General features: G+C 70.6%; 47 protein-coding genes. 16 read left to right on the top strand and 31 right to left on the bottom strand.

Annotated features, from left to right (window positions below; translation table 11 throughout):
- Positions 1–466: 466 nt before the first annotated feature.
- On the top strand, positions 467–904 hold the full coding sequence (locus ACFVYF_RS17710) for a MarR family winged helix-turn-helix transcriptional regulator (protein WP_389456219.1): 438 nt from the start codon (positions 467–469) through the stop codon (positions 902–904).
- A 253-nt stretch (positions 905–1,157) separates the two neighbouring features.
- On the opposite strand, the gene ACFVYF_RS17705 is transcribed toward ACFVYF_RS17710, so the two are convergent.
- The 6 genes from ACFVYF_RS17705 to ACFVYF_RS17680 all read right to left on the bottom strand — a co-directional run bounded on the left by ACFVYF_RS17705 (position 1,158) and on the right by ACFVYF_RS17680 (position 7,027).
- Positions 1,158–2,891 carry a PP2C family protein-serine/threonine phosphatase gene (locus ACFVYF_RS17705; RefSeq protein ID WP_389456217.1) on the bottom strand — a complete coding sequence of 578 codons (1,734 nt, stop codon included), beginning with the start codon at positions 2,889–2,891 and terminating at the stop codon, positions 1,158–1,160.
- On the bottom strand, positions 2,888–3,958 hold the full coding sequence (locus ACFVYF_RS17700) for a SpoIIE family protein phosphatase (RefSeq protein WP_389456215.1): 1,071 nt from the start codon (positions 3,956–3,958) through the stop codon (positions 2,888–2,890). Before ACFVYF_RS17700 ends, ACFVYF_RS17705 begins: the two co-directional genes overlap by 4 nt.
- A complete protein-coding gene (locus ACFVYF_RS17695) occupies positions 3,955–4,350 on the bottom strand; it encodes an anti-sigma regulatory factor (RefSeq protein ID WP_389456260.1) in 396 nt (131 codons plus the stop codon). The genes ACFVYF_RS17700 and ACFVYF_RS17695 overlap by 4 nt, the downstream gene beginning before the upstream one ends.
- Positions 4,351–4,397: 47 nt before the next feature.
- Complete coding sequence (locus ACFVYF_RS17690; RefSeq protein ID WP_389456213.1) at positions 4,398–4,817, bottom strand: STAS domain-containing protein; 420 nt, start codon at positions 4,815–4,817, stop codon at positions 4,398–4,400.
- On the bottom strand, positions 4,814–5,710 hold the full coding sequence (locus ACFVYF_RS17685) for an STAS domain-containing protein (RefSeq protein WP_389456211.1): 897 nt from the start codon (positions 5,708–5,710) through the stop codon (positions 4,814–4,816). The genes ACFVYF_RS17690 and ACFVYF_RS17685 overlap by 4 nt, the downstream gene beginning before the upstream one ends.
- A gap of 144 nt (positions 5,711–5,854) precedes the next feature.
- Positions 5,855–7,027 (bottom strand): PP2C family protein-serine/threonine phosphatase, encoded by a 1,173-nt coding sequence (locus ACFVYF_RS17680; RefSeq protein ID WP_389456209.1) that lies wholly within the window; start codon positions 7,025–7,027, stop codon positions 5,855–5,857.
- 198 nt (positions 7,028–7,225) lie between these two features.
- On the opposite strand from ACFVYF_RS17680, the gene ACFVYF_RS17675 reads away from it, so the two are divergent.
- Entirely contained in the window at positions 7,226–7,657 is a 432-nt protein-coding gene (locus ACFVYF_RS17675; RefSeq protein WP_389456207.1) for a MarR family winged helix-turn-helix transcriptional regulator, read from the top strand.
- Positions 7,658–7,894: 237 nt separating this feature from the next.
- On the opposite strand, the gene ACFVYF_RS17670 is transcribed toward ACFVYF_RS17675, so the two are convergent.
- The 4 genes from ACFVYF_RS17670 to ACFVYF_RS17655 form a co-directional block, all read right to left on the bottom strand.
- Positions 7,895–8,245: an STAS domain-containing protein gene (locus ACFVYF_RS17670; RefSeq protein ID WP_389456205.1), complete on the bottom strand. Its 351-nt coding sequence runs from the start codon at positions 8,243–8,245 to the stop codon at positions 7,895–7,897.
- 240 nt (positions 8,246–8,485) lie between these two features.
- The gene (locus ACFVYF_RS17665; protein WP_389456259.1) at positions 8,486–10,879 is read right to left on the bottom strand and encodes a SpoIIE family protein phosphatase; all 2,394 of its coding nucleotides are present in this window, start codon (positions 10,877–10,879) and stop codon (positions 8,486–8,488) included.
- Positions 10,880–11,087: 208 nt separating this feature from the next.
- A complete protein-coding gene (locus ACFVYF_RS17660) occupies positions 11,088–15,365 on the bottom strand; it encodes a HAMP domain-containing protein (RefSeq protein ID WP_389456204.1) in 4,278 nt (1,425 codons plus the stop codon).
- A gap of 397 nt (positions 15,366–15,762) precedes the next feature.
- Positions 15,763–16,644, bottom strand: a complete 882-nt coding sequence (locus ACFVYF_RS17655) for an RNA polymerase sigma factor SigF (protein WP_389456202.1) — start codon at positions 16,642–16,644, stop codon at positions 15,763–15,765.
- Between the two features lie 312 nt (positions 16,645–16,956).
- On the opposite strand from ACFVYF_RS17655, the gene ACFVYF_RS17650 reads away from it, so the two are divergent.
- Together ACFVYF_RS17650 and ACFVYF_RS17645 are read left to right on the top strand one after the other, a co-directional pair.
- Positions 16,957–17,250 carry an STAS domain-containing protein gene (locus ACFVYF_RS17650; RefSeq protein WP_389456200.1) on the top strand — a complete coding sequence of 98 codons (294 nt, stop codon included), beginning with the start codon at positions 16,957–16,959 and terminating at the stop codon, positions 17,248–17,250.
- A complete protein-coding gene (locus ACFVYF_RS17645) occupies positions 17,247–18,182 on the top strand; it encodes an anti-sigma factor RsbA family regulatory protein (RefSeq protein ID WP_389456198.1) in 936 nt (311 codons plus the stop codon). The genes ACFVYF_RS17650 and ACFVYF_RS17645 overlap by 4 nt, the downstream gene beginning before the upstream one ends.
- A 138-nt stretch (positions 18,183–18,320) precedes the next feature.
- Here the strand turns inward: ACFVYF_RS17645 and ACFVYF_RS17640 are convergent, their stop codons facing one another.
- The 4 genes from ACFVYF_RS17640 to ACFVYF_RS17625 form a co-directional block, all read right to left on the bottom strand.
- Positions 18,321–18,890, bottom strand: a complete 570-nt coding sequence (locus ACFVYF_RS17640) for a Dps family protein (protein ID WP_389456196.1) — start codon at positions 18,888–18,890, stop codon at positions 18,321–18,323.
- 61 nt (positions 18,891–18,951) lie between these two features.
- Positions 18,952–19,122, bottom strand: coding sequence for a hydrophobic protein (locus ACFVYF_RS17635; RefSeq protein ID WP_383289982.1), 171 nt, complete (start codon positions 19,120–19,122; stop codon positions 18,952–18,954).
- Positions 19,123–19,422: 300 nt separating this feature from the next.
- Positions 19,423–19,923 carry a hypothetical protein gene (locus ACFVYF_RS17630; protein WP_389456195.1) on the bottom strand — a complete coding sequence of 167 codons (501 nt, stop codon included), beginning with the start codon at positions 19,921–19,923 and terminating at the stop codon, positions 19,423–19,425.
- A gap of 129 nt (positions 19,924–20,052) precedes the next feature.
- Entirely contained in the window at positions 20,053–21,528 is a 1,476-nt protein-coding gene (locus ACFVYF_RS17625) for a helix-turn-helix domain-containing protein (RefSeq protein WP_389456193.1), read from the bottom strand.
- 275 nt (positions 21,529–21,803) lie between these two features.
- Here ACFVYF_RS17625 and ACFVYF_RS17620 point away from each other — a divergent pair, with 275 nt between their 5' ends.
- The gene (locus ACFVYF_RS17620) at positions 21,804–22,424 is read left to right on the top strand and encodes a hypothetical protein (RefSeq protein WP_389456191.1); all 621 of its coding nucleotides are present in this window, start codon (positions 21,804–21,806) and stop codon (positions 22,422–22,424) included.
- A gap of 130 nt (positions 22,425–22,554) precedes the next feature.
- Here the strand turns inward: ACFVYF_RS17620 and ACFVYF_RS17615 are convergent, their stop codons facing one another.
- Positions 22,555–22,989, bottom strand: a complete 435-nt coding sequence (locus ACFVYF_RS17615; RefSeq protein ID WP_389456190.1) for a cupin domain-containing protein — start codon at positions 22,987–22,989, stop codon at positions 22,555–22,557.
- A 156-nt stretch (positions 22,990–23,145) separates the two neighbouring features.
- On the opposite strand from ACFVYF_RS17615, the gene ACFVYF_RS17610 reads away from it, so the two are divergent.
- On the top strand, positions 23,146–24,282 hold the full coding sequence (locus ACFVYF_RS17610) for a sulfite oxidase (RefSeq protein WP_389456188.1): 1,137 nt from the start codon (positions 23,146–23,148) through the stop codon (positions 24,280–24,282).
- Between the two features lie 74 nt (positions 24,283–24,356).
- Here the strand turns inward: ACFVYF_RS17610 and ACFVYF_RS17605 are convergent, their stop codons facing one another.
- Both ACFVYF_RS17605 and ACFVYF_RS17600 read right to left on the bottom strand, forming a co-directional pair.
- Complete coding sequence (locus ACFVYF_RS17605) at positions 24,357–25,136, bottom strand: polysaccharide deacetylase family protein (protein WP_389456186.1); 780 nt, start codon at positions 25,134–25,136, stop codon at positions 24,357–24,359.
- Positions 25,133–26,842 carry a glycosyltransferase gene (locus ACFVYF_RS17600; RefSeq protein ID WP_389456184.1) on the bottom strand — a complete coding sequence of 570 codons (1,710 nt, stop codon included), beginning with the start codon at positions 26,840–26,842 and terminating at the stop codon, positions 25,133–25,135. The genes ACFVYF_RS17605 and ACFVYF_RS17600 overlap by 4 nt, the downstream gene beginning before the upstream one ends.
- Positions 26,843–27,123: 281 nt before the next feature.
- Between ACFVYF_RS17600 and ACFVYF_RS17595 the strand changes: the two genes are divergently transcribed.
- The 3 genes from ACFVYF_RS17595 to ACFVYF_RS17585 all read left to right on the top strand — a co-directional run bounded on the left by ACFVYF_RS17595 (position 27,124) and on the right by ACFVYF_RS17585 (position 29,244).
- Positions 27,124–27,501 carry a BlaI/MecI/CopY family transcriptional regulator gene (locus ACFVYF_RS17595; RefSeq protein WP_389456183.1) on the top strand — a complete coding sequence of 126 codons (378 nt, stop codon included), beginning with the start codon at positions 27,124–27,126 and terminating at the stop codon, positions 27,499–27,501.
- A 187-nt stretch (positions 27,502–27,688) separates the two neighbouring features.
- Entirely contained in the window at positions 27,689–28,762 is a 1,074-nt protein-coding gene (locus tag ACFVYF_RS17590; protein ID WP_389456181.1) for a dihydrodipicolinate reductase, read from the top strand.
- Positions 28,763–28,764: 2 nt separating this feature from the next.
- On the top strand, positions 28,765–29,244 hold the full coding sequence (locus ACFVYF_RS17585; RefSeq protein ID WP_389456180.1) for a carboxymuconolactone decarboxylase family protein: 480 nt from the start codon (positions 28,765–28,767) through the stop codon (positions 29,242–29,244).
- Positions 29,245–29,337: 93 nt separating this feature from the next.
- Here ACFVYF_RS17585 and ACFVYF_RS17580 read toward each other — a convergent pair whose 3' ends face one another.
- The gene (locus tag ACFVYF_RS17580) at positions 29,338–30,981 is read right to left on the bottom strand and encodes a GMC oxidoreductase (RefSeq protein ID WP_389456179.1); all 1,644 of its coding nucleotides are present in this window, start codon (positions 30,979–30,981) and stop codon (positions 29,338–29,340) included.
- Between the two features lie 261 nt (positions 30,982–31,242).
- On the opposite strand from ACFVYF_RS17580, the gene ACFVYF_RS17575 reads away from it, so the two are divergent.
- A complete protein-coding gene (locus ACFVYF_RS17575) occupies positions 31,243–32,466 on the top strand; it encodes a cytochrome P450 (protein ID WP_389456177.1) in 1,224 nt (407 codons plus the stop codon).
- A gap of 103 nt (positions 32,467–32,569) precedes the next feature.
- Here ACFVYF_RS17575 and ACFVYF_RS17570 read toward each other — a convergent pair whose 3' ends face one another.
- The 3 genes from ACFVYF_RS17570 to ACFVYF_RS17560 form a co-directional block, all read right to left on the bottom strand.
- A complete protein-coding gene (locus tag ACFVYF_RS17570; protein ID WP_389456176.1) occupies positions 32,570–33,823 on the bottom strand; it encodes a PP2C family protein-serine/threonine phosphatase in 1,254 nt (417 codons plus the stop codon).
- The gene (locus tag ACFVYF_RS17565; protein ID WP_389456174.1) at positions 33,823–34,632 is read right to left on the bottom strand and encodes an alpha/beta fold hydrolase; all 810 of its coding nucleotides are present in this window, start codon (positions 34,630–34,632) and stop codon (positions 33,823–33,825) included. Before ACFVYF_RS17565 ends, ACFVYF_RS17570 begins: the two co-directional genes overlap by 1 nt.
- A gap of 139 nt (positions 34,633–34,771) precedes the next feature.
- Positions 34,772–36,238: a hypothetical protein gene (locus ACFVYF_RS17560; protein ID WP_389456172.1), complete on the bottom strand. Its 1,467-nt coding sequence runs from the start codon at positions 36,236–36,238 to the stop codon at positions 34,772–34,774.
- Between the two features lie 247 nt (positions 36,239–36,485).
- On the opposite strand from ACFVYF_RS17560, the gene ACFVYF_RS17555 reads away from it, so the two are divergent.
- Entirely contained in the window at positions 36,486–37,775 is a 1,290-nt protein-coding gene (locus ACFVYF_RS17555) for an MFS transporter (protein ID WP_389456170.1), read from the top strand.
- A gap of 63 nt (positions 37,776–37,838) precedes the next feature.
- Here the strand turns inward: ACFVYF_RS17555 and ACFVYF_RS17550 are convergent, their stop codons facing one another.
- Positions 37,839–38,999 carry a S1 family peptidase gene (locus ACFVYF_RS17550; protein WP_389456168.1) on the bottom strand — a complete coding sequence of 387 codons (1,161 nt, stop codon included), beginning with the start codon at positions 38,997–38,999 and terminating at the stop codon, positions 37,839–37,841.
- A 326-nt stretch (positions 39,000–39,325) separates the two neighbouring features.
- Between ACFVYF_RS17550 and ACFVYF_RS17545 the strand changes: the two genes are divergently transcribed.
- Together ACFVYF_RS17545 and ACFVYF_RS17540 are read left to right on the top strand one after the other, a co-directional pair.
- Positions 39,326–39,973, top strand: coding sequence for an HD domain-containing protein (locus ACFVYF_RS17545; RefSeq protein WP_389456166.1), 648 nt, complete (start codon positions 39,326–39,328; stop codon positions 39,971–39,973).
- Positions 39,970–40,968 (top strand): GlxA family transcriptional regulator, encoded by a 999-nt coding sequence (locus ACFVYF_RS17540; protein WP_389456164.1) that lies wholly within the window; start codon positions 39,970–39,972, stop codon positions 40,966–40,968. Before ACFVYF_RS17545 ends, ACFVYF_RS17540 begins: the two co-directional genes overlap by 4 nt.
- Positions 40,969–41,184: 216 nt before the next feature.
- Here ACFVYF_RS17540 and ACFVYF_RS17535 read toward each other — a convergent pair whose 3' ends face one another.
- Positions 41,185–41,391: a hypothetical protein gene (locus tag ACFVYF_RS17535; protein WP_389456162.1), complete on the bottom strand. Its 207-nt coding sequence runs from the start codon at positions 41,389–41,391 to the stop codon at positions 41,185–41,187.
- A 299-nt stretch (positions 41,392–41,690) separates the two neighbouring features.
- Here ACFVYF_RS17535 and ACFVYF_RS17530 point away from each other — a divergent pair, with 299 nt between their 5' ends.
- Positions 41,691–41,924: a chaplin gene (locus ACFVYF_RS17530; protein WP_389456161.1), complete on the top strand. Its 234-nt coding sequence runs from the start codon at positions 41,691–41,693 to the stop codon at positions 41,922–41,924.
- Between the two features lie 149 nt (positions 41,925–42,073).
- Here ACFVYF_RS17530 and ACFVYF_RS17525 read toward each other — a convergent pair whose 3' ends face one another.
- The 4 genes from ACFVYF_RS17525 to sthA all read right to left on the bottom strand — a co-directional run bounded on the left by ACFVYF_RS17525 (position 42,074) and on the right by sthA (position 45,221).
- Positions 42,074–42,541 carry a peroxiredoxin gene (locus ACFVYF_RS17525; RefSeq protein WP_389456160.1) on the bottom strand — a complete coding sequence of 156 codons (468 nt, stop codon included), beginning with the start codon at positions 42,539–42,541 and terminating at the stop codon, positions 42,074–42,076.
- Positions 42,538–42,918 carry a MauE/DoxX family redox-associated membrane protein gene (locus ACFVYF_RS17520; RefSeq protein WP_389456158.1) on the bottom strand — a complete coding sequence of 127 codons (381 nt, stop codon included), beginning with the start codon at positions 42,916–42,918 and terminating at the stop codon, positions 42,538–42,540. The genes ACFVYF_RS17525 and ACFVYF_RS17520 overlap by 4 nt, the downstream gene beginning before the upstream one ends.
- Positions 42,919–42,995: 77 nt before the next feature.
- A complete protein-coding gene (locus tag ACFVYF_RS17515; protein ID WP_389456156.1) occupies positions 42,996–43,616 on the bottom strand; it encodes an L-threonylcarbamoyladenylate synthase in 621 nt (206 codons plus the stop codon).
- 201 nt (positions 43,617–43,817) lie between these two features.
- Positions 43,818–45,221 (bottom strand): Si-specific NAD(P)(+) transhydrogenase, encoded by a 1,404-nt coding sequence (gene sthA / locus ACFVYF_RS17510; RefSeq protein ID WP_389456154.1) that lies wholly within the window; start codon positions 45,219–45,221, stop codon positions 43,818–43,820.
- A gap of 331 nt (positions 45,222–45,552) precedes the next feature.
- Between sthA and ACFVYF_RS17505 the strand changes: the two genes are divergently transcribed.
- A complete protein-coding gene (locus tag ACFVYF_RS17505; protein WP_389456152.1) occupies positions 45,553–45,714 on the top strand; it encodes a hypothetical protein in 162 nt (53 codons plus the stop codon).
- A gap of 80 nt (positions 45,715–45,794) precedes the next feature.
- Here the strand turns inward: ACFVYF_RS17505 and ACFVYF_RS17500 are convergent, their stop codons facing one another.
- The 3 genes from ACFVYF_RS17500 to ACFVYF_RS17490 form a co-directional block, all read right to left on the bottom strand.
- The gene (locus ACFVYF_RS17500) at positions 45,795–47,573 is read right to left on the bottom strand and encodes a ThuA domain-containing protein (protein WP_389456151.1); all 1,779 of its coding nucleotides are present in this window, start codon (positions 47,571–47,573) and stop codon (positions 45,795–45,797) included.
- 1 nt (position 47,574) lies between these two features.
- Complete coding sequence (locus ACFVYF_RS17495) at positions 47,575–50,004, bottom strand: carbohydrate-binding protein (protein ID WP_389456149.1); 2,430 nt, start codon at positions 50,002–50,004, stop codon at positions 47,575–47,577.
- Positions 50,005–50,331: 327 nt separating this feature from the next.
- Positions 50,332–50,670 carry an ArsR/SmtB family transcription factor gene (locus ACFVYF_RS17490; RefSeq protein WP_389456148.1) on the bottom strand — a complete coding sequence of 113 codons (339 nt, stop codon included), beginning with the start codon at positions 50,668–50,670 and terminating at the stop codon, positions 50,332–50,334.
- Positions 50,671–50,816: 146 nt separating this feature from the next.
- Between ACFVYF_RS17490 and ACFVYF_RS17485 the strand changes: the two genes are divergently transcribed.
- Positions 50,817–51,815, top strand: a complete 999-nt coding sequence (locus tag ACFVYF_RS17485; RefSeq protein ID WP_389456257.1) for a zinc-dependent alcohol dehydrogenase family protein — start codon at positions 50,817–50,819, stop codon at positions 51,813–51,815.
- A 353-nt stretch (positions 51,816–52,168) separates the two neighbouring features.
- Here the strand turns inward: ACFVYF_RS17485 and helR are convergent, their stop codons facing one another.
- A complete protein-coding gene (helR, locus tag ACFVYF_RS17480) occupies positions 52,169–54,334 on the bottom strand; it encodes an RNA polymerase recycling motor ATPase HelR (RefSeq protein WP_389456255.1) in 2,166 nt (721 codons plus the stop codon).
- Between the last annotated feature and the right edge of the window lie 17 nt (positions 54,335–54,351).

The following is a 54,351-nucleotide window of genomic DNA, read 5'->3' as shown; positions in this document are numbered from 1 at the left end:
TCCGGTGGCCGCGGTCCCGCCGTCAGGGCACGCAATGCCGGTGGTGGGGCCCCCGGTATCGTTCGGGTCCCCCCCACCACGGCGTTCGTGTGCCCACGGTGTGAAGGTGTTCGATGCACTGACATGGGTTCAGACGACACGGGCAGGAGGGGGGCAGCCTGCCCCTGAACGCGGTCGAGAGCCGGGCGACCGTGCCGGAACGAAGATGGTTCACCGGGAGGGCGAGCGACGGCCGAGGGAATGAGAACTGCTGGTGATCCACTGTTGTGGCCCGGGGTCGGGCGGACCTCCACGGGCGCCCGAAGTGCGGCCCGTTGGCGGGCCGGACACGGCGGGTGACCGCCCCGCACCGGCCGACGGCGCGGCGAACGGACTCCGGGGGAGCGCGTGATGACCCGTGGGGGATGACGGGGACATGAACGGTGCCGGAGAGGCCGACACCCGACCGGAAGCAGTTGCTCACCGCGTGGCGGACGCGGTCGAGCGACTCGTGGTGCTCTGGTCCTCGGCGGGCGAGGCGGTCGGCCCCCGTCTGTCGGCGCAGCAACTCAGGGCTCTGAAGGTGGTCAGGCACCGTTCCGAGCTCAATCTCACCGCGCTGGCCGAGATCCTGGGGATCGCGCTGCCCGCGGCCAGCCGGTTGTGCGACCGTCTCGAGGCCGCGGGCCTGCTCGAGCGGGTTCCGCACCCAGGCAACCGGCGCGAACTGCAGCTCCTGCTCACACCTCAGGGCAGGCTGGTGCTCACGGAGATCGCCGAGCGCAGGTCCCTGAGTCTCGCGTCGGTTCTGGCGGCCATGAGCCCCGCTCAACGCGTGTCGCTGGAGAGCGGACTGCTCGGGTTTCACCGAGCTCTCGACGCGGCGAGCGCCGAGCCGGAGAGGAAGGACCACGCCGGGCAGTGAGCCCCGGCGTCGGACGTCCCGCCGCCGACGGCCTCGGGACCGAGGAACGCCAAGCAGGCCGCCCTCAACCACCCAGCTGCGCCCGGCAGTTGAGCTGTCGATGTGACAGAGCGGCCTCAGAGCTGGGCCGTTGATGTGACTGAGCAGCCTGGCAACTGCGCCGTTGATGGGGCGGAGCGGCCCGGCAAGCTCCGCCCCGGCTGGGCCGACGCCCGCCCAACTGCGTCGTTGGTCTGGAAGAGCGGCCCGGCGCTCAGCTGTTGATGTGGCAGAGCAGGAGACACACGTCGTCGTCGCGCTCGGAGTCCCGCAGCATCGGGTCCAGGATCCGGTCGGCGCTGCGCTCCAGATCCCGGTCCAGCTCGGCGGCACCCTGGGCGGACAGCGCCTCGGCCAGGCGTTCGATCCCGGGGTCGATGCCGTGCGCCCGCCGTTCCACCAGTCCGTCCGTGTACAGCGCCAGCGTGGACCCCGGCGGGAGGTGCGCGGTGTGGTCGCGGATGTCCTGTTGCAGCGGAATGCCCAGCATCGCCCCGGGTTTGGCGTCCAGTATGCGCACGTCGCCCTCGGGGGTGCGCAGCACGGGTGGCGGATGCCCGGCGGCGGCCCAGGTGACGGTGGGCTCGTCCGGTCTGAACCGCGCGATGACCGCGGTGGCGTACAGGTCGGGCTGGAGATGGTGGAGGAACGTGTGCAGCCGCGTCAGGAGCTGGCCCGGGGTGCCCCCGTCGACGGCGTAGGCCCGGAGCGCGGTGCGCAGCTGGCTCATCATGACGGCGGCGTGCAGGCCGTGCCCGGTGACGTCGCCGATGACGGCGACCAGACTGCCGTCGGGCTGGCGGAACGCGTCGTACCAGTCGCCGCCGATGTTCAGACCGTGGGTGGCCGGGAGATAGCGCGCCGCCAGGTGCAGGCCCGGTGTCGTGGGCAGGTCCGTGAGCAGGGCGCGCTGCAGGGTCTCGGCGATGTCCCGGCTGTGCTCGAAGCGCTGTGCGTTGTCGATCGCGATACCGGTCCGGCGGGCGAGTTCGACGAGCATGATGGCGTCATCGGCACTCCACCCGTCCGCGGGTGGCGTGAGTGTCACCACTCCCAGAGGCGCGCGCCGCGCGGGCAGGGGGATGCACAGCAGAGGCCGCGCCGGGTGCAGCGCCGAGGGCGGCTGGTCGTCGACGCCGGGGAAGCCCCCCGCGTGATCGGCGGCGTACTGCGGGCGCCCCCTGCGTGCCGCGACGACGGCTGCCGCCGGATGGGGGCCGTGCTTGGGGGCGTCGTCCTCGTCGCCGGAAAACAGCCATACGTCGACGCTCCGGGCGTAGGCGGGGACGAGGAGTTGGGGCAGCCGGCGCAGGATCTCCTCGTGGTTGAGGGAGGCCGTGAGGGCCGCGCTGGCGTCGGCCAGGAAGGTCAGCCTGCGGCGGGCGCTCTCCGCCTCGGTGCGGGCCTTGCGCTCGGCGATGAACAGCTCCTGCTGGGCCCGGCCGGCCGCGTCCAGTTCGGCGTGCAGGGCGAGGACACCCTGGTTCGTCTGGTGGAGTTCCTCCCGGTGGAAGGCGACCAGCTCTTCCTGCTCGGTCAGCTTCTTCAGGACCCGGGCGGTGTCCTCGTCGGCGCTGAGCAGGGCGTCGGCGACGGTCGTCCGGTCCCGGATCACGTGGGCGGCGCCGGCCGCGTTGCCGCGCGCGGGACACTCGACGGCCGCCTGCCAGGCCGGCTGTGCTCCGGTACCGTACGCCGCGTTTCCCTCGCCGGATCGCACGGCGGCCGTGATCCTGCCGTGCCGCTCGTCGCCCGATGGCGCGTCCGCCCGCAGGCTCAACTGCCAGGTGCCGCCCTTGGTGAGGCACTGGCGCAACTGGGCGCTGAGATCGGTGACCAGGCGGGTGCGTTCGAGGGTGGAGACGCCGTGGGCGGCCGCGAAGCGGGCGGTGGCGATGCGGGCACGGGCGGCTTCGGCGACCGTGGTGATCTGCCAGGTATGGGTCATGGTGCGAGATCCGGCGACGGAGTGAGCACGGCCACGGTGGTGTCGTCCCGCACGGGCCGGGCGGCACTGCTGGAGTCCCGCACGATCACGGCTGCGGTGAGGGCGGGGTCCAGGGCGGACAGGGGGACGGAGGGCGGGGGAGTCCAGCGGCTGGGCAGCCCGTCGCTGTGCAGGATGAGCAGGCTGTCGGGCGTCCACGGCTGGCTGCACCGCGGCAGGCGCGCCGGACGGTGGGCGCCGACTATCCCCGGGTGGGACAGCAGCGGCCGCCAGGTGTCGCCCGTTCGCAGCCGGGCCCCGATGTTGCCGATGCCGGCGAAGTCGAGCACCCGGGAGGCGAGATCGAGCTGGGCCACGGCGACGGCGGCTCCGCGGGTGGCGCGGAGCGCGGTGTGCAGCCGGCCGAGCAGTTCCGTCGGGGGCAGATGCGCCGCGTGGTGCAACTGGTCCAGTGCCGCGCCGGACGCCTCGGCCGCCGCCTCGCCGTGGCCGAGTCCGTCGGCCAGCAGCAGGGTGACACGGTCGTCGGTCCGGACGCAGGCCCACGCGTCGCCCGAGTAAGGGGCGGCGGCGAGCGGGATGTTGACGCCTCCCGCCCGCACGGGCCCGTCAGTCCTGGGGCGGTGACGTCGGCGCTGGTCCTCGGGCGCCGGGCGGATCCGTGCCAGGGCGATGGTGCCCCGGCCGGGCGTGGTCTGCAGGTCGAAGTCGTCGGCGATGCGCCGGCAGGTGCCGAGTCCCGCGCCCAGTGACGAGGCGGTCGAGTAGCCGTCGCGCAGCGCGGCCGAGACGTCGGCGATCCCCGGTCCGTGGTCGATCGCCAGTATCTGCAGCGCCGGAGCCGGCCCCGCGCCGGGAAGAGCCAGATCCGCGTCCACGGTGTCGATCAGTATCTGACCGCCTCCGGCGTGCTTGAGCAGATTGGTGGCCAGCTCCGTGGCGACGAGTGCCGCCACGGCCGTACGGTCCTTGTCCAGCCCGGCGTGGCCGGCGGCGGTCTCGGCGGCGACCCGGACGTCCCGTACCCGGGTGGAGTCGTGGACCGGCACGTACCAGACGCGGGTCATCGGATCTCCTCCCGCTGGCGCGGGGGACCGGCTGCCCAGCAGATCACCGTCACGGTGGTGCCCGCGCCGGGACGGCTGTCGAGCGAGAACTCGTGCACGAGCCGCCGGGCGCCGCCCAGACCGAGGCCGAGACCGCCGCCCGAGGTGTAACCGTCGCTGAGCGCCCGCTCGATGTCGGGGATACCGGGCCCCTCGTCGGTGAAGGTCAGCCGCAGACCGCGGGCGAGACCGTTCTGCAGCACCGTCGACTCGACCTGGCCCCCGCCGCCGTGGACCAGCGTGTTGCGGGCGAGTTCGCTCGCGGCGGTGACCAGCTTCGTCTGGTCCACCAGGCCGAAACCGAGCTCGGCGGCCGTCTGGCGCACATGCTGGCGCACCCACGCCAGATCCATGTCCGAGCGAATCGCCAGGCAGGTGGTGACGTAGCCGGAAGTTTCCGTCACGGGCTCTCCAGGCGTACTGGGCTGTGGGGGAGGGCAGCGGGCGCCGACGCCAGCATCCGCAGGGCCTCCTCGGTGTCGAGCGCGGTGCCCAACCCGGGGAGTGTGAGCCCCAGTTCGACCAGCGTGATGGCGACGGCGGGGCGCATGCCGGCCACCACCGTCCGGGCCGCCAGCAGCTTGGCGTTCGCCGCGATCTCCGCGAACACCCGGCCGAGGAAGGAATCGATCATGTCGACCCCGGAGATGTCGATGACGACCCCGGTGACGGAACTGGCCGCGATGGCCTCGCCGATGTCCTGCTGCAACCGCTCGGCGGCCCGGTCGTGCAACTCGCCCTGCAGCGTGATGAGAAGGACGTTCCCGAGCTTGAGCACCGGCACGGAGGAACCGGTGAGGCCGGTGAACTCGCCGTTCACTGCGCGCTCGCTCCCGTGCGGACCTGGTCGACGATCACGCTGCCCTGCTGGTGCAGGGCGTAGGCGAGGGCGTCGGCGAGCGTCGCCCGCGTGAGGACCGACCCCAGGTCGATGCCGAGGTGGACGATGGTCTGCGCGATGGCGGGCCGGATGCCCGAGACGATGCACTCGGCGCCCATGAGCCGAGCGGCCGCCACCGTCTTCATCAGGTGCTGGGCCACGAGGGAGTCGACGGTCGGCACCCCCGTGATGTCCAGGATCGCGAACCGCGCCTGCTGTGTGACGACAGCTTCGAGAAGGCTCTCCATCACCACCTGGCTGCGGGCGCTGTCGAGGGTGCCGATCAGCGGGACGGCGACGACGCCGGTCCACAACTTGATGACGGGCGTGGCGACTTCCAGCAGCTGGAGGCGCTGCCGGTCGATGAGTTCCTGGCCCTCGCTCAGGGTCGTCTCCAGTACGACGAGCCGGAGCGTACCGAGGAGAGCGGTGAGGGTGACGGCCCGCTCCTCGGCCTGCGCGGGGGTCGCGCCGGATTCGGCGGCGAGGAGTTCCGAGACCGGTGGGCGCAGAGCGGCCACCTCGTGGGCGATCTGCACGGACGTGGCTCCGGAGCGCGCGCGGGAGGCCGCCATGCGGCCCAGCTGTTCGCGCACCGCACTGAAGCCGGGGGCGCCGAGGTCCTCCGTCCGATCGGCCGCCGCGACGGCGGCGAGCGCCTCCACCACGGCTCGGCCCGCTTCCACCGCCTCGTCCCGGGAGACCGTGAAGACGGTACGGAACAGGGCCTCGTCGGCCCAGCGCTGGGCGATCTGCTCACGGCGGCGCTGCAGGAAGTCCCCGACGTCCTGGGCCGGGGACCCCCGGTGTGCTGCTGCCTCGTGATCCGCCACGTGTTCGTCTCCTTCGTCCGTCCGCTGTTCCGGCGTTGTGAAAACCGCCGGGAGGGCTCTGTCTCTTGTCGTACGACAACTGTAGTCATGGCCTGCCCGCGTACGACCCCGCGCCCTCCGTGAAGATCGTCCCGCTCGGGACTCCTACCCCGGCGTCTGCCGACCGTGCCAGTCCAGGCACACCACGAGGGCGTCGTCCTCGGGCTTCGGTCCGCCACGGTGGCCGGTCAGTTCCCTGAGCACCGCGCGGGGCACCTCGGCCGCCGGGAGCAGCCGGGTCGACGTGATGGCGTTCGCCAGCGCCTTCTCCCCGTACTTCTCGCCGCCCGGTGCGGCGACCCCGTACACGCCGTCGCTGACGAAGACCAGCCGGTCGCCCGGTGCCACGCGGAACTCCTGCACCACGTAGTCGGTCTCCTCGAACATGCCCAGCGGCAACTGGGCGTCGAAGTCCACCCGTTCGACGCTCCGGCCGCGCAGGCGCAGCATTTGGGGCGAGCCGGCGTCGACGACCCGTATCCGGCCGGTGGACAGCTCGAAGTCCAGCATGAGCACGGACAGATACGAGGCGCCGCGGTACTGCGCGTAGATCGCCTGGTCGGCGAGGGCCGCCTGGTCCTCGATGGGGATGCCCGCGCGGCGCGCGTTGCGCAGCGCGTTGATGCCCAGACTGGTCAGCAGGGAGGCCTCGATGCCCTCACCCATCCCGTTGGTGATGTACACCGTCAGGCGGTCGGCCGCGGCCGACCAGTCGAAGTTGTCGCCGAAGATCGCGTAGGCGGGCTCCAGTTGGGCGCCGAGCTCGTACTCGGGCCGGGCGCACGAGCGGCCGGGCAGCAACTGCCACTGCATCTCGGCGGCCAGCGTCAGGCGGTCCCGGCGACGCGCCTGCAGATACAGGTCGGTGTCGCGTTCGGCCACGAGGACCTCGTGGCCGAGTACCTCCGCGATGTCGGCGAGTTCGGCCAGCGTCTCCTCGTCCAGCCGGTCGGAGGGCAGGGTGACGGACAGGATGCCGAGCCGGTCGCCGCGTACGGTCACGGGCAGATGCGCACGCACGCGGCCGTCCGTGTGCTCCTCGACAAAGGGTTCCTGCGCCCCGAAGGCCCGGCCGGCGGGGCTGCTGTGCACCGGCACCGGCTCCAGGGTGTGCGGAAGCTCGGAGACCGGCTGCAGCACGGTCAGTCCGTAGTCGGCCATGAGGAGTTCGACGGCCTCGGCCGCGTAGTCGCCGCACAGTACGGGGCTGACCGCGTCCAGCAGCTGATGGGGAGCCGCGGTGCGCAGGGCCCGCTCCGCGGCCACGAATCTGTTCACGATGTCGGGTACGCCATTCTTCGACTAGTACGATTCCGGGTCCATGACTTGAGAAGATCGGTCGCTCAGCCGTGGGTTCCGGTATCTATTGTTTTGTGTCGGCCCTGGCTCCGGCGGACTGGCAGTGCTCGAGAAGACTGGGAGAGTGAGACCGTGACTTCCTCCGGCCCGCGCCCGCAGCCCGGTGAGGTGGCTCGGGTGACCTCAGAGGCCTCCGAGCTGCTGGAGATCCTCTGGGGACGCGCCTCGACGGCTCCCGTCTCCACGTCCCAGCTGCGGGTGCTGTTCATCCTGGAGCACAGCGAGGGCATCAATCTGCGCACCCTCGCAGACGCCCTCGGCTCCACTCCTCCCTCGACCAGCAGGCTCTGCGACCGGCTCCAGGCCGTGGGGTTCGTCGAGCGGCGGCCCGGCGCGATCAGCCGTCGTGAGCTGCGCCTGTTCCTGAGCCGCCGGGGCAGGTCGTTCCTGAGTGAGCTGCGCCTGCGCCGCGAGCGCGCCCTGGAGTCGGTCCTCGCGCAGATGCCGGCCGCGCAGCGCACGGCGCTGCTGGGGGGACTGGAGGCTTTCTGCGCCGCCGCTGCGGCGCAGATCCACGAGGCCGACGAGCTGGACATCCGGACGGCCTGACCCGCGGGGATGCCGCCGGCCGGAATCAGCCCGCACGCGTAGGCGTGCCGCGGTCGGCCGGTGTCGGCAGCCGGCTTCAGCCACCGCAGCATTCCTGGTCCCCTCCGTGTCTCCGACAGCTCATCACTTTGTTGCCTCCCGACTACAGTTGTCAAATGACAACTGTTGTTCGCGTCTCTCCGCCATCAGGTTCCCGGCGTTCGCCTCTGCTGTGGAGCCTGTCCCGAAGACCGGGTGTCAAGGGGTGACTTCGCCCACCTGCGCCAAAGCGTCGGCGACACTCGTCGCGCCCGCCACCGTGAGGTTGACGCCGGTGAGGTCCAGAATCCGCTGGACGGTCGGCGTGGGGGAGATGAGGCGGACACTCCCGCCGACCCGGCGGGTCTCCTTGTAGGCCCTGAGGATGACGTTGAGCCCGGACGAGTCCATGAAAGGAACCGCGGACAGATCGAGCAGGAGATGACGGCGACCACGCCCCACCTGATCGGACAGGTGGTCGCGCAGCTCAGGAACCGTGTCCACGTCCAGGTATCCGTCGACCGCGACCAGGGCTATGCCTTCCCGAGGCAGTGTCACGTCGATGGACACGGGGGCTCGTTCGGCCGGCACGGTTACCTCCAATGGACGCCAGGGTCAGGCATTTCCTCTGCTGGAAATGGTCCCGGTGCGTCCGGCGCCGGTCCTTCGACGTCACCGGTCCGTCGAAGATCCGCCGCTGCCGGGCGCAGCGAGCACGTCGACGTCTACCCCTCGAATGGCCATGCACACCTGGAGGTTGTGTGCCGCCTCTGCGGACGGTGCGGTACGGCGTGGCACCCGAGGGCGTGACTACGCCACCCGGATCCCGACGATGCAGGTGTCGTCGTCGGTGTCCGACCGGCTGTACGTGAGGAGCCGGTCCAGCTGGTGGTCCAGCGTGGTGGGGGTCGTACGGACGCTGGTCAGCAGCTGGGTCAGCGACTCCTCCACCGAGCGGTCGCGGCGCTCGACCAGACCGTCCGTGTACATCAACAGGGTGTCCTCGACGGCGAGTTGGATCTCGGCCTCCTCGTACGAAGCCTCCGGTACGGCGCCGAGCAGTATCCCCTTGAGCAGGGACAGCGGACCAGCTTCCGTGCCGCGGACCAGAACGGGCGGCAGATGACCGGCCCTGGCCCACCGCAGGGTGCGGCGCACGGGGTCGTAGAGGCCGCAGACCGCCGTGGCCGTGACGGCGCCCGTCAGATGGTGCGCCACGATGTTCAGCCACGACAGCAACTGGGCGGGGCCTGCGCCGGTCACGGCGAGCCCGCGCAACGCGTTGCGCAGCACCACCATGCTCGTCGCCGCCTCGATCCCGTGACCGGCCACATCGCCGACGCTCAGCAGGACCAGGCCGGAGGGCAGGACGACGGCGTCGTACCAGTCGCCGCCCACCAGCTGCTCGGTCTCCGCCGGGCGGTAGCGGACCGCCACCTGGAGCCCGGGAGCCTTCAGCGGGGCCTGCGCCGGCGGCATGATCGCGTGCTGCAGCTGGAGAGTCAGCCGGTTGCGTTCGTGTGCCTGCTGCTCGGAGTGGGCGAGCTGGTCGCGCGTGGCGGCCAGTGCCACCTCCGTCCAGTGCTGGGCCGAGATGTCCTGACAGGCCCCGCGTACGACGAACAGCCGGTCGTCGGCGTCGAGTACGGGCTCCGCCACCATCCGGATGTGCCGGGTCACCCCGTCCGGGCGCTGGAGACGGAACGCGGCGGTGGCCGGCCTCCTGTGGTGGAGAACGGTCCGCAGAAAGCGGCCGATGGCGACGGCGTCGTCCGGGTGGGCGTGCGCGGCCAGCTCCTCCAGCGGCACGGGGGCACTGGAGGTCGGGCGGCCGTACAGGCTGAACAGCGTGCCGTTCCAGGTGATCTCGCCGGTGAGCAGATTCTCCTCGAAACCGCCGATCCTGCCGAGCCGCTGGGCGTGCTGCAGCAGACTCGCCAGCCGTGCCGTCTCGTCCTCGATGCGCCAGATCAGCAGCACCGAGTCACCGTGCCGGCTGAGGCTGATGTCGGCCACCGTCGCCAGCGGCACCTGGTCGACCAGGGCCGTGAGGTCCATCCGCTCGGCCCGGAACGGCTCACCCGTGGCGTAGACCCGCTCGATGTGCTGGAACAGCTCGCTCTCCCCGGCGGCCATCGGGTAGGCCTCCAGCAGCAGCGCTCCGTTGATGACACCGCTGGGCCGGCCGGCGGGGTCGAGGAACCGCTGGTTCACGTGACGGATACGGAAGTCCGAGAGCCGCCCGTTCTCGTCGAGATGCGGCACGAGGACCACGGAGGGGTCGTGCAGTCCGTCGACCAGATCGACCAGCTCCGCGACACCGGCCGAGACACGGGGGCCGTGGAAGCTCTGGCTGTCGACCAGGAGCGGCTGCGCCTCGAGCGTGTGGGCGCACAGTTCGGCGAGCGCGTCGACCTGGCGGACGACCTGCGGCGGCTGCGGGTGCAGAGGGGACGGCCAGGCGATCTCCAGGACACCGTGGATACGGCCGCCGGCACTGGCCGGAGCGGCGACCCTTCCGCCGTCGGGATAGTGGGTGTGCCCGATGGTCGGAAGACCCTCCTGCGACACGGACGCGGTCCACTGCGTCGTACGACTCGTGAGGGCGCGGCGTGCCACCGTTGCCACGCCCGGCGGCACATAGCGCCAGCGGCCCGCCTCCGCGGCGGAGAACCCCGCGCTGCCCGCCAGGCTCAGGGAACCGTCCGCACCGGCCGCCCAGATCGCCACGGCCACCGCCCCGAGGGGCGCCAGCGCGTGCTGGAGCAGGGAGTCGGCCACCGCCTGAGTGTCGTCGGCGGCGAGCACACCGCTCTCCGCCTCCCGCAGCCGTACGGCCGGGGCGGAGCTGTCCGCGTCGGCCTCCGCCGTGGCGGACAGGAACGTATCGGTCACCTCCGAAAGCCGGTCGCGCGCCGCCTGATTGATGACGTCGACGGCCAGTTCGAGCAGGGGAACCTTCCCCTGTTCGGTCAGTTCGGCCAGCTGCCGGGCCGCCTGCGCGGGCCCGCAGCCGAGCCGCTCGACCAGGATGCCCTTGGCGAGTTCGATCAAGGCGCGTCCGTCGGCTTCGGCCTGGGCGGCCTGCACCTCGCGACGCAGCCGCTCCACCGTGGCCGCCAGCCTGCCCACCGGAGACGGCGACGAGTCACCGGAGAGCCCGCCCGCGGACTCTGCCGCGGCGGAGTCCTTGTTAGCGGGCAGCGCGGAAGAGCCCGCAGCATCCGACCGCACGGGGGAGACGGCGGATTCGGGCGGGAGTTCGCCGGGGCCCGGCTCAACGGGCTGCTCAGGAGTGTTGCTCACTGTGCGGTTGCTCCTCGGCTGGGACGCTCGCTGGCGCGGGGGAGAGTGGGTGCGGTGCGGGACGGCGCCCGCCCGGCCTTTCGAACCGGGCGGACACCTTCCGATGTCACACGCTCAGCCAGCGTCGGACGCAGGCGATGAGGTCGTCGGTGTCGACCGGCTTGGTCACATAGTCGCTCGCCCCCGACAGAAGGCTCTTCTCCCGGTCGCCGGGCATCGCCTTGGCGGTGACCGCGATGATGGGGAGATCGGCGTACTGGGGCATCTTGCGGATCTCGGCCGTGGCGGCGTACCCGTCCATCTCCGGCATCATCACGTCCATCAGGACGAGCGCGATGTCGGGACGGCTGATCAGGGTCTCGATGCCCTTCCGGCCGTTCTCCGCGTGCAGGACCTGGAATCCGTGCAGCTCCAGAATCCCGCTGAGCGCGAACAGGTTGCGGGCGTCGTCGTCGACCACGAGCACCGTGGTGCCGTGGAACATCTCGCCGACGAACTCGGCGTTCTGCTGCTGTGGTTCCTCGGCCCGGACCAGCGGGAGTACGTCCCCCGGCTCGTCGGCGGAGAGATGCAGGGCGATGCGCTCCCGCAACTCGTCGAGGCTGGAGAGGAATTCGAGCGGCCGGTCCCCGCACAGGGACCGCAGCGTCTGCTCCTGGGCCAGGTCCACGCGGTTGCCGTTGTGGACGAGCACGGGAACGTTCCCCAGCGCCGCGTCGCCCTCGACGGCCTGCAGGAAGTGGGCCGCCTCCCCTTCGGGCATACCCAGTTCGAGGACGACGCAGTGGCACGGCTCGGCCGCCAGCGCGCTCGCCGCCTCCTGCGCCCCCATGACCGTGATGACGTCGACGGTCCTGCGTGCGTCGCTGTCGTCACGGCTGAGGGCGAGATCCCCGACCGCGCTCTCGGCGACGAGGGTCAGCAGGCCGCGCGGACGTTCCTCCACGACGAGCAGCCGGCGCCGGTTGCGCCGGGGCGGCCCGGCCGGGCCGGGCACCGGGCGGCGTACCGCCACCGCGTCGGTGGTCTCCGCGACCGGAGCGGCCTCCAATGCGCGGCCGCCGCTGAGCAGCTCCTCGAAGTCGGGGCGGGCCACCGGCAGGAAGAGGGTGAAGGTGCTGCCCTTGCCGGGCGTGCTGTCCACGGCGACGGCGCCGCCGAGCAGGTGGGCGATCTCCCGCGTGATCGACAGCCCGAGACCTGTGCCGCCGTACTTGCGGCTCGTGGTGCCGTCCGCCTGCTGGAAGGCGCCGAAGATGGTCTCCAGCTGCTGCTCCGGGATGCCGATACCGGTGTCCTTCACCCGGAAGGCGACGACGCTCCCGCCGCGCAGCACCCCCTCCGGAACCTCTTGCCCCGCCGCCGGCTCGATGCGCAGTTCGACGCTGCCCTGCTCGGTGAACTTGACCGCGTTGGACAGCAGGTTGCGCAGCACCTGCCGCAGCCGGGAGTCGTCCGTGAGCAGATCGCCGGGCGCGCCGGGCGCGGTGCTGATCGTGAAGTCCAGACTCTTCTGCGAGGTCATGGGCCGGAAGGTCGCCTCGACGTATTCGAGGAGCCGGCGCAGCGACACCCGCTCCGGAGAGACGTCCATCTTGCCGGCCTCGACCTTCGACAGGTCCAGGATGTCGTTGATCAGCTGCAGCAGGTCGGAGCCCGCGGAGTGGATGATGCCCGCGTACTCGACCTGCTTCGGCGTGAGATTGCGCGACGGGTTCTGGGCCAGCAGCTGGGCCAGGATGAGCAGGCTGTTGAGCGGCGTGCGCAGCTCGTGGCTCATGTTCGCCAGGAACTCGGACTTGTACTTCGAGGCCAGCGACAACTGCTGGGCCCGCGCTTCCAGTTCCTGCCGGGCCTGCTCGATCTGCAGGTTCTTGGCCTCGATGTCGCGGTTCTGGGTGGCGAGCAGCGAGGCCTTGTCCTCCAGCTCGGCGTTGGAGCGCTGCAGTTCGTCCTGCTGGACCTGCAACTCCTCGGACCGCGCCTGCAGTTCGGCCGTCAGGCGCTGGGACTCGCCGAGGAGCTCGTCGGTCCGGGCGTTGGCCACGATGGTGCTGACGTTGACACCGATCGTCTCCATCAGCTGCTCGAGGAAGGTCTGGTGGACCGGCGTGAAGCGGGAGACCGAGGCCAGCTCGATGACGCCTAGGACCTGTTCCTCCACCACGATGGGCAGCACCACCAGCGCTGTCGGCACCGCGTGGCCGAGACCGGAGGAGATGGTCACGTACCCCGGCGGCAGCTCGTCCACCGTGATGGCACGGCGGCTCCGGGCCGCCTGGCCGACCAGGGAGTGGCCCATCCGGATCCGGGCGGGCCGGTCCGTGTCGTCCGGGTATCCGTACGACCCGACGAGCCTGAGATCCGTCCCGTGGCCGGTCTCCTCCGCGAGATAGAAGGCGCCGTACTGCGCCGAGACGAGCGGAGTGAGCTCGTCCATGATCAGCTCGGCGACGACATCCAGGTCGCGGTAGCCCTGCATGAGGCCGGAGATGCGGGCCAGGTTGGTCTTGAGCCAGTCCTGCTCCTGGTTGGCCCGGGTGGTCTCGCGCAGGGACTCCACCATGGAGTTGATGTTGTCCTTGAGCTCGGCGACCTCGCCCGACGCCTCCACGTTGATGGAGCGGGTCAGGTCGCCCTCGGCCACGGCACTCGCCACCTCGGCGATCGCGCGTACCTGGCGGGTGAGGTTGCCCGCGAGTTCGTTCACGTTCTCCGTCAGGCGCTTCCAGGTGCCGGAGACGCCTTCCACCTCGGCCTGTCCGCCGAGCCGTCCCTCGCTGCCGACCTCGCGGGCGACACGGGTGACCTCGGCGGCGAACGCGGAGAGCTGGTCGACCATCGTGTTGATGGTGGTCTTGAGTTCCAGGATCTCGCCGCGGGCGTCGACGTCGATCTTCTTGGAGAGGTCACCCTTGGCCACCGCGGTCGTCACCAGGGCGATGTTGCGCACCTGGCCGGTGAGGTTGTTGGCCATCGAGTTGACGTTGTCGGTGAGGTCCTTCCAGGTGCCCGCCACGTTCGGTACGTGGGCCTGGCCGCCGAGGCGTCCCTCGGTACCGACCTCGCGGGCCACGCGGGTGACCTCGTCGGCGAAGGCGGACAGGGTGTCGACCATCGTGTTGATGACGTCCGCGAGAGCCGCGACCTCACCCTTCGCCTCGACGGTGATCTTCTGGGAGAGGTCGCCCTTGGCCACGGCGGTGGCCACCTGCGCGATGGAGCGGACCTGACCGGTCAGGTTCGACGCCATCACGTTGACGTTGTCGGTGAGGTCCTTCCACGTGCCCGAGACCCCTCGTACGGTGGCCTGCCCGCCCAGATTGCCCGCCGTGCCGACCTCGCGGGCGACGCGGGTGACCTCGTCGGCGAAGGCGGAGAGCTGGTCGACCATCGTGTTGATGGTGTCCTTGAGTTCGAGGATCTCGCCGCGGGCGTCGACGGTGATCTTCTGGGAGAGGTCGCCCTTGGCGACTGCGGTGGCCACCTGGGCGATGGAACGGACCTGGGCGGTCAGGTTGCCGGCCATGAAGTTCACCGAGTCGGTGAGGTCGCGCCAGGTGCCCTTGACGCCCTTGACGTCGGCCTGTCCGCCCAGGCGTCCGTCGGTGCCGACCTCGCGGGCGACGCGGGTGACCTCGTCGGCGAAGGCGGAGAGCTGGTCGACCATCGTGTTGATGGTGTTCTTCAGTTCGAGGATCTCGCCGCGGGCGTCGACGGTGATCTTCTGGGAGAGGTCGCCCTTGGCCACGGCCGTGGTGACTTGCGCCACGTTACGGACCTGGGCGGTGAGGTTGCCCGCCATGAGGTTGACGGAGTCGGTGAGGTCCCGCCACACCCCGCCGACGCCGGGCACCTGGGCCTGGCCGCCGAGGCGCCCCTCGCTGCCGACCTCGCGGGCGACGCGGGTGACCTCGTCGGCGAAGGCGGAGAGCTGGTCGACCATCGTGTTGACGGTCTCCTTGAGCTGCAGGATCTCGCCGCGGGCGGGGACGTCGATCTTCTGCGACAGGTCACCCTTGGCCACGGCGGTGGCCACCTGGGCGATGTCCCGGACCTGCGTGGTGAGATTCCCGGCCATGGCGTTGACGGAATCGGTCAGATCGGCCCAGGTCCCGGAGACCCCGGGGACCTCCGCCTGGCCGCCGAGGGTTCCTTCCGTGCCGACCTCGCGCGCCACGCGGGTGACCTCGGACGTGAACACCGACAACTGGTCGACCATGCCGTTGAAGACCGTGGCGATGTCGCCCAGGAGGCCGCCGGCCTCGTCGGGAAGCCTGGTGCCGAAGTCGCCGTCGCGCACGGCGGTCAGCCCGGCCAGCAACTGACGCAGCTCCTGCTCGCCCGGCGTCCGGCTTGAAGGCTCAGTCGTTGTGACGGTCATGCGTACCCTCGTTCCGCTCCCCAGGAGTCCCGGGTCGGGACTCGGAACAACGCCGGACCACGGACCGCCCCCAAGGGCCGTCCGTGAGATTTCCGCAGTTCACCACAGTGCCCACGGAGAAAAATACGCCGAAGGCTAACCCACAAATCATGCGACGAACAAAGCGGTGAAGGGGATCTCAGCGGCCACTAGAAAAAGTTGTCGGAATCAGGCATGACCGCGCCGGAAGGGGATACACAGGACCCTCTCTCTCTGCTTCGGTCCCGGCTGCCCGAGGGGCCTGGGCCGGGTGCGGACGAGCGGACCCCTTTACGAGCGGAAACCGCCGTGCCGCTCCACCGGGCGGATGCCCGTGGAGCGGCACGGCGGTTTCGGGTGCCGTGATAGACGGGCGTCGTCAGGCGACCGACGGGTCCAGCAGGCCCGTACGGAGCCGCTTGAGGATGCGGGTGATCAGCCGCGAGACGTGCATCTGCGAGATGCCGAGCTCCTCGCCGATCTGGGCCTGGGTGCGCTCCTCGACGAAGCGCAGGTGCACGATCAGACGCTCGCGGTCGTCCAGCTCGGCGATCAGCGGCGCCAGGGAATTGAAGTCCTCGACGAGCTCCAGCGAGGCGTCCTCCGTGCCGATGAAGTCGGCCAGGACACCGTCGCCGTCCGCAGCGCCGTTGCTGACGAGGGCGGCGTCGAGGGACGTGGGGGTGTAGGCGTTGGCGGCCTTGCGCGCCTCGATGACGTCTTCCTCGGGCAGCGACATCAGCTCGGACAGCTCGCGGACGGTGGGCATCCGGCCGAGGCGGGTCTGCAGTTCCTCGGTGGCCTTGGCGAGCTCGACTCGGGCTTCCTGCAGCCGGCGGGGGACGTGCACCGCCCAGCTGGTGTCGCGGAAGAAACGCTTGATCTCACCGACGATGTAGGGGACGGCGAAGGAGGTGAACTCGACCTCGCGCGTCAGCTCGAAGCGGTCGATCGCCTTGATCAGGCCGATCGTGCCGACCTGGACGATGTCCTCCATGGAGTCGCCCCGGCTGCGGAAGCGGGAGGCGGCGTAGCGCACGAGCGAGAGGTTCATCTCGATCAGGGTGTTGCGCACGTACTGAAACTCGTGCGTGCCTTCCTCGAGCATGGCGAGCCGGTCGAAGAACTGGCGGGAGAGGTCGCGCGCGTCCTTCGGCTTCACCTTCGAAGGGTCTTCGATGAAGGGAAGTTCGCACTCGCCGATCACCTCGGCCGTCCGCTGTGCCGTGGCCGTTGTCTCCAGCGCCGTCACGGCTGCCATGCCGTCCACCCCATTCGTCGAAGGTATTGATGACACAGGCCGCTTGCCCCGGCTCCCGAAGATCACACCATCCGAACCCAGAAAAAATCCAGGAACGCTCCGACGACGGCGAGCCCCGCCGGAACGCGTGCCCGTCCGCCCCCCGAGCGTTCCCGAGAGCCTGTCCGGACATCCGATCTGCAGGTAGTCGGCGGAACGCCGGGACGCCCGAGTATTCTGAGGGCCGATACGAGGGCGGTGGACATGACGCACGGCGGTGACAGCGCGGCGGCGGGCCCTGATCCGTCACATCTCGGAGGCGCCGTTCTCCGGATGTACGCGCTGGGGGAGCGCCCCGGAATACGGCTGGTCGGGGAGATCAGCCCGCCCACCCGGCCAGTCTGGCGGCACGCGCTCGAACAGCTGGCGAGCCAGTCCGACCAGGTCCGCTTCCTGGAACTGTCCGCGATCACGTTCGTCGATGTCGCAGGTGCCTCCGAACTGGTGCGTACCGCACAGACCCTCGACGACAAGCAGCGGCTGGTCCTGGAGCGGCCGCCGCCCGAACTCGCCCGCATCCTCCAGCTCTTCTGGCCAGAACTTCGGACTATTGAGGTGGCTGCATGACGGACACGGCCATCCCCATAGAGCCATTCGTCCACCCCGCGCTGTTCTACCGCGGTGACCAGGAGTACGTGGACGGGACCGTGCCGTTCCTGCTGGACGGCATGGCCGCCGCGGAACCCGTCGCGGTGGCCGCGCCCCCCGACCGGCTGGCGGTGATCCGGGCGGGGCTCGGTGCGGCCGCGTCCGAGGTGCACTTCGTCGACATGACCAAGGCGGGCCGGAACCCCGGCCGCATCATCCCGTCGGTCCTGCGGAAGTTCGCCGATGCCCGCACGGGCGGTCGCGTGCGCATCATCGGGGAGCCGATCTGGGCCGGGCGCTCCGCGGTGGAGTATCCGGCCTGTGTGCAGCACGAGGCACTGATCAACATGGCGTTCCAAGGGCGCGACGTGACGATCCTGTGTCCCTACGACGTGAAGGCGCTGTCCCCGGACGTGATCGCCGACGCGCAGGCCACGCATCCCGTCGTCATCGACAAGGGACGCGAGGAGGCCAGCAGGGCCTACGCCGTCGAGGACGTACTCGCGCGTTACAACGAAGTGCTGCGTCATCCGCCGGAAGCGGCGGCGGTCCATTTCGACGCCGACGCCCTGCCGACCACGCGCGACTTCGCGCTCCAGGAGGCGGCGGTTCGCGGGATGAGCCGCGTGCGCGTGCAGGACCTCGCCCTCATCGTCGCGGAACTGACGACCAACAGCGTGGTGCACGGCGGCGGTTCGGGGACGCTGCGGATCTGGGCCGAGAACGGCCAGATCGTGTGCGAGGTGCAGGACGACGGGCGGTTCACCGATCCGCTGGCCGGCCGGCACCCGATCCGTCCCGAACAGCTGGGTGGCCGCGGCCTGTTCCTCGTGCACTTCCTCTCCGACCTCGTCCGCGTGCACTCCGGCGAGCTCGGTACGACGGTCCGCAGTTACCTCGCCCTCAGCTGAGCCCGCAGCCCTCGGCGCGCACTTCGGGGCGCGCCGGCGGGCAGAGGTCCACGGCCGCCGGGCACATCGCAAGGCCCGGACCCATGGCCGGGTCCGGGCCTTCGCTGAAGGGCTTTCCGCCGCGCGGAGTGCTGTCCGCTAGCGTGTGCCGCCCTGCTGGGCGTCCTGTGCCGCTTGGCGCTCGGTGTGTGAACCGGCCGTGGACAGGGTTCCGCCGGAGCTCTCGAGGTGTGCGCGGACGAACCACTGGAACTGCTCGAGAGAGCGCAGCTGCTCGATGAGGAGATCCTCCGTCACCGGGTCCGTCTTGCCGACCTCGGTCAGCGCCGCGCGGTGGGCCTCGATGATTCCCGTGTAGACAAGGTCGAGAGCGCCGAGGTGGGCGATGGCATCGGCCCGCCCGACGTCGTAGTCGTCCCAGGTCCGTTCGGCGACCAGAACGCCGGGGGTGCCTTCCGGCACACCGCCGAGGGCGGAGATGCGTTCCGCGGCGTCATCGGCCATTTCGCGTACGCGATCCACCTGGGGGTCGAGCATTTCGTGCACGGCGATGAAATGGGGCCCGACGACATTCCAATGCACGTGCTTCAAAGTGAGTGAAAGGTCGTTGAGCGCATGCAGTCGCATACGCAGCAGTTCGATGACCCGTCCGCCGTCCTGCGTGCTGAGGCCGGGGACCGTGTACTTCGGGGTTGCGTCTGTGGACATGGTGTTTCTCCTTCCCGAGTGGCTTCAACAGAGGGGGCTGCCGCCCCGGTGGATGCGGCGGCTACCAGCGGTACCAGCGGCCGCGGCGCCCACCGGACGCTCCCGGACGGATGACGAAGCCGAGCAGCCAGACGACGAGCACGATGACCGCCAGCCACCACAGTGCCTTGAGGGCGAATCCGGCACCGAAAAGAAGCAGGGCGAGCAGAAGAACCAGCAGAATGGGAACCATTAGTATCAACCTCCAGAACCACTGGTGCCCCGGTTCTTTCGGGCTACACGCACGCCCCTCGAAGCGGAAACGGAATGCGGCCGATGAGCGCGCCGCGGCCGTCACCAAGCCGGGGGAGTTCCCGGAAAGGCCTTTGCGAAACTGAGGAATTGGTCTCCGCGCACTGCGGTACGGGCACGACGGTCCGGGGGCCACGCCGCGCACGCGGACGTACTCCGTCACGACGGCCGTGGGGGCCATGCCCCTTCACGACGGCTGTGGGGGCCATGCCCCTTCACGACGGCCGCGGGGCCCCACGCCTCACAGGCGGACGTACTCCTTGCGGACCACGGCCGCCAGTTGTGTCATCGCTTCCTCGGCGAGCATGCGGTCGGCCCGGTCGAGGACGGCGAGCACATCGGCGGCGGCTTTCCTGACCGACTCGGACACCTCGTCGAGCGCGGCCATCCGGTACGCGAGGGTACGGCGCGCGGCGCGTTCCTCCGGTGTCACGCCACTCGGACCGGAACGCGGGAAGACGGCGGCCTCGTAGGCGGCGACCTGTACCAGGACGCCGTGGGCGAGGCCCTCGGCGTAACCGCGGGCCCCGGCCTGCCGTTGCGCCGCCGCGAAACCGGCCAGGGCGCGCCGTCGTACGAGAAGGGCGCCGACCGCGCCGGCCCCCGCCGCGCAGGCAGCCGCGGCGAGAGCGGCACCCGCACCGCTGAGGAGCGCGCCGATGAGGCCGGCGGTGGCCGCCAGGAGGCAGGTGAGCCCGCTGGTGAGAAGGACGAGTGCGCGCGCGGGAGTCAGCGATGCCATGGCGGCAGTGTGCCAGCCTCCGGTGGAGTCCCGGCCGAGGGGTCCTGTACGGCACCGGGCGTCCCCGCGCCGAGGCGCCCCGCCTGCCGGCGGTCGCTGCAGGACGGGGCCGGATCCTGTGTGACGCCGTCAGTCGTCGTAATGGATCCAGCTGCGTCCGGTCGTGTCGTACGTGTACTGGGGCCGGCCTGTCGTGCCGCTGGTGCGGAAGGGCCGGCCGTGGTCGTCGATGCGGGTGGTGCCGGTGCGTCCCTGGGCCGACCAGTCGAGTTCCAGATACCAGCGGCAGTCGCAGTTCTCGGTCCGGGCGGTGACCAGCAGCACCTCCGGGTCCTCGACGGACACCCGGTAGGGCAGGCGCATCGCCGGGATCGTCGTACCGCTGTCGTTGCCCGCGACGGACCGGGCGACAGGGCGGTCCTTGTCCAGGTCGACGTCGAAGGAGCGCGGGGTGAGAGCTCCTCCGCATCCGTTGTCCATCCGGAACGCGTTGTACGGCAACGGCGTTGCGCGGCCGACGACGCGCACCCGCAGTGCCTCCAGGACCACGGCCGCGGAGGTCCGGCCCTGGACCGAGATCTCCACGAGGGTCTGCCGCCCGTGCACGGCACCCTGGGACTGGGCCCAGGTGCCCGCGTCCTGCGCGGCCGGCGGCGGCGGAACCTGCTGTGCCGGCTTGTCGACGAGGTAGGTGTGGTCACAACCGGACTGCCACACCTGCGAGTTGGCGGTCCAGGTCAGCGGTACGGCGGCGGGCCGGCCCTTCTTCTCCTTCGGGTCACCGGAGGAGCCGGTGCGGGGGGAGGGGGACGCGGACGCCTTCACGGATGCCGAGGGGCGCACGTTCTTGGCGGACTTGCCGGTGCTCGGTGTGGGGCGCGGCCGGGCGGCGGGAGGCGCCGACGACGTGGGCCCGGTGCCTTCGGCGGCGTCGGCGCCCGGGTCACCGGACGGCAGGGCGAGCAGGCCGGCCACGGTGGCGAGGAGCGTGGCCGCCAGGGCGGCGGTGACGAGGGCGCGCCGACGGGTTCCGAGCGGGCCGGGCGTGCGCCGTGCGTCGGCCGGGCGGCCGCCTTCGCCGAGTGCCGCGTCGCTCACGGCTCTCTCGCCGGAGGACGGCGCTGCTCGGTCTGTCGCGGGGGTCAGGTCGACTGAGAGGTCCACCGCGTCTGTGGTGTCTGAGGGCTCTGACGGGCCTGACGGCTCTGACGGCTCTGACGCGTCCGCGGTGTCCGAGGAGTTCGAGGCGTCCGGCGTGAGTGCGCCGTCAGTGGGATCCGTCGGCCCGGCGGACGGGGACCCGTCGGCGGGCTCGACGGCAGCGGTCGTGTCAGCGAGCGGAGGCCGCGACCGCCGGCGCGCCGCCACGGCCGGGATCCACAGCCGGTGCAGTTCCATGCGCTCGTCCGGCGACGCCCCGCACAGCGCGGCGAATCGCTCCACCGAGGCGAACTCGAGAGGAACCGTGTCGCCGGAGCAGTAGCGGTGCAGCGTCGAGGTGTTCATGTTCAGCCGGCGGGCCAGGGAACCGTAGCTGCGGTCGGTGCGGGCCTTGAGACGGCGCAGCAGTGCCGCGAACTGCTCGACGTCGTCGTGAGTCGACACGCTTCCCCCGTGACCTTCCGTGCCCGTCCCCGTTGGCGGGCCCCTGAGTTGTCCTGGGACGGCATCCCAGGCACTCACATAGGTGCACGTCAGATGGCCTGGGATGGTTCCACCGTGGCGGGCCGGGCGTGAGCTCTTGTGCCGGACCGTTGCGGCCGCTGATGCTCTTGGTGTCGCACCGACCGCCGCCGCAATGACCTCCCGGACGGCTGACCACCACGTGTCCGGCGGTGCGGGCACCCGATGACTCACGTACACAGAAACAGGGGACACCCATGACCATGCGCACCCGACTCACCGCGTTCGGCGCCCTCGCCGCCGCCGGCCTCGTCATCGGCACGGTGACCGGCGCTCCGGCCGGCGCCGCGGTGCGGGCGAGCGCCTCGCCCGCGTTCCTGTCGGCCGCCCAACTGCCGCCGCACCCCACCTCGTCGTGGACGGCGGGCAAGGTCACCGGTGGCGTGCCGGAGCAGCTGCTGCTGTGCTTCCCCGAGACGTTCGCGGGATACGACTCGCGCTACCGCGAGTTCCGTACGGACCTCGACACGAACGCGCGTCAGCTCACCGTGGTCGTCAAGGACGAGGCCAAGGCGAAGAGCCTTGCGGCACGGCTGAACAAGGAACTCAAGAAGTGCGCCACGACGGTTGAGCAGTCCAACCCGGGAACGGACGCGGAGGTCCGCGACTACGGCACTCTGCCGGTCGAGGAGGGGGCGCACGTGTACGGCCTGCACACGACCACTTCCTTCGGCGCCGACGACGTCCGCCTGCTGTCGGTCGGCCGCGACGGCCATGCCGTGACGGTGGTCGAATGGGCGGCGCTGGGCGACTTCACCGCGGCGCCGGTGAGCGCGTTCAAGAAGACGACGACCACCGCGGTCAACAAGCTGTACTGACGCGGCCCCAAGGACAGGTCGTGGTCCGCTGATTCGGGGGACGGACCACGGCCGGCTCGTAAAGAAGACGGCTCACCCCGCCGCGGCCGATCCGCCGCGGCGGGGTGAGCCGTACGCGTCGTGCGGCCGCCTACTGGAAGGAGCACCCGGGATTGGCGGCGTCCTCGGACAGCGGGGCTCCATGGGGGAGGACGTAGAGCACCTCCAGGACGACTGGGGTGGTGCCGAGGTTGCGGCCGATGTGCACGTGACCGGCCCCGCTGGGCTCGGTGATCGTGGTCCCCTGCCGGTAGACGCCGTCGGAGGCGCAGGTGGCGTCGAAGTGGCTCAGGGTGCCCTCCTTGACCAGGCCGTACAGCGGTCCGTCGTGATAGTGCCAGCCGGTGCTCTGGCCGGGCGGCAGGGTGACCTCACGCAGGATGTAGTCGCTGCCGTCCACGGTGGTCCGGGCGATGATCCTGCCGGTGACGCCTGGGCCCGGCGGGGTCGCATGGGCGGTGCCGCCGAAGCAGACCGAGGCCAGGACGGTGACCGCGGCGAGTCCCGTACGGGGCAAGGTGCGCATGAAGGGAGTCCTTTGGGAGGCGAGGGGCGCGAGTTCCTCTCCTATATTCCGCGGCAGGCACGCCCGCGAACCCCTGGAGCCGCACACATCGCAGGGGTACGCGGTTGCGCTGTCGCCGCTGGTGCCCCCACCGCGCCGGAGAGGGACAATCAGGGCATGACTCCTCGCCTGGGTGACGTGAGCGGTCCCCCTCGGCTGGCCCGTCCGCAGGAGGGCATCAGCCAGGAGGAACTGGCCCTCGCGGCCCGCAACCACGGTCTGCCACTGGAAGCGCTGCGCTACGACGTGACCCCACCGGGGCTGCACTATGTGCTGACCCACTACGACATCCCCGCAGTGGACGCCGGCCGGTGGCGGCTGACGGTCGGTGGCCGGGTGCGGCAGCCGCTGCGGCTCGGGCTCGCCGAGCTGCGGTCGTACCCCGCGGTCACCGAGCGGGTGACGATGGAGTGCGCGGGGAACGGCCGGGCCCTGCTGGAGCCCCGGCCGGTGAGCCAGCCGTGGCTCGTCGAGGCGGTCGGCACCGCGGAATGGACGGGAGTGCCGCTTCGGCTGCTGCTCGACGAGGCGGGCGCCGAGCCGGGGTCCGGGGACGTGGTCTTCACCGGCGCCGATCACGGAGTCGAGCGCGGGGTGGAGCAGGACTACCAGCGCGGTTTGGCCCTGGAGACCGCACGCGGCACCGACCCCGAGGTCCTCGTGGCGTACGAGATGAACGGCGCCGCGCTGCCGCCACAGCACGGGCATCCGCTGCGGCTGGTGGTACCGGGCTGGTACGGCATGGCGCACGTGAAATGGCTGCACCACATCACCGTCACCGACACCCCGTTCACCGGATTCCAGCAGTCGGTGGCCTACCGGCTCCGGCAGGAGGCGGACGACGAGGGCGATCCGGTCACCCGCATCGCCCCGCGTGCCCTGCTGGTCCCGCCCGGCTTCCCGGACTTCATGTCCAGGGCGCGGGTGGTCCGGCCGGGCCGCGTGGCGCTGGAGGGGCGTGCCTGGTCCGGCAGGGCGCCGGTGACCTCGGTCGAGGTCAGCACGGACGAGGGGCGTTCCTGGTCCGAGGCCGAGCTGGAGCCGGCCGGCGGAAACCGCTGGGCCTGGCGCCGATGGCGCTTCGACTGGATCGCCGTACCGGGCAGCCATGTGCTCAGCGCCCGGGCCACCGACGCCGGGGGCAACATCCAGCCCCTGAGCCAGCCGTGGAACCGAGGAGGGTTCGCGAACAACCTCGTCCAGCGGGTACCGGTGCTCTGCCTGGACGCCGACGAACCCGACGACGCCGCCTGAGGCCGCGGCTGTGGGCGCCCTGAGGACGCTGACCCCTTCGAGGCGCACACGACTGCGGCCTGCTTGACGTTGCCTCAACGTGCATGGACCGCCTGCCCAGTTGACGTCAGGGCCGGACCCGGAGCCGCGGGCCGGGTGCCGTGGTCCTGCAAGGGGCCCACGCGCAGGCCGCGTTGCCGGCAGGTGTCCAGGATGCGGGGGAGCGCGCCGAGCGTGCTGAGCCAGGACCCGGGAGCGGACGTGCAGTCGGAGTCGTGGAGCAGGATCGTGCCACCCCCGCGGAGATCGGTGGTGACGGTGTGGTGGACGGTGTCGGCAGTGGCTCCGGCCCGCCAGTCCTCACCCCAGCAGGTCCACAGCGTCGGGGTGAGGCCGAGTCGTCGCGCGGCGACATGGGCGGACAGGGTCATGACGCCGTACGGCGGACGGAAGAGCCGGGGTGCCCGGCCGGTGAGCGTGGCCACGGTGTCACGGGCACGGGCGAGGTCGTCGTAGGTGGAGCGGGGGCCGCGCAGCAGGAGCATGCGATGCCCCCAGCCGTGCAGAGCGATCTCGTGCCCGGCGGCCGCCATCTCCTGGACGAGGCCGGGCGAGCGGGAGGCGGCCGAGCCGAGGAGGAAGAAGGTGGCGTGAACCTTCCGGGCGGCCAGCAGTCGCAGGAAGAACGGGGAGGACACCGGATCGGGGCCGTCGTCGAAGGTCAAGGCCACGTGGTCGGGCCTGCCCTGTGCCGCGAGGCCGGGCATCAGACGGTTGCGCAGAGGGCCGAAGGTGGAGATGACCGGAGCCGCGTGGGCCGCGAGGGCGGGAACAAGAGCGCAGGCGGCTGCGCGCGCGAGACGGGTGGAGTTCACGTGCGCGGCCCTTCGTCGGCCTCGTCCCAGTCGAGGTGGTGCAGGCCGTGGTGGACGGCCTGGAGGACGGCGGGCCCTTGATGGGTCACGGCGATCCCGGTTCCGATCGCCCCGGCCCACAGCGTGGTCGCCGCGAGGACGGCTACGGCCATCCTGCGCTGCCGGCCCGGACTGGGCGGCAGGACGGTACGCCGGTACGCGGCCCGGAGGCGGTGGGACCTGCCTGCTGCGGCGAACCCCCTGCCGCGCGGCCGGCGTATTCGAGCGGCCGCCGATCGCCCGGCCGAGACCCGCGGTTCAGGGGTGTCGGCGCCGGCCTTGAACGCAGCCGCTGCCGTGCGGACCGCGGCCGGGACGGCGAGGCCCGCGGTCGTCCGGGCGGCAGCGGGGGAGGGGCGGGACGCGACGGTGGGCCGACTGGCGGCGCGGGGTGAGATGGCGCGCGGTCCGGCGATGCGGGCCGCGGGGTTGTCGTGTCCGGCGATGCGGGCCGTGGTGTGGTCGTGTCCGGCGATGCGCAGCGGGGCTTCCGCGGCTTCGCAGGCCCGCAGCACCTCGGCCACCGGCCCGCTGCCCGGCTCGTCGGCGAACAGTGCCAGTCCCGCCGCGCGCTGTCTCCGGCCGGCCGTGCCTTCGAGGAGAGCGGCCAGGGCGGGTGCCAAGTCACCGGACCGGCGAATCCACACGGCGACCCCCGCCTCGTGCAGAGCGGCCGCGTTGGTCTGGCCGTGCCCTGGTATGCAGCCGTAGCTGATCACCGGGAGTCCACAGGCGAAGGCCTCGAGCGAGGTGAGCCCGCCGGAGTTCTGCACCAGGATGTCGGCGGCGTGCATCAGGCCGGGCATGTCATCGACCCAGCCGTAGGCGTGCTCGATGCCGGCCGATCTCAGCCGTGCGGCCAGGCGTTCGTTGCGACCGCACACCACGACCGGTACGGCGGCCCCACCGGCAAGGATCTCCGTGGCGGCTTCCTGCACGGGGCCGACGCCCCAGGAGCCGGCGACGAGCAGTGCGAGCGGGACGTCGCGCGGCAGTCCGAACCGATCCCGGGCGGCCTGTCGCTGCCGGGCGTCGGCAGGGGTGAAGCGAGGGCTGACGAGCGGTCCGGAGACGGTGACCCGCGCGGCCCCCAGTGCGTTCGCCTGGTCTGCGGGGACGGCGTGGGCCGCGAGATGGGCATCGACTCCGGCGGCCACCCACAGCGGGTGTACGGAGAAGTCGGTGAGATAGGTCAGGGCGGGTACGGAGAGACGGCCGCGGCGGCGCAGCGCGCCGAGTACCTGGCCGGCGCCCGGGTAGGTCGCGACGACCGCACGGGTGTCCGCAGGCAGCACGGCCAGCGTCCGCCGCTCGGCGAGACGCAGCAGGGCACGCGCGATCGGACCGGTGCCCGCGGCGCGGTCGGTGACGCTGTAGATCCGTTGGTACACCCAGGGGGCGTGGGTCAGCAGCTGGTGGTAACCGCTGTTGATGAAGCGGCCGACCGCGAAGGGCAGGAGGTCGAGGAAGTCGTGCCGGTCCACTGGGTGCCCCGCGGCGGACAGTCGGCCGGCGAGTTCGGCGGCGGCGCCGTCATGGCCCGCGCCGACACTCGCGGAGATGATCACGATCCGGCCCGGCCGGCCGGCGGCCGTGTGCGGGAGCGAAACGGATGCGGCCCCGGACGCTCGCGCGTCCTCGGCCTTCCGACTGCCGACAGGCACCATGAAGCGACCTCCGAACGTCAGGGTTTGCACAGGCACAGGTCGGCCGGGCGCGAGAAAACTACAACATGTAGTAGTTGCGGCGTCTGAGAATCAGCGGCTGTTTCGGCAAGAGTTCGACAAGAAGTAGTAGATTGAACGGCTGCCCGGGCGCGAGCACGCCGCCGCACACGTGGGCGTTACGGACGCTACCGATCCGGGCCCAGTTCATGGGTCCTGACCTCGGAAGCCGCGGAAATACCACGTCACTGGATCGATGCGCGTACGAGGAAGGCGGGAACGGTATGACTGACGAGGGCCGCGGCGGCCGCCGGCGGGCACGCGGCGAGCTGGAGAGCAGCGTCCTCGCCGCGCTCTGGTCGGTGGACGAGCCGCTCACCCCCGCCCAGGTCAAGGCCCGGCTGCCGGGGGAGCTGGCCTATACGACGGTGCTGACGATCCTGTCGCGCCTGCTCGACAAGGGGCTGCTGTCCCGCCACAGGGCCGGCCGGGGCTACGCCTACGAGGCCCTCCGCAGCGAAGCCGCGCACACCGCCGAGCAGATGCGATCGCTGCTGGAGCGCAGGTCGGACCGCGGCGCGGTGCTGGCCCGGTTCGTCTCCGAACTCTCCGAGGACGACGAGCGCTTGCTGAAGCGACTGTTGGACGAGCGCGAGGATTGACGGGTCTTCCGGAAGGCAGAGGGGCAGACGGGAATGTGACGGCAGGGCCTGGGGAGAGTGCTGTGCACGGGAACGGCTGTCGCTCCTGGGAAAGGCCGGTCCCCGGGGAGCTGTCCGCTCGCCCGACCTCGGCAGTCCCTGCGTCATGGCCCTATGAACCTGGAGGTCCTGTCGCTACCCTCCGCGCATGATTTCCACGGTTGTGTGGGGTACCGGCAACGTCGGCCGCGCGGCCATCCGCGCCGTCGAGGCCCACCCGGCACTGAAACTCGCGGCAGTGCTCGTCCACAACTCCGACAAGGTAGGCCGGGATGCCGGCGAACTCGGCGGACTCGACCATCACTTGGGCGTCACGGCCACCGACGACATCGACGCCGTACTGGCCGCCGGCCCCGGCGCCGTGGTCTACGCGGCGTCCGGCGACATCCGGCCCGACGACGCCCTCGCCGACATCTGCGGGGCGATCCGGTCCGGTGCCGTCGTCGTCACGCCCGCGCTGTACCCGCTCTACGATCAGCGCAACGCCCCGCCCGAGTTCCGGGATCCGGTGCTGGCGGCCATCGCGGACGGCGGCGGTTCGCTGTTCGTCTCCGGTGTCGACCCGGGCTGGGGCAACGACGTACTGCCCCTGCTGATCAGTGGACTTGGCACCACGGTGGACGCCATCCGCTGTCAGGAGATCTTCGACTACTCGACGTACGAGCAGGAAGAATCCGTTCGCTGTCTGGTCGGTATGGGACAGCCGATGGACTTCGAGCCGCTGATGCTCGCGCCGTCGATCCCGACCATGGTGTGGGGCGGGCAGATACGGCTGATGGCCAGGGCCCTCGGCGTCGAACTGGACGACATCCGCGAGACCATGGACCGCCGTGCGCTGGAGTCCACGGTGAGTACGCGGACGATGGGCGAATTCGCGGCCGGTACCCAGGGCGCGGTGCGGTTCGAGGTGCAGGGGATCGTCGAGGGTGAGCCCCGCATCGTCATCGAGCATGTCACCCGCATCCACGCGTCCTGCGCCCCGGACTGGCCGACGCCGCCCGACGGTGACGGAGCGCATCGCGTGATCATCGAGGGGCGTCCCAGGATCGAGGTCACCATCGAGTCCACCGACGAGGGCGAGAACCGGTCCGCGGGCGGGAACGCCACCGCCGTCGGCCGGCTGGTGGGCGCCGTCGACTGGCTCGTGGACGCCGAACCCGGACTCTACGACGCGCTCGACGTCCCGCTGCGTCCCGCAGTCGGCAGACTCGGAAGGAAATGACCATGCAGATCGACATCCCCGAAGGCCAGGAACCGATCGGATACGTGTGGGGCGAGATGGTCCCCGGCATCGGCATGGCCGCCGCCAACTTCTCGCTGTCGGTGTACGAGCACACGACGCTGGGGCTGCGCGAGTTCGAGGCCGCGCGACTGCGCATCGCGCAGATCAACGGCTGCCTCTTCTGCCTGGACTGGCGGACCGAACGGGACGGCGAGAAGGTCGAGGACGAGTTCCCGGACGCGGTGTCCCAGTGGCGCGGCACCGACGCCTTCGACGACCGCACCCGGCTGGCCGCCGAGTACGCCGAGCGGTACGCCCTCGACCACCACGGGCTCGACGACGAGTTCTGGACGCGGATGACCGCGCACTACAGCCAGCGCGAGATCGTGGAACTGAGCATGAGCATCGGCTCATGGCTGGCGTTCGGCCGGCTCAACCACGTCCTCGGCCTCGACGCGGTGTGCGTACTGCCCACGCACTGAGGTGACGTGAGAGCGGCCGGGACGGGCAACGGGCCGCACAGGGAGTCCCTGCGCGGCCCGCCGGAACACACCGCATGATCCGCCGGACAGGTCCTAGAGGTCCGTGGCGATGATCTTCTCGATGTTGCGTTCGGCCAGTGCCGTGATGGTGACGAACGGGTTGACGCTGGTGTTGCCGGGGATCAGCGAGCCGTCGATGACGTACAGGCCCGAATAGCCGTGCAGCCGGCCGTAGTTGTCGGTGGCCTTGTTGAGCACAGCGCCGCCCAGCGGATGGTACGTGAGGTGGTCGCCCCAGATTTTGTAGACGCCGAAGAGGTCGGTGCGGTAGATCGTTCCTTCCTTGGCGTTGATCTTGTCGAAGATCGTCTTGGCCATGTCGATGGACGGTTGCTTCCAGGCGGTCTGCCAGTTCAGATCGACCCTTCCCGCCGCCGCGTTCCAGGAGAACTGGGCGCGGTTGGGGTTCTTGGTGATCGACAGATAGAACGAGGCGTAGGTCTCGATCCCGGTGGGCAGCGGCGCGACCTCGGCGAACGCGCCGCCCGCGGCCCAGTTGTCGATGCCGCCGCAGGGAATGCTCGCCTGGAGTGCGCCGGTCGGGTCCCACAGATGGTTCGCACGGCCGCACATGACGTTCCCGTTGTCGCCCCAGCCCTTGCCGATCTCGCTGTTCAGGCCGGGCAGCGCTCCGGTGGCCTTGAGCTTGACCAGCAGTTTGCTGGTGCCGACGCTGCCGGCCGCGAAGAACACCCGGTCCGCGGTCACGGTCTTGGTGGTCGTCGTGTCACCGGTGGTGTTGAGCTGGTCGATGAGGACCGTGTAGCCGCCGCCGGACGCGGGGGAGACCGAAGTGACCCTGTGCAGCGCCGAGATGGTGACCTTTCCGGTGGCCGTGGCGCGGGCGATGTAGGTCTTCTGGAGCGACTTCTTCCCGTAGTTGTTGCCGTAGAGGATCTCTCCGGCCAATGCGGACTTGGGGACGGTTCCGGCGGCCTCCTGCTCCATGTAGCCCCAGTCGTATACGTCGGGCACGAAGACGAAGGGGAAGTTGGAACGCTGGGCGTGCTTGCGCCCCACCCGCGCGTACTGGTAGCACTCCGCGGTCTCGAACCACGCCGGGTTCACGGTGCCGACCCCGAGTCCCGCGTTGGCGCGCGGGTAGTAAGTGCCGTACATCTCGTCGGCGTTCACCGACGGGAGGATGGCGCCGAAGTTCTCGCGCTTGGGCGTGACGGCCATGCCGCCGTTGACCAGTGAGCCGCCGCCGACGCCGCGGCCCTGGTAGACGATGATGCCGCCCATCTCCTCGGCGTCCAGGATCCCGGTGTAGCGGGGGACGTCCTTGTCGATCGGGAAACCGAGGAAGTTGCTGAGGGGCTGCTTGGTCCTGGTGCGCAGCCAGTAGGACCGGTAGTCGGGGCTGGTGGTGTTGGCGAAGATCTTGCCGTCCGAGCCGGGGGTGTCCCAGGCCATGCCCATTTCGATCATGTGGACGTTGATGCCCGCCTCGGCGAGGCGCAGGGCGGCCACGGAGCCGCCGTATCCGGTGCCGATCACCAGGACGGGGACGTGCGCCCCGGAGGGGATCGGGCCGGCCGCGACGACGGCCGGCTGCTGAGCTGCCATGGCGTGACCCGCAAGGGTCACGACTCCAAGAATAGAACCTGTTCCTGCAATGAATCTGCGACGCGAGACACCCTTCGGGTCGTCATTGTGCATGGTAGTGTGGCCCATGTGACATTCCTCACTCTCGATGAGTGAGAACACGTTCTACTGTTACTTGCGTGTTAAGTCACTACATACCTCTAGGTAACTTCTGGTCGTTCTCGGGCGGGCCGCCGCGCCGGGACCAAGACACGAGCCCCCGCGTCGCTCGTCGCCCGGCCGACGCGTGAGCGCAGTCCGCCTCCGCACCGCGTGAAGCGTCCCCGTCCCGGTGCTCCGCCTGGAGTACCTCGGCGCGACAGCCCGATGGGTCCGCACGAGGGTGGGAGGATGACTGAGGAGAGCACCGTGCTGACCGGACAGGCCCCGCCGCCGGTACGCGACTGGCCCGCGAGCGATCTGGACGGCACGCAATTCGACCCGGTGCTCGCGGAGTTGATGCGGGAGGGCCCCCTCACCCGGATCCGTCTCCCGCACGGCGAGGGCTGGGCCTGGCTGGCGACCAGGTACGAGGACGTCAAGATGATCACCAATGATCCTCGCTTCAGCCGCAAGGAAAGCGTCGACCGCCAGGTCACCCGGCTCGCTCCGCACTTCAAGCCGAAGCCCGGTTCGCTGGCGTTCGCCGACCAGCCCGACCACAACCGGCTGCGCCGAGCCGTCGCGAACGCGTTCACGGTGGGCGCGATGAAGCGACTGCGTCCACGGGCCCAGGAGATGCTCGACGCCCTCGTGGGCCCGGTAGTGCGGGACGGTCCGCCGGCCGACCTCATCGAGCGCGTCCTGGAGCCCTTCCCGATCTCCGTGGTCTGCGAGGTCATGGGCGTGCCCGCCGCCGAGCGGGAGCAGATGCACGCCTGGACCCGGCAGATCATCTCCACGGCGGGCGGGGCCGAGGCCGGTGAGCGGGCCAAGAACGGGATGTACGGATGGATCGCGCAGGCCGTCCGCGACCGCCACGGAAGCGACGGCGAGGATGTCCTGTCGCTGCTCGGAGCCGCCGTGGGCCGGGGCGAGATCAGCGAGGAAGAAGCGATCGGGATCGCCGGCCCGCTCCAGATCGGCGGAGAGGCCGTCACCCACAACTGCGGTCAGATGCTGTACGTCCTGCTCACCCGCCCCGACCTCCTGGAGCGGCTCCGCAGCGACCCCGAGGTCCGGCCCGGAGCCATCGAGGAACTCTTCCGCTACCTCCCGCACCGCACCGCCGTCGGCCTGGCCCGGATCGCCCTGGAGGACATCGACATCCACGGCATCCGGATCAACGCGGGTGACCCGGTCTACGTGTCCTACCTGGCCGCCAACCGTGATCCGGATGTCTTCCCCGACGCCGACGAGATCGACATCGGCCGGGAGCCCGGCGCGCATGTCTCGTTCGGCAACGGACCCCATTACTGCACGGGCGTCGTCCTCGCCCGTATGCAGACGGAGCTGCTGATCAACACCCTCCTCGACCGGCTGCCCGGACTGCGTCTCGCGGTCCCCGCGGATCAGGTCCCCTGGCGGCGCCGCACGATGATCCGCGGCCCGCAGGCTCTGCCGGCCACTTGGTGACGCCGTGACGCCGTGTCGCCGTGACGCCGTGACGCCATGTCGCCGTGACGCCGTGAGGCTGTGACTGCGTGACGGCCTGACGCCCCAGGGCGAGCCGCAGGTCTCAGGACTGCGGTTCGTCGGCGGGCCGGTGCACGTTGATGGCCAGTACGGCGGTGTCGTCGTCCACACCGGTGCCGAAGCTGTCGAGCAGCGCGCGGATCGCCTCTACCGCGGCCGACGCGGTGGTCGGCGCCAGGTCCCGGGCGAAGTCGAGAAGCGCTTCGTCGCCGTAGCGGTCGCCCGCGAGCGCGGTGTGCGCCTCGGTGAGCCCGTCGGTGTAGAGGAGCAGGGTGTCGCCCGGGGCGAGCCGGACGGTGGTGGTGACCGTGTGCGCGTCGGCCAGCGCGCCCACGAGCTGCCCACCGGGAGTGGGCAGATAGGCCGTGCTGCCGTCGGCGCGCATCATCAGCGCCGGCGGGTGCCCACCGCTCGCCAGCGTGACCAGGAAGTCACCCCCGTCACCGTCGGGGGTGAGCAGCCCGAAGATCACGGTGCAGAAGCGCGGATCCGAACCCTGGTACTCGTAATTGAGCACGGTGTTGAGATTGCGGAGCACGGCGACCGGATCGGGATCGTAGACGGCGGCGGCCCGCAGGGTGTAGCGGGCCAGGGAGGTCACGGCCGCCGCCGCGGCACCCTTTCCGCAGACGTCGCCCAGGAACAGCCCCCAGCTGCCGGCGCCGAGGGGGAACAGGTCGTAGAAGTCGCCGCCGACCTCGTCCGTGGAGGCGATGTGGTAGTCCGCGGCGACCTCCAGGCCTGGGACATCGGCCAGGGCGGGCGGCAGCAGCGTCTTCTGCAGGGTGGCGTTCAGACGCTGGAGGCGCGACCGCTCCCGCTCGGATTCCTGCCGGGCGCGCAGCAGCTCGGTCTCGTACGCGCGACGGTCGCGGGCGTCGAAGACGGTGGTGCGGATCAGTACCGGCTGCCCCTCGCCGTCCGTCTTGACGGCCGAGGTCACCAGCACCGGCAGCCGGTTGCCGTCCGCGCTCTTGAGCTCCAGGGCGATGCCGCTGACCTCGCCCTGCATCCGCAACAGCGGGGCGAAATGGGTCTCGTGGTACAGCCGGCCACCGACCGTGAGCAGGTCGGAGAAGCGTCTGCGCCCGACCAGGTCGTCCCGCTCGTAACCCAGCCAGTTCAACAGCGTGGTGTTGACCTTGGCGATCTGGCCGTCCAGGAGCGTGGAGAGGTAGCCGCAGGGCGCGTTCTCGTACAGATCCTCGACGCTGTCCTCGAGAAGGGCCGAGAACGGCGAATCGACGTCGGCGCGTGCTCCGCCCTCGTCGGGAACCCGGCCGTCTTCCGTACCCATCACGCAAGCGAGCCGGCGAACGCGCCGATCGCGGCGGCGGTCTCCTCGGGCGCGCTGAGCTGGGGGCAGTGCCCCGTCGCGTTCAGGGTGACCAGGCTGCTGCCCTGGATCTGAGCCTGGACGAACTCACCCACCTCCGGCGGCGCGATCGCGTCGTGGGAGCACTGCGCGATCAGCGTGGGAACGCCGACCTTGGCCAGATCGTCGCGATGGTCGGACAGGAACGTCACCCGGGCGAAAACCCGGGCGATGTCCGGGTCGGTCCGGCAGAAGCTGTTGGTGAGCTCCTCACCCAGCTCGGGGCGCTCGGGGTTGCCCATGATGACCGGGGCCATGGCGCCCGACCAGCCCAGATAGTTCGCGTCCAGTGACCCGAGCAGTTCCTCGATGTCGGCCGCGGTGAACCCGCCCCGGTAGCCGGACGCCGGGTCGTCGATGAAACACGGCGACGGCGCGAGGAGGACCAGACCGGCGAAGAGATCCGGTTCGCGCGAGGCGGCGAGCACACCCATCATCGCGCTGACCGAATGGCCGACGAAGATCACCGGGCCGAGCGCCAGGTCACGACAGACGTCGAGCACGTCCGCGGTGTACCCCTCCATCGTCGAGTAGCGCTCCTCGCTCCACGCCGACAGATCGGACCGGCCCGAGCCCACGTGGTCGAAGAGCACCACCGTGAAGTCGCGCTCCAGCACCGGCACCACCAGACGCCACAGGTTGTGGTCGCACCCGAATCCGTGTGCGAGCACGACGACCGGCGCGCCGGACCGCCCGGTCACCTTCACGTGGTTCCTGCTCCGCACATTCACGTGATACATCCTCGCAGACCCCGCTCCCGAGCACCCCGCCCACGGGCTCCCACGGACGATTCCGGGCCCCGGGCCCGGCCCCGGTGGCGGACGACCGCAGAAGCGGCAGGGCTGAGGCCGGGGCGGGCGGTCCGGAGACTCAGGGAGCGATGCCGACGCCGTCGATACGGCTCCAGGACCTCTCCTGTGCCGTGGTCATCGCCGGCCAGTGCAGACCACCCGGCCGGGGTTCGACCCGCGAGGCATACGAGTCCGGGTGGAAGTCCGGGTCGTAGAAGCAGCCGGTGCCGTAGGCGCGGTCGAACGCCGGGCAGGACGCGGCGAGCGACCGTGGGGTGGGCTTCCGTCCGGTGCGCACCCAGGTGTCCAGTGCGGAGACGGAGGCCGCGTACTCGGAATCGCTCAGCCCGCTGTGCTCGCTCTCCTCCGTGAACGTCTGGACCACCTGCCCCTGTCGACCGGAGCCCTTCACGACCGCCCGGTACGCGGCCTCGTGCTCGACGAACGCCGTGGGGTCGTCGATCGCGTGGAGCGTGAGGACGGGGATGGCGACCCTGCCGGTGAGGTCGCTGTCGTACGACAGGTCGCGTACCGCGGTCGGATCGGCGGAGAACCGCTCGACTCCGGCGTTGAGCGCCTTGTCGTCATGCGACCCGGAGTACCGCACGCCCCGGTCGCCGAACGGATTGCGGCCGCCGAGCCGGCTGTGCACGATGTCGCGGAAGGTGAAGGTCGCGAACCGCAGATGCGACTCCAGCGTGCGCTCGGGAATCCTGGTCACGGCGAGGATGTCGTCGAGGTTGCGCTGCTGCAGCGCGGTCCGCTCCTGAGGGGCGGAGGCGAATCCCGTGCACTCCTGCAGGCGGGCCCGCAGCCCGGCGCTCGTCATGGTCGAGTCGGCGCGCAGCCCTTCCCACAGCGGGTACTGCGGCTCGCTGGGGCGGGGATGGTTGCGGCAGTAGTACTGGTAGACCACACGCAGGTCGACCCGGTAGTCGTAGCCGCGGGAACCGCCGCCGAGGACTCCGCTGGTGAGCAGCGCGCCGTCGTACGGGCCGTGTTTCGTGCCGTACGTCTCCACGACCTTGGCGGCGACGTTCCCGCCCCAGGACTGGCCGTGCACGTAGGTCCGCCTCGGCTTGCCGAACTCCTCGACGAACAGGCGCCGCAGGGTCTCGGTGTCGGCGGCCGCCATCCGGGTGCCGTAGCCACCGCGGCGATAGGACGAGCCGGCCCAGGCGTAGCCCTCGTCGACCATCACCGACCAGCGCTCCAGGTCGTCGACGCTGCGGGACGGGTCGGAGCCGGCGCCGAGGTCGGGACCGCCGTGGGCGTGCACGACGAGCGAGCCGTTCCAGACGTGGGGGACGGCGATCGTGTAATAGGCCCCGTTGGTGTCCTGGCCCGCGTAACACGTGGCCTTCTCCGCCAGGTCGGCCGGGCATGCGACCGATGCCGGCCGGTCGGCGCCCGCCCGGGCGGACGGGGCGGCCGCGAGCGACCCGATGACGAGCGTCCCGGCGAGAGCGGCGACCAGCCCGGCGCGGCGCCGTGGGGCGGACCGGAACCATTCGGAGATGCGGGCGGATGTGCTCGGTCTGTCCAAGGCGCGGCTCCTTGTCCTCGTCGGCGCACCGTCGCGCCGCGGGGTGTGATGCTAAGGAGGCTTCCGGCCCGGGGCCACGCTGTTGATCGTTGAGTTCATACTGTTCGCGGGAGCGTCCCGAGTCTTACCGTACGAACTGCGAGAGCCGGAGACAGCGTTGTCCCGGCGGTTCGGAACCTCGCATGATGCTCCCCCTGTTGCCCCCGTGAACGGTGTCCGGGAAGCGGACCTCCAGAAGGATGCTCGAATGGCCTTGTCCGCTGTCGCGCCGTCCCGCCTGTGGACCTCGAACTTCAACCTCTACTTCACCGCCCGCACGATGTCCGTGCTCGGCGACACGATGATCCCGGTCGCGATGGCGGTCGCCATGCTGTCGCTCGGATACGGGGTGAGCGGGGTCGGGTTCGCCCTCGCCGCATGGATGGGGGCGTTCGCCCTCTTCGTCGTCTTCGGCGGTGTGTTCGCGGACCGGTTCCACCCCAGACCGCTGATGATCGGCGCGGACGCGGTCCGGTGTCTGATCCAGGGCTCTCTGGCGGCGTACCTCTGGCTCGGCCACCCACCGCTGTGGTTCATCATCGGCGGCGCGCTGCTCGGCGGGATCGCGACCGCGATGTTCCAGCCGGGCGTCTCCGGCCTGGTGCCCCAGGTCGCCGCCGACAGGCACAAGGCCAACGGGGTGCTGCGGGTCAGCCAGGGGATGTCCCAGATGGCCGGGCCCGCGGTGGCCGGGATCCTCGTCGCCACCACCTCGGCGGCCACCGTGTTCGCGGTCGACGCGGCCACCTTCGCGGTCAGCGGGCTCTGTCTGGTGGCGCTGCGGCTGCCCCGGTTCGAGGTGGACCGGTCGGCCTCCACGCTCGCGAACCTGCGGACCGGCTGGGACGAGTTCCGCTCCCGGTCCTGGCTGTGGGGCGTGATCCTCATCTGGTGGGTGCTGGGAGTCTTCGTGTGGGGACCGATCACGCCGGTCGGCGCGGTCTCCATCATCGACGCGCACGGCAAGGCGGCGTTCGGTTACGCCGAGAGCGCCTTCGGGGCGGGCTGTGTGCTCGGGGGCCTCGCGGCCATCCGCATCCGCCCGGCCCGGCCGCTCTTCGCCGGCGGACTCGCGATGTTCCTGTTCCCGATGATGCCACTGGCGGCCGCCCTGGTCCCGGCCCTGCCGCTGGTCATGCTCGGTTATGCCGTGAGCGGGGTCGGCTGGGCCTTCTGGGGCGTCCAGTGGGCCACTGCCGTGCAGACCCAGATACCCGAGGACCGGCTCAACCGCGTGACCGCGTACGAGATCGCCGGCTCCATCCTGGCCGCCCCGTTCGGCCAGGCGGTCGCCGGGCCGGCCAGCGCCGTCTTCGGCATCCATCGCCTGCTGTTCGCGGGGGCTCTGATGGGCACGTGCTGTGCGATCGCCCTCATCGTCGTGCGCCCCATCCGCCGCCTTCCCCGGTACCGCCGGCCGTACAACGCCATGGCAATGGGCAACGACGGGTCGGCCCCGCCCCACCCCCGCGGGCCCCCCGCGGGGGGCGCCGGCTGACGGAGCTTGTGCGTCCTCTCTGCGGGCGCGATCAGGCGGAGTGCAGGGTCACCCCGTACCGACTCAGGCGGTGTGCAGCCTGAGCCCGTAGCGGCTGAGGATCTCGTTGACGGGCTGATACCAGGTCTCGCCGCCGCTGCTGCAGTTGCCCCAGCCGCCGGAGGTGACCCCCTGGGCCTGGTCACCGCTGATGAACGAGCCGCCGGAGTCGCCCGGTTCGGCGCAGACGCTCGTCTTGGTCATCTGGTGCACCGCGCCCTGGCTGTAGTTGACGGTCTCGTTCTTGGCGAGCACGGTGCCGCAGTGCCAGTGGGACGTGGAGCCCGAGCGGCAGATCGAGGCGCCGACGGGTGCCTCGCCCGAGCCGCGCACGAGCTGGTCGGACACGGTGCCCCAGCCCAGGACGACGGGCACCGTCCACCAGCCGCTGCCGACGTTGACCCACGCGTAGTCGTTGTCCGGGAACGACGATCCCTGGAAGTTGCCGATGTACGACCGGTCCCAGCCACTGACACCGGCGCCGGCCTGACCGCAGTGCCCGGCGGTCACGAAACCCCCGTACACGGAGAAGCCGATGGAACAGCGGACGTTGCCCGTGTAGTACGGGTCGCCGCCCACCGTCCCCGCCGCGAAGGTCCGTGGCGCCTGCCGGGTCTCCCGGACCGTCACCGGGCCGGCCTTCCGGGCCCGGCTCACAAAGGCCTGGACATCGTTGTCATCCTGCCGCGCGGCGACCACGCTGACGACGACCGAGCTGCTCTTCGGGTCGACGTGCCAGCTGCTGACGCCGGAGGGGGCGCCGAGGGCGTCGAGCCGGTCCATGGTGGCGTCGAGCTGCCGCTCGCTGTGCCGGACGACGACGGCCCGGGCGCCCGTGGCCTCGACGGCCGGGCTGCGTGAACTGTCGCTGACGGCCACGGTGAGCCCGCCGCGCTCGGCGTCGAACCACGAGCCGCCGTACGAGGCGCCCGCGGCGCGCCGGGCCGCGCGTTCGACGGTCCGTGCCGCCGTCTCGGCCTTGAGCCGGGTCGTGGCCTCGGCCCTGGTCAGGCCCAGGTCCTGTTGCATGGCGGTGATCAGGGCCGCCGATGCCGGGGCCCGGGTCGTGGGGCTGGTCGCGGCGGGGGTGTCGGCCGCCGATGCCTGGGTGCCGAGGCCGGCGGCCACCGTGCTCAGCAGCAGGACCGCGGACAAGCCGGCGCGCAGAAGTGTCGTGCGTCTCAAGGGAGTTGCCTTTCGTCGTTCCGGCATGGGGGAGTGGAGCGGAAGGGCGTTGTGAGAGCGCTCTCATGCGCCGCTGAGGTTAGCCCTCCAGGGAGGGCAGGTCCATGCCAAGGCGCACGTTGTTTTGGCGCATGCGGGCCTGGGCGGCCGGATGCCCGAGACGCCAGGCGTAACCGCGTATCGGTCGGGGGCGTGCCACGCCCGTGTCCGTATCTGTGGGTTGTATGGCCCTGCGGCCGTGGCAGGAGGCGGGCGGCTCGGGGAGGCTGGATGTGCGGCCGGAGAGACCGGCAGGGCAGACGACCAAGAAGAGACGGGTGAGACCGATGACCACCGATGCGACATCGACCGCCGGGGTGAGCGTGCCGGACACCAAGCTGGCCCGGGAGGCGACCGAGCTGGTCCGGGACGTCACGAGCGACCTGATCTACCACCACTCGCGCCGCGTGTACCTGTTCGGTTCCCTGCAGGGCCACAACCGCGACCTGAGCTTCGACCCCGAACTCCTCTACATCGGGGCGATGTTCCACGACCTCGGCCTGTCCGAGCGTTTCCACGACAGCGGGCGCCGCTTCGAGGTGGACAGCGCCGACGAGGCCCGCCGGTTCCTCCAGGGACACCAGGTGCCCGAGGACAGCATTCGCCGCGTGTGGACGGCGATCGCCCTGCACACCACGCCCGGGATCCCCGAGTTCATGGAACCGGAGGTGGCCCTGGTGACCGCCGGCGTCGAGTACGACGTTCTGGGCATCGGATACGACGACATCTCCGCCCAGGACCGGTCGGCGATCGTCGCCCTGCATCCCCGGCCGGACTTCAAGCGGCAGATCCTCGGTGCCTTCACCGACGGCATCCGGCCCAAGCCCGAGACCACGTTCGGCAATGTGAAGGCCGACGTGCTCGAGCACTATGTGCCCGGATTCCAGCGAGGCGACTTCGTGCGGACGATCCTGGACTCCGCGTGGCCCGAATGACCCCTGGGGGCGGTCCCGTGACCGGCGTGCACACGGTGGCGGTCCTCGCGTTCGACGGCGTCCAACTGCTCGATGTCACGGGCCCCGTGGAGGTCCTGACGACGGCCAACGCCTACGGAGCCCACTACGACGTGCGGCTGGTGTCCGTGACGGGCGCGGACATCCGCACCTCCGCGAAGGTCCGCGTCGGCATCGACGGCAGCTGGGACCAAGTTCCAGCACGGCTCGGGACGTTCCTCGTGCCGGGCAGGCGTGAATGGCGCCAAGCGGTCGCCGATCCCGGCCTGATCGCCGCCACGGTGGAGCTCGCGGGGCGCGCCGGACGTGTCGCGTCCGTCTGCGCCGGGGCCTTCCTGCTCGCCGAGGCGGGAGCGCTCAACGGCCGCCGGGCTGCGACCCATTGGCAGCTCGCCCGGGAGATGGCGGCGGCCTACCCCGAGGTGACCGTCGAGACCGATCCCCTTTTCGTCCGGGACGGCGACGTGATCACCTCCGCGGGCGTCTCGGCGGGAATCGATCTCTCCCTGGCCCTCGTCGAAGAGGACCACGGTCCCGATGTGGCCCGTGACGTCGCCCGTGAACTCGTCGTGTTCATGGCCCGCCCCGGCGGCCAGTCCCAGTTCAGTGCCCGTCTGACCCCACGGGACGCCACCCATCTGGTGGTCCGTCGCGTCATGAATCTGGTCGGAGCCGACCCCGCCGCCGTCCACGACCTCGACGCGCTCGCTCGCGGAGCCGGGGTCAGCACCCGCCACCTCAGCAGGCTCTTCCGCGCGCAGACGGGGATGACCGTGGGGCAGTACGTCGAGTCGGTCCGTCTGGAGGCGGCGCGGGCCCTTCTGGAAGCCGGCACCGACACCGTCGACGCGGTCGCCGAGCAGGCCGGCTTCGGCTCGGCGGAATCCATGAGGCGCGCGTTCCAGCAGGCGCTCGGCATCTCGCCGACGGCGTACCGGGCGCGGTTCCGTACGACGGGCAGGGCGGCGGACGGCTGATCTGCCGGGATCACGGAACGTCGGGCAGGACGTCGGGCCCGCCGGAATCACGCAATGAACGGGTGGGGCGGAGGGCGGCGAGCCGCCGGGATCACGCAATGGGGGCGCGGGGCGGCGCGGGGCGGCGGACCGTTGGTCCGCCGGGATCACGGAACGTCGTACGCGCGCCTCGCGGAACCGCCGTACGCCCGGGTCGTGAGGCCCGTCGTACGCCCCTCAGGGAAGCAGCTTGTCGAGGGCCGCGGGGCCCTCCTTCTCCAGCTTGCGCTCGGCCCAGGCGAGGTTTTCCGGGGTGATGTCACGACCGGCGGCGAGCACCAGGTCCTCGGCGGACACCTCGCCGTCGGAGCCGGTGTGCAGAAGCGCGTCCGGGGTCGTCGCGTCGTCGGAAGGCGGAGGCGAATCGGGCTGGGTGGCTGACATGGTGTCTCCCTGGTCGACCTGACTGTTCTCCCGGTGTACCCCTGGCCCGCGGGAGCGCACTCCCAAGGCTCCGGAGTCACCTGGTGACGGCTCCTCCGGACGGACCTCGGTGGACCTGGCTCGTATTCTTCACGTTACGGGCATTCCATGCATTCCGTGCGACTGCCGGTGCACGGAATGTGGCCCCGGGAACGCTCCCAGTCGTGGCCGGGCCCCGTTCGGCCGTACAGCAATGTCGTCAACGGGCTCCTGAGGTGATGGTGAAGGCACCGCAACCTTGCGACTGATGGGAGTTTGTTATGCGTATCCGCCTGATGACCGCGGCTGCCCTCGCCACCCTGACCGTGCTGGCGACCGCCGGTGCTGCCGCCGCCGACCAGGGTCCTGTCGGGATCGCCACCGACAGCCCGGGTGTGCTGTCGGGCAACGTCATCCAGATCCCGATCGACATCCCGATCAACCTGTGCGGCAACTCGGTCAACGTGGTGGGTCTGCTCAACCCGGCGAGCGGAAACTCCTGCGAGAACCACTGACCGTCGGGCCGCCGAGCCGCTCGAGGCTGAGCGCCTCGAAGCCGAAACCGACCCGGCGGCACTGTGCCGCCGGGTCGGTTCGCCGTACATGGGGTACCGCCGCGGGATTCCGACGCGACGGCGCGGGCGGGCACGCGGGACGGTGTCCGTCAGCTCCGGTGCGCGCGGAGAGCGGTGAGGGCGCGGTCCGCGTGGGCGCTCATCCGCAGCTCGCTGCGCACGACCTCCAGGATCGTGCGGTCCTGCGCTATGACGAACGTGACGCGCTTTGTGGGGGCGAGGGAGAAGCCGCGCTTCACACCGAACCGCTCGCGGACCGTTCCGTCGGCATCGGACAGCAGCGGGAAGCCGAGTGTGTGACGTCCGGCGAACTCCTGCTGCTTGTCCACCGAGTCTCCGCTGACTCCCACCGGCCGCGCGCCGGCGGCGGCGAACTCGGCGGCCAGATCACGGAAATGGCAGGCCTCCGCGGTGCAGCCCGCGGTCATGGCGGCGGGGTAGAAGAACAGCACGACCGGTCCGTCGGCCAGGAGCTCGGAGAGCTGCCTCGGCGTACCCGTCTCGTCCGGCAGGGCGAAGTCCTCGACCTTGTCGCCGACCTCCATGGGCTGTGTCATGACCGTCCCTCCCCGCCCTTGGCTACTCCGCGTGCCCACAGCACGAGCGGCACCTGCAGCGGGAGCCGCGCCAGAGCCGCGGCCCTGAAGGGCGTGGGACGGTGCCGCCAGTCCACGGCCATCTGGACGTTCGCGGGGAAGACACCGACGAAGAACGCGGCGGTCGCCAGTGCCGCCGCGCGACGCGTACGGGGGAGTGCCACGCCGGCCGCCAGCGCCAGCTCCACGGCACCGCTGGCATACGTCCAGGCCCGCGGCGATCCGGGCAGCGCGCTCGGGATGGTGGCGTCGAACGGACGCGGCGTGACGAAGTGGCTGACGCCCGCGGTGGCCAACAGGCCGGCGAGCAACAGGGGTGAGCGTTCCGACCGGGGCACGGTTCCTCCTAGGGGGCCTGCCGCGCGATATTACTGGACGGTAAGCGGGCGTGAGGCGGCGCCCGGTGCTCCCCGCGTCACTCGAACCGAGCGGGGTCGCCCGCCCCCTTGCGCACGATCTCGGCCTCACCGCCGGAGAAGTCGATGACGGTCGTCGGCTCGGTGCCGCAGTCCCCGGAGTCGACCACCACGTCCACCACGTGATCGAGGCGCTCCTTGATCTCCCAGCCCTGCGTCATCGGCTCCTCCTCGTCGGGCAGCAGCAGCGTGCTGGAGACGAGCGGCTCACCGAGTTCGGCGAGCAGGGCCTGGGCGACGACGTGATCGGGGATGCGGACCCCGACCGTGTGCTTCTTCGGGTGCAGCAGCTTGCGCGGCACTTCCTTCGTCGCCGGGAGAATGAACGTGTAGCGACCGGGCGTCGAGGCCTTGATGGCACGGAACACATCGTTGTCGACGCGCACGAACTGCCCCAGCTGCGCGAAGTTCTGGCACACGAGGGTGAAGTGGTGACGGTCGTCGAGCCGGCGGATCGAACGGATCCGGTCGATACCGTCACGGCTGCCCAGCCGGCAGCCCAACGCGTAACAGGAATCCGTCGGATACGCGATGAGCGCTCCGGAGCGGATGCTGTCGGCGACCTGGCCGATGGTGCGCTGCTGAGGATTTTCGGGGTGCACGTCGAAGTACTTCGCCATCCGCCGAGCTTATGCTCTCGGCCGCCGGCGCCGACGCAGGCCCCGGGGCTGAATCCGGTCTCCGCCCGGCGGCCGGGTCTCCCGCCAGCCCCGAAGCGACCGTGGCGACGCTGCTCGACCTCCACCGCGCCCAGCACCGCACCGCACGCCCCGGGCGCGACTCATGGAGGTGAGTACGCGTCCGGAGCGCCGGTCGGAAGGTCAGTCCCGGAGCCGGTCGATCTGCCGGATCTTGTTGGTCGCGTCGAGGGCGGCGACCTTGTAGGACTCGGCCAGCGTCGGGTAGTTGAACACCGCGTCGACCAGATAGTCGACCGTGCCTCCGCAGCCCATCACGGACTGCCCGATGTGGATCAGCTCGGTCGCCCCGGTGCCGAAGCAGTGCACGCCGAGCAGCTTGCGGTCGTCCGGGGAGACCAGCAGCTTGAGCATGCCGTGCGAGTCGCCGATGATCTGGCCGCGGGCGAGTTCCCGGTACCGGGAGATGCCCACCTCGAACGGCACGCAGTCCTCGGTGAGCTGGTCCTCGGTCCGGCCGATGAAGCTGATCTCCGGGATGGTGTAGATGCCGATCGGCTGGAGGTCGTGCATCCGGTTCACCGGCTCGCCACAGGCGTGGTACGCCGCCGTACGGCCCTGTTCCATCGAGGTCGCGGCCAGTGCCGGGAAGCCGATGACATCGCCGACGGCGTAGATGTGCGGCACCTCGGTGCGGTAGTACTCGTCGACCTTGATCCGGCCGCGGCTGTCGGCGGAGAGGCCGGCCTTGCCCAGATCGAGGTCATCGGTGAGGCCCTGCCGGCCCGCGGAGTACATCACTGCGTCCGCGGGGATCTTCTTGCCGCTCTCCAGGACCGTGAGGGTCCCCTTGGGATGCCGTTCGACCGCGGCGACGGTCTCTCCGAAGCGGAAGGTGACGGCCAGGTCGCGCAGCTGGTATTTGAGCGACTCGACCACCTCGACATCGCAGAAGTCGAGCATCCCGGGTCGCTTCTCCACCACGGTGATCTTGCTGCCGAGGGCGGCGAACATGGAGGCGTATTCCATGCCGATCACGCCGGCGCCGACGATGACCATGGAGCGCGGTACCCGCTCCAGGTTGAGGACGTTGTCGGAGTCCAGGATCGTCTGCTCGTCGAACTCGACGCTGTCGGGGCGAGCGGGGCGGGTGCCGGTGGCGATGACGATGGTCTCGGCGGTCAGCAGCCGTTCGTTCCCGGTCACTTCGCGCACCGCGACGGTGTGGTCGTCCACGAAGCGGCCGGTGCCGCCGAAGAGCGAGACGTGGTTGCGGGACAGCTGGCTGCGGATGACGTCGACCTCACGGCCGACCACGTGCTGGGTGCGCGCGGTCAGGTCGGCGACGGTGATGTCCTCCTTGAGCCGGTAGCTCTGGCCGTAGAGGTCGCGCTGGGTGAGGCCGGTGAGATACAGGACCGCTTCACGCAGGGTTTTCGACGGAATGGTCCCGGTATGGATGGAGACCCCGCCGACCATGTCGGGGCGGTCGATGACAGCGACCCGGCGGCCGAGCTTGGCCGCCGCGATGGCTGCCTTCTGCCCGCCCGGGCCGGATCCGATGACGAGCATGTCGAAGTCGGGCACCTCCGGAGTCTGTCAGGCGGACGTCCTGTCCCGGAAGGGCGTACGGACAATGTTCGTGCTCCGGGCCGGCCCGAGCGCGCCCCGGCACCGCTGCCGCCGCGAACGTGCCGCTGTCCTGCGGGAGTTGGCGGATCATCCTCCGCTTCGCGTCCACCATCCCGGCGACAGGCGCTGCCGGACACCGAATCTCCGCACCCGGGCGGCGGGCCGGAGTCAGGAATGTCTCACTCGCTCCCCACCATCGATCATGTTCGCGTAGGGTCCTGCTTTGGTCGGCCCCGGGATCGGCGGCCGGCCGTGTCATGCAGCCGACTGTCAGGAGTTCCGTCCCGTGCCCGCTGTTGCCTCAGCGCCGATCTACGACCGCCTCGTCGTCGAGCAGGGCGATGTCCTCGCGAACGCCCGGCACGCCGCGCAGGAAACCGAACGCACCGCGGAGAACGTGCTGGACTTCCGCGCGCCGGAGCCGCGCGGACCGCTGTCCGCGTACTGATCGTGCCGGGGCGGCTCCGGCGGTGCGCTCAGCGCGCCTCGCCGGAGCCGCCCCGTGCCCGTTCCCTCCGGGGGCCTGGCCTACTGTGTGCGGGCCGCCTCGAAGCGGGCGGTCCAGTACGCGGTCCGGTCGAGGTAGGCCGTCTCCGAGGCCGTACCGGAGGTGCCGTAGGCCCCTTCGTACGTCTGGTAGTCGTGGCCGGCCGGCGGGCTCGCGTCGGCCGGCTCGACAGAGCTTCCCTCGTGCCACTCGTTGAACGACGTCACCGAGACCCAGGTCGGCGAGCCGCCGATGGCCGGGTCCAGGGCATTGCCCCACTCCTTGTCGTAGGTCGCCCCGTCGGCCCTGCCGAGCGTCGGGCTCGTGTTGCCGGGCACCGCCCGGTCGTCGATGTAGCCCGGGGCCACGGACGGCGACCAGATCAGGCCGTTCGCCTTCGCGTAGTCACCGGCCTGCTTCCAGCCGGGAGCCGTGGCGCCCGCGATGCCGTCGTACGTGTACAACCCCGAGAAGTGGGCGATCTTGGTGGTGTCGGTGGTCTGGGCGAGGACGATGTTGTCGTCGGTCACCGCGTCCAGCGCCGACCAGTCGGTCGAGTGGAGGCTCTGGAAGACGTAGAACGCGGGCTTGTCGCCGTACTCCGCCGCGCGGTAGAAGCCCGGGTGACTGCCGTACTTCTCGTCGATGTACGCGATGTCCGCGGCGACCGACTCCGGGGTGCGGCCCTGGTAGGGCTCGATGTGCCAGGCGACCTTGATGCCCGCTGCGGCGGCCGCGTCGAGGACACCCTGCGCGAGCCCGTCCTCGTAACTCCCCTGTCCCCACCAGCTGTAGACGATGACGCCGGCCCCGGACTGCTGGATCCAGCGCATGTGCTGGGCGACTGTCCCGGCGAAGTCACCGGAGTCGTACGGGCCGAGCGCCGGGTACAGGTCGGCACCGATGTCGTCGGGCGGGGTGTGGCCGCCCTGCTGCCAGTGCCGCCAGTCGCCGTTCACGGCCGGCGTCCCGTACCACGGGTAGTAGAAGAGGTGCACGTTCGTCGACGGATCGGCCTGCGTGTCCGGTGCGCCGCAGTCGGCCTGCACCGCGCCTGACACGTACTGGACAGCGCCGAGCAGCAGCGAGCGGAACGCCGGATCGGCGTAGGACTCCTGGGTGTGACCGAGTCCGGTGTAGAAGGAGCGGCCCTGACCCTGGGGATGGCACCACGTGATCGGGTGGTCCCCGCTCATCTCGCCGCCGCTGTAGCTCGATTCGTCGAGGCTCTGGAGCACATGGACGTCGGCACGCGGATTGGTGCGGTAGTTGTACCACTCGTCGGTGCGCGACCAGGTGGCGCCGAGGTGGGCCGTGGCCGGGTGGGTGCGGTCCTCGTTGACGACCGTCGCCTGCTGGATGGCGGGGTGGCTCTTGAACCAGGCCCCGACGAGCTGACCGTAGTAGGGCCAGTCGTACTCGGTGTCGGCGGCCGCGTGCACGCCCAGATAGCCGCCGCCGGAGTCGATGTACGACTGGAAGGCGCTCTGCTGGTCGTTGTCGAGCACATCGCCCGTGGTGGACAGGAAGACCACCGCGTCGTAGCCGGCCAGGTTCGCCGCCGTGAACGCGCCGGGGTCCTCGGTGGCCGTGACGGAGAAGTCGTTCGCGGCGCCCAGGTCCCGCAGGGCCTGGATGCCCGCCGGGATCGAGTCGTGGCGGAAGCCCGCCGTGCGGGAGAACACGAGGACGTCGTACGAGGCGTCCGCGCCGGCGTGGGCCAAGGGCGCCGTGACCAGGCCGCCGAGGGTGAGGGCGGTCAGTGCGGCCAGCGCGGAAGTGAGGCGCCGGAGCAGGTTCGGGAGGTGTCGTCGGGTCATGTCAGGTCCCGATCGTGAAGGAGTCGACGTCGAAGAGGTTGCCCTGGCCGGAGGGCCCCTTGAAGACCAGGTAGAGCGTGGTGCTGCCCGTGGGTGCTCCGGAGAGGTTCGCGCTCACGTCCTGGTAGGTCTCCCAGCCACCGGTGACCGGCACCGTGAGCGTGCCCAGCAGCGTGCCGGTGGCGGATCCCGTGCGGACCTCGATGGTGCCGCCCGCGCCGCCCGAAGCGACCCGCGCCGTCAGCGACTTGGCGTTGCCCAGGGCGTACGGCTCGAACGAGATCCAGTCGCCGTCGTCGGTGAAGCCGACCGCGTTGCCACCCTCGGCGGGGCCGTGGCCCGCGACCTGGATGCCGGACTGCTTGCCGAAGTGCTCGGCCTGGCGGTGGCGCGGCTGCAGGACGCGGGTGCTGTGCGTGGTCAGGCCGCCGGCGTCGGTGTACTCCGCGTCGAACACGCCGTAGAGGTTGGCGGCGCTGTCGTGCTCCCCGTCGGTGGGCACGTCGATGGTCCCGGTGCAGCCGTACTTCGAGGTGATCGCGTGCTGGTGGCTGTCGTGGCCCAGGGCGTACGTCACCTTCACCTTGGAGCAGTCGATCTCACCGTCCTCGGGATCACTGGCCTGCACGGTGAAGGGGACGCTGTCCCCGAAGCTGAACAGGGCTCCGTTCAGAGGCTGTTGGAGTGTGACCGTGGGCGCGGTGTTGCCCGCGGTGATCACCAGGCTCGCGGTGGCGGTGAGTCCCTCGGGGTCGGTCACCGTCAGTGTGGGGGTGAAGGTGCCCTTGGTGGTGTACGTGTGCGTCGGATTGGCCTCGGTGGAGCTGCCTCCGTCGCCGAAGTCCCAGGCGTAGTCGAGGGCTCCGCCTTCGGGGTCGCTGCTGCCGGCGGAGGAGAAGTCGACCGTCAGCGGCGTCTGTCCGGAGGTCTTGTCGGCCGCGGCCTTCGCCACGGGGCTGCGGTTGCTGCCGCCGATGTACTCGACCCGGTACAGGGCCTGGTTGCCGCTGCCGGTCCCGTAGTCCAGCACGTACAGGGCGCCGTCCGGCCCGAAGGCGGAGTCCATGACCTGGGTGCCGGTCCACGGGAAGGCCTCGATGGCGCCGGGTGAGCCGTCGGCCTTCACCTCGATGGCCTTGATCCACTTGCGGCCGTACTCGCCCGCGAAGAACCGGCCGTCGAGTGACTGGGGGAATTTCACCGGGGAGTCGAGCGAGGCGTCATAACGGTAGACGGGTCCGCCCATCGGGGACTCGGAGCCGCTGCCGAACTCGGGCGGGGATCCCGCGTCGCCGCCGTAACGGATCCAACTCGCCTTCGCCGGGGGCAGTTCGGCCAGACCCGTGTTGTGCGGCGAGTTGTTGGCGGGACCGCCGGCGCAGTCGTACTTGCCTCCGGACGGGCCGCTGGGGAAGGTGTACGCGTTGTACGTCTCGTTGGTGGTGTTGGTGCCGGTGCAGTAGGGCCAGCCGTAGTTGCCGGCAGAAGTCACGCGGTCGAACTCGACCTGGCCGCCCGGTCCGCGGTCCGCTGCCGTGGTGCCGGCGTCGGGCCCGTAGTCGCCGAGGTAGACGATGTCGGTGGCCCGGTCGACCTGCATACGGAACGGGTTGCGGAAGCCCATGGCGTAGATCTCGGGCCGAGTCCTGTCCGTGCCGGGAGCGAAGAGGTTGCCGTCGGGGATCGTGTAGCCGCCGTCGGCGGTCGGCTTGATCCGCAGCAGTTTGCCGCGCAGGTCGTTGGTGTTGGCCGAGGAGCGCTGGGCGTCGAACTGCGGGTTGCGGTCGGTGCGTTCGTCGAGGGGGGAGTAGCCCTGGGACTCGAAGGGGTTGGTGTCGTCGCCAGTGGTCAGCAGCAGGTTGCCCTTGCTGTCGAAGTCGATGTCGCCGCCGACATGGCAGCACTGGCCGCGGTCGTTGGCCACTTCCAGGACGACCTTCTCGCTGCCCGTGTCGAGCGTGCCGTCGCTCTTGAGGACGAAGCGGGAGAGGTTCAAGTGGCCCTTGAAGGGCTCGAAGTCGGCTGCGGAACCGCTGGTCGGCGCATCGCCCGCCGGGGTGCTGAGTTTCGGCGAGTAGTAGACGTACACGAAGCGGTTGTCGGCGAAGGACGGGTCGACGGCGACTCCCTGCAGCCCTTCCTCGTCGTGGGTGTACACGTCGAGCTTCCCGGCGACCTTGGTGTTGCCGGCGCTGTCGGTCAACCGGATCGTGCCGTCCCGCGCGGTGTGCAGGACGGAGCGGTCGGGCAGTACGGCCAGGGACATGGCCTCGCCCAACTCGGCTGCTCCGACAGCGAGTTGGACCTGCTGGTAGTCGTCGGCGGGGATGTCCTGCGCGGCGCCTCGGGCGGGCAGGGTGAGGCCTGCCGTGGCGACGGCGACGGCCAGGGCCGTGAGGATCCTGCTCCCGACGTGGGGGCGTCTTGGCATGGGGGCTGTTCCTTCCTGACGTGCGTGGGGTGTGTCAGGCAAGGCGCGCGGCGGCCGCGCTTGCACTCCGGTCGCGCTGTTCGTTAATTGCGCATGCGGCACAAGTTTCTTGCACATCACGTGAGTTGCTTTGCATGCTCGCGACGCCGCCAGTAATTTGTCAAGGCTCTGTCAAAATTGCCGTGGGGTCGATCGCGGTTCGACTGGGGGAACGGCGGGAGGGGTGGCGGGGGAACGGCCGGGTGGGCGATCTCGGCCGAGCCGCGCGGTTCCCGCTTCGTGTCCGGCGACGGGGCCGGAGGGGTCGCTGCCGTGTGGCGAGCGGGATCAGTCCCGACTCGGCGCGGCCACCAGCGCTTGCAGCAGCCCCGGGAAGGCTTCGTCGATCTCGTCGAGCCGCAGCCCGTTCATCCGGGAGGTGCCGGCGTAGTACTGGCGGATGAGTCCGGCCTCGCGCAGCACGTGGAAGTGGTGGGTGGCGGTGGACTTGCTGACCGGCAGCTCGATCGTGCCGCAGCTCAGGTCCTGGCCCGCGGCGTAGAGCTCACTGACGATCCGGCGGCGCACCGGGTCGACGAGGGCCTCCAGCACCTGCTGAAGGGTGATCGTCCGGACGTCCGGATGGGGCGGAATGCGGTCCCGCCCGTTCTGCCGCGCCACTGCCATCGTCTGTCGACCTCCCGCACGCATCGTAGGGCGTGCATCAAAGTTCGATATGCATCAAAGTTTGACACCCATCGTACTCTGCGCTTGGGTGAGGCTCGGCGAGGCGTCCCCGTCTGGCCGACACCGAATCGAAGGGGCGATGCGTGATGGTCAGGACCGTGCGGTTCCACGAGCTCGGAGGACCGGATGTGCTGCGCATCGAGGACGTCGAGACCGGTGCGCCGGGCCCCGGCGAGGTGCTGATCAGAGTGGACGCGATCGGCGTCAACCGTGCCGAGGTGCTGTTCCGCGGCGGCCACTACATCCAGCCTGTCAGGGAGTTCCCCGCCCGGCTCGGCACCGAGGCCGCCGGTGTGATCGAGGCCGTCGGCGCGGACGTCACCGGATTCGGGACCGGCGAACCGGTCAGCGTGGTGCCCGCGTTCTCGATGAACGACTACGGCGTCTACGCCGAGCGCGCGATCGTCCCCGCGGCGGCAGTGGTGCACCGCCCGGAGGAGCTCGACGCCATCGGGGGCGCGGCGGTGTGGATGCCGTATCTGACGGCCTACGGGGCACTGGTGGAGGTCGGTGGAATGCGGGCCGGGGACACGGTCGTACTCACCGCGGCCTCCAGCAGCGTGGGCCTGGCCGCCATCCGGCTCGCGCACCGGGTCGGGGCGGTGCCGATCGCCACCACCCGCACCGGCGCCAAGAAGGACGCGCTGCTCAAGGCCGGAGCGGCCGACGTGATCGTCACCGCCGAGGAGGACATCGTGGAGCGTGTGCTCGGGCTGACGCGGGGGCGGGGCGCCGAGTTCGTCTTCGACGCCGTCGCCGGCCCTGGCGTGCTGGACCTGGCCAAGGTGGTCGCCCCCGGCGGCACCCTCTTCGAGTACGGCGCAGTGAGCGGCGAGGAGACCCCGTATCCGGGGTTCGCGCTCGGTATGCCCGCACTGAACATGCGTACCTACACCGTCCACGAGACGACGACCGACCCCGAACGGCTGCGCCGGGCCGCTGCGTTCGTCTCCTCCGGCCTGCGCAGCGGCGTCTTCGAACCCGTGGTGGACCGCGTCTTCGACCTGGACGACATCGCGGAGGCGCACCGGTACATGGAGGCGGGCGCCCAGGTGGGCAAGATCGTCGTCACGGTCGGCCACTGACGGGTTCGTCGGCCCCCAAGGGCCGCCTTCCGGGGGTGTCTCAACTCCGGCTGGACGACGGCCCGTTCGCCGCCGAGTTGGGCACCGCTCGGCCCGGAACGCGTCCAGGAGCACCCGGTCACCGGCCGACCGGCCGGTCCAGCCGCACCGTCACCTTCTTGCCGCGCAACTCGCTGGTGCAGGGGCCGTCCTTCATGCCGATGACGGTCGCCTACAGCACCACGCTCCCGCCCGTCTCCAGTACGTCCACGGCCGGCCCGTCGTCGCAGGAACCGTGGCCGGCCATCACCGCGACGGGCCGTCCGCCCCCGGCGCCCCCTCCAACCCGCGCAGTGGCGCCGGCTCGCTCGGGCTCAGGAGCTCGTGAGGACGACCAGTTGCTGGGTCGCCCGGGTCATCGCCACATAGCGGTCGACCGCTCCCTCGATGCCCTCGCCGAAGGTCTCCGGGTCGATGAGGACGACCAGGTCGAACTCCAGCCCCTTGGACAGTTCCGGCGTCAGCGACCGGACGCGGTCCGTCGACCGGAACGCGGGATCGCCGATGACGCAGGCGATGCCCTCGGCATGCGCGGCGAGCCAGGTGCCGAGGATCGACTTCAGGTCCGAAACGGATCCGTGGACGACGGGGACGCCGCCGCTGCGGATGGAGGTCGGCACATTGGCGTCGGGAAGCGCGGCCCGGATGACCGGCTCGGCTTCCGTCATGATCTCTTCCGGCGTCCGGTAGTTGATGCTCAGGGACGCCAGGCTGATCCGGTCGAGCCCGATGCGCTCGAGCCGTTCCTGCCAGGACTCCGTGAAGCCGTGCCTGGCCTGGGCGCGGTCCCCGACGATCGTGAAACTCCGGGACGGGCACCGCAGCAGCAGCATCTGCCACTCCGCGTCGGTCAGTTCCTGGGCCTCGTCCACGACGACGTGCGCGAACGGGCCGGCGAGCAGGTCCGGTTCGACGGTGGAGAGTTCGGACTCGTCGACCAGGCTCACCCGGGCGTCCTGGCCGCGCAGCATCCGCACCAGACCTTCACCGTCGTCGCCGTCGGAGCCGGAGTCGACCGCGGCACCGATCAGGTTGTCGACGACCTGCGCCATGCTCTCGCGCTGGGCGGCGAGAACGGCTTCGTGCCGGCGCTTGCGCCGGGACGCCTCCGGATCGCCGAGCCGCAGCCGTGCCGCGTCCAGGAGCGGCAGGTCGGACACCGTCCACGCCTGGGCGTCCGCGCGCTGCAGCTGTCGTACGTCATCGGGGCTGAGCCCGGGAGCGCACTTGCGCAGATAGGCGGGCACCGACCAGAGGTCCCCCACGAGGTCGGCCGCCTCGATCAGCGGCCATGCGCGGTCGAAGGCCGTGAGCAGTTCCCTGTTGTGCCGCAGCGACTTGCGGAGCAGGTCGGGCGAGACATCGCCGTCGTGCTTGTCCACCAGGATCGTGAGCAGCTCCTCCCAGATCAGGTCGCGCGCCTCGTTGTGCGGAGTACCGGGTGCCGCTTCGAAGGCCACCGCCCACTCGTCGGCGCCGAGCCGGATGTCGGACCAGTGGGTCGTGACCGTCATCCCCTCGGTGGGCGGCTCCTCGTAGAACCTGACGGCCGGCTCGATCGCCTTCACCAGGTCCGCGGACGACTTCAGGAGGGCCACCCGCGGATCGGCCTCGATCGCCGCTTGGGCTCCTTCGCTGACGAGGTCCCGCAGGGTGCAGGTCTGCACGCCCTCCTCGCCGAGGCTGGGGAGGACGTCGGCGACGTAGGCCAGATAGGGCCGGTGCGGGCCGACGAACAGCACGCCGCCCCTGCGGTGACCGAGACGGGGGTCGGAGTAGAGGAGGTAGGCGGAGCGGTGCAGAGCGACGACGGTCTTCCCCGTACCGGGACCTCCGTCGACGACGAGGGCGCCGCGGGATCCCGCGCGGATGATGGCGTCCTGGTCGGCCTGGATCGTGCCGAGCACATCACGCATCCGCGGTGACCGGTTGCTGCCCAGGCTGGCGATGAAGGCGGACTGGTCGTCGAGCGCGGCGTGCCCGGCGAACCCGTCCGGGGCGAACACCTCGTCCCAGTAGTCGCTGACGCGGCCGCCGGTCCAGCGGTACCTGCGGCGGCTCGCCAGCCCCATCGGGTTGCCGTGGGTGGCTCCGAAGAACGGTTCGGCCGCGGGGGAACGCCAGTCGACCACCAGCCGACGACCCGCGCTGTCCGTGAGACCGAGTCGTCCGACGTACACGGGTTCGGGGTTGTCGGTGCTGACCATGTGCCCGAGGCACAGGTCCAGACCGAAGCGACGCAGTGCGCGCAGGCGAGCGGTCAGCCGGTGGATCTCCGCGTCCCGGTCCATCGCCTGCCGGCCGGTGCCGCCGGGCGACTTGAGCTCGGCGTCGAGACGGCCGGACAGTTCGGCGATCGTCTGCTCGAGGCACTCCGAGATGGCCGCGAAGTGCTGTTGTTCGCCGTCGATCAACGACGGGTAGTCCTTGGGGGAGAGGTGGTAGGGCAGGTTGATGGCGCTTGTGGACAGGGGAGTCAAAGCCGCCGATTCTGCTG

The sequence above is a fragment of the Streptomyces sp. NPDC058274 genome, assembly GCF_042881375.1.
GTDB lineage: Bacteria > Actinomycetota > Actinomycetes > Streptomycetales > Streptomycetaceae > Streptomyces.
The sequence above is the reverse complement of the archived record's forward strand: the minus strand, read 5'-3'. Positions and strand labels throughout refer to the sequence as shown.

Bases quoted from the DNA above. Each gene is read 5' to 3' on its own strand.
- ACFVYF_RS17655 (WP_389456202.1), bottom strand. From the start codon at position 16,644: ATGGCAGCCGTGACGGCGCTGGAGACAACGGCCACGGCACAGCGGACG.
- ACFVYF_RS17585 (WP_389456180.1), top strand. From the start codon at position 28,765: ATGCAGATCGACATCCCCGAAGGCCAGGAACCGATCGGATACGTGTGG.
- ACFVYF_RS17640 (WP_389456196.1), bottom strand. From the start codon at position 18,890: ATGTCCACAGACGCAACCCCGAAGTACACGGTCCCCGGCCTCAGCACG.
- ACFVYF_RS17485 (WP_389456257.1), top strand. From the start codon at position 50,817: ATGGTCAGGACCGTGCGGTTCCACGAGCTCGGAGGACCGGATGTGCTG.
- ACFVYF_RS17545 (WP_389456166.1), top strand. From the start codon at position 39,326: ATGACCACCGATGCGACATCGACCGCCGGGGTGAGCGTGCCGGACACC.
- ACFVYF_RS17515 (WP_389456156.1), bottom strand. From the start codon at position 43,616: ATGGCGAAGTACTTCGACGTGCACCCCGAAAATCCTCAGCAGCGCACC.
- ACFVYF_RS17495 (WP_389456149.1), bottom strand. From the start codon at position 50,004: ATGCCAAGACGCCCCCACGTCGGGAGCAGGATCCTCACGGCCCTGGCC.
- ACFVYF_RS17650 (WP_389456200.1), top strand. From the start codon at position 16,957: ATGTACGCGCTGGGGGAGCGCCCCGGAATACGGCTGGTCGGGGAGATC.
- ACFVYF_RS17600 (WP_389456184.1), bottom strand. From the start codon at position 26,842: ATGGTGCCTGTCGGCAGTCGGAAGGCCGAGGACGCGCGAGCGTCCGGG.
- ACFVYF_RS17555 (WP_389456170.1), top strand. From the start codon at position 36,486: ATGGCCTTGTCCGCTGTCGCGCCGTCCCGCCTGTGGACCTCGAACTTC.
- ACFVYF_RS17530 (WP_389456161.1), top strand. From the start codon at position 41,691: ATGCGTATCCGCCTGATGACCGCGGCTGCCCTCGCCACCCTGACCGTG.
- ACFVYF_RS17705 (WP_389456217.1), bottom strand. From the start codon at position 2,891: ATGACCCATACCTGGCAGATCACCACGGTCGCCGAAGCCGCCCGTGCC.
- ACFVYF_RS17535 (WP_389456162.1), bottom strand. From the start codon at position 41,391: ATGTCAGCCACCCAGCCCGATTCGCCTCCGCCTTCCGACGACGCGACG.
- ACFVYF_RS17595 (WP_389456183.1), top strand. From the start codon at position 27,124: ATGACTGACGAGGGCCGCGGCGGCCGCCGGCGGGCACGCGGCGAGCTG.
- ACFVYF_RS17660 (WP_389456204.1), bottom strand. From the start codon at position 15,365: ATGACCGTCACAACGACTGAGCCTTCAAGCCGGACGCCGGGCGAGCAG.
- ACFVYF_RS17490 (WP_389456148.1), bottom strand. From the start codon at position 50,670: ATGGCAGTGGCGCGGCAGAACGGGCGGGACCGCATTCCGCCCCATCCG.
- ACFVYF_RS17630 (WP_389456195.1), bottom strand. From the start codon at position 19,923: ATGGCATCGCTGACTCCCGCGCGCGCACTCGTCCTTCTCACCAGCGGG.
- ACFVYF_RS17610 (WP_389456188.1), top strand. From the start codon at position 23,146: ATGACTCCTCGCCTGGGTGACGTGAGCGGTCCCCCTCGGCTGGCCCGT.
- ACFVYF_RS17570 (WP_389456176.1), bottom strand. From the start codon at position 33,823: ATGGGTACGGAAGACGGCCGGGTTCCCGACGAGGGCGGAGCACGCGCC.
- ACFVYF_RS17525 (WP_389456160.1), bottom strand. From the start codon at position 42,541: ATGACACAGCCCATGGAGGTCGGCGACAAGGTCGAGGACTTCGCCCTG.
- ACFVYF_RS17590 (WP_389456181.1), top strand. From the start codon at position 27,689: ATGATTTCCACGGTTGTGTGGGGTACCGGCAACGTCGGCCGCGCGGCC.
- ACFVYF_RS17620 (WP_389456191.1), top strand. From the start codon at position 21,804: ATGACCATGCGCACCCGACTCACCGCGTTCGGCGCCCTCGCCGCCGCC.
- ACFVYF_RS17615 (WP_389456190.1), bottom strand. From the start codon at position 22,989: ATGCGCACCTTGCCCCGTACGGGACTCGCCGCGGTCACCGTCCTGGCC.
- ACFVYF_RS17580 (WP_389456179.1), bottom strand. From the start codon at position 30,981: ATGGGCCACACTACCATGCACAATGACGACCCGAAGGGTGTCTCGCGT.
- ACFVYF_RS17645 (WP_389456198.1), top strand. From the start codon at position 17,247: ATGACGGACACGGCCATCCCCATAGAGCCATTCGTCCACCCCGCGCTG.
- ACFVYF_RS17695 (WP_389456260.1), bottom strand. From the start codon at position 4,350: ATGGATCTGGCGTGGGTGCGCCAGCATGTGCGCCAGACGGCCGCCGAG.
- ACFVYF_RS17635 (WP_383289982.1), bottom strand. From the start codon at position 19,122: ATGGTTCCCATTCTGCTGGTTCTTCTGCTCGCCCTGCTTCTTTTCGGT.
- ACFVYF_RS17700 (WP_389456215.1), bottom strand. From the start codon at position 3,958: ATGACCCGCGTCTGGTACGTGCCGGTCCACGACTCCACCCGGGTACGG.
- ACFVYF_RS17575 (WP_389456177.1), top strand. From the start codon at position 31,243: ATGACTGAGGAGAGCACCGTGCTGACCGGACAGGCCCCGCCGCCGGTA.
- ACFVYF_RS17500 (WP_389456151.1), bottom strand. From the start codon at position 47,573: ATGACCCGACGACACCTCCCGAACCTGCTCCGGCGCCTCACTTCCGCG.
- ACFVYF_RS17540 (WP_389456164.1), top strand. From the start codon at position 39,970: ATGACCCCTGGGGGCGGTCCCGTGACCGGCGTGCACACGGTGGCGGTC.